This window comes from Halochromatium sp. NSM3 (genome assembly GCF_059621085.1).
The window spans coordinates 1-57137 of sequence record NZ_JCAQIA010000018.1; the positions used below are offsets into that span (position 1 = coordinate 1).

Sequence of the window (57137 nt, forward strand, 5' to 3'; positions counted from 1 at the left end):
GCCAGCGCCAGCGCCAGCGCCAGCGCCAGCGCCAGCGCCAGCGCCAGCGCCAGCGCCAGCGGCTACCGTATCAGCATCCAGCAGCGCACTGAGCGTATCGGCATCCAGGTTCCCCGGCAGGCGACGCGGGCTCTTTGGCGCACGCAACCCGCGCGCCGGATTGTTGACCACCAGACGCTCGCGCAACAGGAAATCGAAGAAGCCGCGCAATGCCGACAGCTCGCGGGCCAAGGTGCGGCCGCCAATGCCGCCGCGATGGCGGGCCGCGATGTAGCGACGAATCGCCTCATCCCGTAGTTCGGCCCAGTCATCAATGCCCTGCTCGAGCCGCCAACGGCGGATGCGCTCGAGATCGCGCCGATAGTTGCTCAGGGTATGCGGTGAGGCCCGTCGCTCGCTGGCGAGATGCTCCAGAAAACGCACTAGCAAGGGATCTGGCGCCGGCTCGTCGCTCATCGCCGTCATGGACTCAGCCCGCTCGCCCGCGATGGGCCAGGTCCGCCAACTTGGCGCCAGCGATGGCGCCGAGACGCTCGAGCAACTCAGTGCCCATATCTGGGGTGAACCGCTTCGGATCGGCGCTGCCAATCGCCAGCACCCCGGTGTGCTCATGCGCATGCAACGGCACCAGCGCGGCGGAATGGATCGCGACCGAGAGCGAGCCGAAGAACGTCTCGGCCTGCTCCGGCGCGAAGGGACCGCAGAGACAACGGTCACGGTCGACGAAATCGACGAAATCGCGCACCAGTGGATCCCCTGCCCGCTCCTCGCGTTGCTCGGCCTCGAGCGGGAACAACTTGACCGCGACCGCATCCGCCTTGAAATGCTCGCGCAGCGCCTGCTCGAGCACCTGCAAGGCATGTTGCAGATCAGGCGCCACGATCAGGCGCAGGGTCAACTCATGCAGGCGCTCGAGCAGGGCCTCGTAGTCATGCGCGCGCGCGACCAGATGATGCAGCCGGCCACGCTCGTTGGCCAACTGCTCGCGCAGTACCGCCACCTGCCGTTCGATCAGCGAGATCGCACTACCGCTGCCATGCGGCACATTGAGCTTGGCCAACACCGCCGGATGCCGCAGCAGAAAGTCAGGATGATGCACCAACCAGGCCGCGACGCGCTCGTCGTTGACCACCTGGTCCAACTCATCGGTGAGACGATTCATCGGTCGAGTTCTCCATCGAAAACACGCGTGGCCGGCCCGGTCATCGTCACCGGATAGCCTTCGCCGGGCCATTCGATCAGCAGGGTTCCGCCCGGCAGGCTGACCTCGACACGCTCCTCGAGTTCACCCCAGAGGCGGCCGATGACCATCGCCGCGCAGGCGCCGGTACCACAGGCCAGGGTCTCGCCAACACCACGCTCCCAAACCCGCAGCCGGATCGCTGCGGCATGCTGGCGCTGCATGAAACCGACATTGGCCCCGCGCGGGAACAGCGGATCGCGCTCGATGCGCGGGCCGAGTTCGGCGACCGGCGCCTGCTCCAGATCATCGCTGACCGACAACACCGCATGCGGATTGCCCATCGACACGGCCCCGATGCGCAGTGCTCGACAACCGGCACCGAGATCGTAAGCCGGCGCGCGCGAGCGCGCCAGGAGTGGGATGTCGGCAGGCGCGAAGCGCGGCACGCCCATATCGACGCTGACCTGACCGTCGGCGTGCAGTTGCAGGCTGATCGCTCCCGCCGCCGTGCCGACGCGGATCAGATCCGCCTCGGCGAGCCCTTCATCGCGCACATAGCGTGCGAAGCAACGCGCGCCATTGCCGCATTGCTCGACCTCGGTGCCATCGGCATTGAAGATGCGATAGTGAAAGGCGGTCTCGGGCAAGCGCGGCGGCTCGACCAGCAGCACCTGATCGCAGCCGATGCCGACATGGCGATCGGCGAGCTGGCGAACCTGCTCGGCGTCAAGCTCAATGCATTGGCGGATGGCGTCGATGACGACGAAATCATTGCCCAACCCCTGCATCTTGGTGAAGCGCATCCGCATCAGGGCCGCCAACACGCTGGCGCGTGCGCAAGGAACGACGCCCTAGGCGCGGTCACCTCGGGACAGCGCATCATGGCAAGGTCTCCTCGCCGGCGAACAACTCGCTCAAGGTCTCGCGGCGGCGCACCAGATGGGCCTGATCGCCATCGACCATCACCTCGGCGGCGCGCGGACGGCTGTTGTAGTTGGAACTCATCGAGAAGCCATAGGCACCGCTGCCGCGAATGGCCAACAGATCCCCTTCGGCTAACGCCAGCCGGCGCCCACGGCCGAGGAAGTCGCCGGTCTCGCACACCGGACCGACGATCTCGTACAGCTCACACGCGGGCGCGTTGAGCGCGTTCGGGTCAGGGTCTGGATCTGGACGCCGCACCGGCACGATTTCCTGCTCGGCGCCGTAGAGGGCCGGGCGCAATAGATCGTTCATCGCCGCATCGACGATGGCAAAGCGATGCGTCGGCGTCGGCTTCAGATATTCGACGCGCGTCAACAGTACGCCGGCATTGCCGGCGATCGCCCGCCCCGGCTCTAGGATCACCTCGAACGCGCGCTCGCCGAGCCGCTCCGAGAGCGCCGCAGCATAGGCAGCCGGCAACGGCGGATCTTCGTCGGTATAGCGGATGCCGAGCCCACCGCCTAGGTCCAGGTGCTCGATCGCGATACCCTGCGCGGCGAGCCGATCCGCAAGCAGGAGCACCCGCTCCAGCGCATTGATGAAAGGCCCCAGGCTGGTCAGCTGGGAGCCGATGTGACAATCGATGCCAACCACGCGCAACCCTGGCTGCTCGGCCGCGTGCCGATACACGGCCTCCGCCGCTTCGATGTCGATGCCAAACTTGTTCTCCTTGAGTCCGGTGGAGATGTAGGGGTGCGATTGGGCGTCGACATCCGGGTTGACCCGCAGCGAGACCGGCGCCACGACACCGCGCTCAACGGCGATCGCGTTGATGCGTGCCAGCTCGGATTCGGACTCGACATTGAAACAGCGGATGCCAACCTCGAGCGCGCGCTGGATCTCGTCGGCGCGCTTGCCGACCCCGGAGAAGATGACCTTGCTCGGGTCGCCCTTGGCCGCCAACACCCGCTCCAGCTCGCCGACCGAGACGATGTCGAAACCAGCCCCCAGGCGCGCGAGCAGATTCAGGACCGCCAGATTGGAGTTCGCCTTGACTGCGAAACAGATCAGGTGCGGGCGGGTGCCCAAGGCGTCATCGAACGCCCGCCAATGCCGGGACAGGGTCGCGCGCGAGTAGACGTAGCAAGGGGTGCCAAACCGCTCGGCGATGGCCTGCAATGGAACCTGCTCGGCATGGAGCAGGTTCCCCTGATAGTGGAAATGGTCCATGTCGGGGTGAAGGTTAAAAGGTATCGGGCCCGGACGGAGCCACGGGCACGTCATCGCGCACCTCGGGCCCAGCATCCGGAGCCGGCATCGACGCCGCCGGGTTCGCCGCTGGTCTCGCCGCTTCGGATTCAACATCCGGTAGGTACAGCGGGCCCTTTTGACCACAGGCGGTCATCATCTGCCCAAGCGCAAGGATGGCGATGACGAGGTACAGCAGAGAGCGAGCCCAGCAATGCATGGTTCAATCGTGTCGGATCGCGTGTTGTCGAGCAAGCAGCCGGGATCGTCCCGGCTGCTCAGCCCGGGCGACTTACTTGCCGATCACGCCCTTAACGAAGCCAACCACCTTGTCTTGTGCCTCTTTGGCCCAAGGCGGCTGCGGCCAGTTCCAACCAATGATGATGCCGACGACGACACAAAAAATGACAACGAGTAACATCTTCAACCTCCGCCGCTCGTTGGCGGCCTCTGCAACGGTGATGGAAAGCCCCTGAAGTATGAATGACTTTGGGCGCCTAGGCCACCTCTGGCCTAGGAAGCTAGGGCAAGATCGTAATCGGTGTGCCATCAGGGACCAGCGCCCAGATCTCGTCCATCTCCTCGTTACCGACCGCGATACAGCCGTTGGTCCAGTCCTGGCGCCGATACTCCTCGGCCAAGCGCGGCGAGGACAGCCAGTTTGGGAGGCCGTGGATCATGATCATGCCCCCGGGCGAGACACCCAGCGAACGCGCGACCGTGCGATCCAAGGCATTCGGATAGGAGACATGGATGGACTTATAGAACGAACTGTTCGGATTGCGCCAGTCCAGCACATAATTTCCCTCCGGCGTACGTTCATCGCCCTCTTGCACCTTGTGGCCACGCGGCTGGTCCCCCAGCGAGATGCGATAGGTGCGATACACCCCGCCATCCTTGTGTAGCTCGAGCGTGCGCTCGGCCTTCCTGACCAGAACCCGATCGACGTAGAGGCTCAGTTCAGGCTCCGGCTCCGGCTTGGACGCGCAGCCAACGGCGAGCAGCACCCACACGCCGAACAAGCACGCAAGTCGGCCGCTGCGTGCCCGACAGACCCCTTTCCCTTCCCGGCGAGCCTCGGCAGCGAGCAGGACGGCTCGGCGCTGGGCGCGGGTTCCGCCGTCGCCATCGATCATCGACAATCGCATCGTTGTGAAAGCGTTAAGCGAGAAACATCAGGTGAATTCTACTCAAGGCGCACACCTGGAGATAGCCCATCGAGTGAATTTCGCTCGCTGACCCCAGACAGTCGCCTCAAGCCCGCGATTCGACAGCCCAGCCGAGCGCCTGTGCTAGCATCCGCGATGCCTTCACACCTGATCGAGCACTGTCTGAGCCTTCCTTCCGATGCGAATCCTGCTGCGAATCCTGTTGAGCCTATTGCTGCTGGTGGTTCTGCTCGGACTGCTTGCGGCTGTGCTCGGACCCTTTCTGGTGAGCCCCAACCCCGCGCCTGGCGTCGCTGACGCCAGCACCGTCGCGACACCCGAGAGTCGATTCGTTCAGCTGCCCACGGGCAAGGGCGACACCCAAGCATTCCATGTCCTCGCCCATCCAGGCCCTGAACGCCTAGAGCAACAGCGCCAAGCACAACAGCCCCCAGGCAATGCCTCCACTTCGCCCGAGGCCGCATTCGTGCTGTTGCATGGTTTCACCTTTAACCTCTTTACCTGGAACCGGCTGCTCGAGACCTTCGCGCAGTACGGGGCGGTCGTCGCCTACGACCAACTGCCCTACGGCCTGAGTGCGAAGCCGGTGCCCAATGCCGAGCGTGGCGATCCCGACCTCTACAGCAAAGCGGCGGCGCTAGAGCAGTTATTCGCCCTGCTGGACACCCTAGAACTGGAGCGCGTCATTTTGGTCGGTAACTCCTCTGGCGGCACCCTGGCGCTGGAGGCCGCGCTCGCGCAACCCGAGCGCGTCGCCGGCCTGATTTTGATCGCGCCCTGGGTGCACTCCCAGCGCCCGATCCTGCCGGACTGGCTGGTCGGGCTGCCGCAGATGCAGCGCCTCTCCCTGGGCCTGGCGCGCCACCTTGGGGGTCAGAGTCCGCTGCTCGATTACTCCTACGCCGACCCCACAAAGATTGACGAAGAACGACGCGCATTGACCAGCGCGCATCGGCTACTGGCCGGCTGGGATCTGGCCTGGGGCGCGTTGCTGCAACGCTCGCTAACCGACCCTGTCACTATCGCCGAGCGGCTCGACGCGATCGCACAGCCGGCGTTGGTGCTCACTGGCGATGCGGATCAGGTGGTTCCAGTCAGCGATACCGTTGCCACCGCCGAGGCCCTCGCGAACGCCACATTCGTCACCTTGTCCGATTGCGGCCATCTTCCGCAAGAGGAATGTCCGGCTCAGGTCGAGGCCGCAGTCAGCGCCTGGCTCGAAGCGCGCGAACTGGCCCCGACACCCACACCCTGAGCCGCGCTGCAGCAGGTCGAGGCAGCCATCCACACGAGGAGCGGGCGATATGACCGACACGACCGAGCAGACCCTACGGACGAGCCCGACTGCGAACCGCAATGACGATGCGAACCGCGCCGCGAGCAACGCCCCTGTTCCCCGCTGCCTAGTGTTCGGCGCCAGCGGCTACATCGGCAGTCATCTGGTGCCACGACTGCTGCAGGAAGGCATCGCGGTGCGCACGAGCAGCCGCAACGCCGCCACGCTCGCGGCGCGCGACTGGGACGGCGCCGAGATCGTCGCCGCCGACGCGCTCGACCCGGCGAGCCTGGACCAGGCGCTGGCCGGCATCGACATCGCCTACTACCTGGTGCACTCGATGGCTGCGGGTAAGGACTTCGGCCGGCTCGATCTGGAAGCCGCGGCCAACTTCGCCGCTGCCGCCGAGCGCGCCGGGGTCAAGCGCATCGTCTATCTCGGCGGCTTGGTGCCAGACGGCGCCGACAGCGAGCACATCGTCTCGCGCCGCGATACCGGCGATGTGCTGCGCCGCAGATCGGTACCAGTCACCGAGCTGCGCGCCGGCATCATCGTCGGCGCCGGCTCGGCGGCGTTCGAGGTCATGCGCGACCTGGTCTATCACCTGCCGGTGATGATCACGCCGCGCTGGGTGCAGTCCCAATCGCCGCCGCTGGCGCTCGATAACCTGTTGATGTACCTAGTGCGGCTGCCGCAGATCGACGCCGCCGAGGGGCGCATCTTCGATGCCGGCGGTTCCGAGACGCTGACCTATCGGCAGATGATGTGCATCCTCGCCGAGGTCGGTGGTCGGCGCCCACCGTTGATCATCCCGGTGCCGGTCCTGACCCCAAAGCTCTCCGCCTACTGGCTGCGCTTTGTCACCGCCGTCCCCACCAACATCGCCCGCGCCCTGATCGAGGGGCTCAAGCACGATTTTTCCGCCGACGATGCCGAACTCAAACGCCTGGTTCCGCAACAGTTGCTCGGCTTCCGCGAGGCGGTCGAGGCGGTATTCGCGGCCGAGCGCGAGAGCGCGCCGATCGTCGCCCGCTGGATTGAAGGAGCCTTCGCTGTGCGCCAAAAACGCATCGACTATGCCTACTACGCCAAGCGCGCCGGCGGCAGCGCCGAAACCAGCGCACCACCGCACGCGGTCTGGGATCTGGTCTCCGGCATCGGCGGCGATGAGGGCTGGTACTACATGAATGGCCTCTGGCAGCTGCGCGACCTACTAGATTGGCTTGCCGGCGGCCCCGGCGGAAAGCATGGCCGTCGCCACCCGAACGATCTGCGCGTCGGCGATCGCATCGGCTCTTGGAGCGTGCTCGGCATCGAGCCCGAGCGCCGCCTGAGCCTGGCCTTCGGCATGCGCGCACCAGGCGCCGGCATGCTGGAATTTGACTTAGAGCCGCGCGCCGATGGCGGGACCAAGCTCAGCATCACCGCTTACTGGCATCCGGCGGGCGTCTGGGGGCTCGCCTACTGGTTCAGCTTCCAGCCGATGCATCGGTTCATCTTCAGCGGCACGGCCAAGGCGATCTGCCAGCGTGCCGAAGCTCGCTCGGGCTGACGGGAGGCCGCCGGATGGCCGCACCAAAGCCCCCAACCAACCCACGGCATTACAACAATCCACCACTACAACAACCCCAAAGGAGTTCAACATGCACGTCAGCGACTACATGACCGCAACCCCAGTGACCATCAAGACCGGGGCCGACTATCAGGACGCTTTCCAGATCATGGAGGAGCGCGATCTGCACCACCTGCCAGTGGTCGACGCCGAGGGCGCCGTCATCGGTATCCTGGCGCGCCGCGACCTGCAACTGGCCGCGCGCTGCTTCAAGGAAGCGCCAGCCGAAGTCGGCGAGGTGATGCACAGCCCGGTGACGACCATCGCCCCCGATGCCGATCTTGCCGCTGCGGTCGAACGCATGCGCAGTGACAGGATCGGCTGTCTGCCCGTTTCCACCGATGGGGGTCACAATATCGTCGGCATCATCACCGAGACCGATCTACTCAGAGCGCTGGCCTCGTTCCTTGCCGAGCGTTGAAGCTCAGCGAGCCAGTCCGCCGAGAGGTGCCTAGCGCCAACCTCGAACGCGGCTGGCGACGCCCACCAACAGGTGCTTGAAGATTGAGTGAGTCCGCCGCAACTCGACCATAACCTTAGTGTTTGTCGGAGATACGCAGATGAGAATGGACAAGCTGACAAGCAAGTTCCAAATGGCCCTGGCCGATGCGCAAAGCCTGGCGGTCGGGCGTGACAATCAATTCATCGAGCCGGTGCATCTGATGGTCGCCCTGCTCGATCAAGACGGCGGTACCGTGCGCCATCTGCTGGCGCAGGCCGATGTCAGCGTCAATCGGCTGCGCTCGGCGCTCGGCGAGGCGCTTGAGCGCCTGCCGCAGGTCTCGGGGAGTGGCGGCGACGTGACCGTCTCGAATGCCTTGGGAAAGCTGCTCAACCTGACCGATAAGCTGGCCCAATCGCGCAATGATCAGTACATCAGCTCCGAGCTGTTCGTGCTGGCCGCGCTCGAGGACAAGGGCGAACTCGGCAAGCTGCTGCGCGAGGCCGGTGCCAGCAAGGGCGCGCTGGAGAAGGCGATCGAGAGCCTGCGCGGCGGCGAGGCGGTCAATGACCCGAACGCCGAGGAGCAGCGCCAGGCACTCGAGAAATACACCATTGATATGACCGAGCGCGCCGAGCAAGGCAAGCTCGATCCAGTGATCGGCCGCGATGACGAGATCCGCCGCACCATCCAGGTGCTCGCGCGCCGCACCAAGAACAACCCGGTGCTGATCGGCGAGCCTGGCGTCGGCAAGACCGCCATCGTCGAAGGGCTGGCACAGCGCATGGTCAACGGCGAGGTCCCGGAAGGGCTCAAGACCAAACGCTTGCTTGCGTTGGATATGGCCGGGCTGATCGCCGGCGCCAAGTTCCGCGGCGAGTTCGAGGAGCGCCTGAAAGCGGTGCTCAACGACATCGCCAAGCAGGAGGGCAACGTGGTGCTGTTCATCGATGAACTGCACACCATGGTCGGTGCCGGCAAGGCCGAGGGCGCGATGGACGCCGGCAACATGCTCAAGCCAGCGCTCGCGCGTGGCGAGCTGCACTGCATCGGCGCCACTACGCTTGACGAATACCGCAAGTACGTCGAAAAGGATGCCGCGCTGGAGCGACGCTTCCAGAAGGTCTTGGTCAACGAGCCGAATGTTGAGGATACGGTCGCCATCCTACGCGGACTCAAGGAACGCTACGAGGTCCATCACGCGGTCGAGATCACCGATCCGGCAATCGTCGCCGCGGCCACCCTTTCGCACCGCTACATCGCCGATCGCCAGCTCCCGGACAAGGCGATCGACCTGATTGACGAGGCCGCCTCGCAGATTCGCATGGAGATCGACTCAATGCCGGAGGAGATGGACAAGCTCGACCGGCGGCTAATCCAGCTCAAGATCGAGCGCGAGGCGTTGAAGAAGGAGTCCGACGAGGCCTCGAAGAAGCGCCTGCGCGACCTCGAAGAGCAGATCCAGGTGCTGGGGCGAGAGTTCTCCGACCTCGACGAGATCTGGAAGTCGGAGAAGGCTGCGGTGCAGGGCACCGCACACATCAAGGAGGAGCTGGATCGCGCCCGCGTCGAGATGGAGACCGCGCGCCGCGCCGGCGACCTCACCCGCATGTCGGAGCTGCAATACGGGCGCATCCCCGAGCTTGAGAAGCGACTTGCCTCGGCCGCCGAGGCCGATAGCAGCGCCGCGAACCAACTCCTGCGCAACAAGGTCGGCGCCGAAGAGGTCGCGCAGATCGTCTCCAAGTGGACTGGCATCCCGGTCAGCAAGATGCTCGAAGGCGAGCGCGACAAGCTGCTGAAGATGGAGGGCGAGATCGAGCAACGCGTGATCGGCCAGCAGGAGGCGGTGCACGCGGTCAGCGACGCGATCCGCCGCTCGCGCGCGGGCCTGTCCGATCCGAATCGGCCGATCGGCTCCTTCCTGTTCTTAGGCCCCACCGGCGTCGGCAAGACCGAGCTGTGCAAGGCGCTCGCCGAGTTCATGTTCGATACCGAAGAGGCCATGGTGCGCATCGACATGTCCGAGTTCATGGAGAAGCACTCGGTGGCGCGGCTGATCGGCGCCCCGCCCGGCTATGTCGGCTATGAGGAAGGCGGTTATCTGACCGAGGCGATCCGCCGCCGGCCCTATGCAGTGATCCTGATGGACGAGGTCGAGAAGGCGCATCCAGATGTGTTCAACATCCTGCTGCAGGTGCTCGACGACGGCCGCCTGACCGATGGCCAGGGCCGCACGGTCGATTTCCGCAACGCGGTGATCGTGATGACCAGCAACCTTGGCTCCGACATCATCCAGCAGAAGGCTGGCGAGGCGCAGTATGCCGAGATGAAAGAGGCGGTGATGGAGGTGGTGCGCGTCGCCTTCCGGCCCGAGTTCATCAACCGACTCGATGAGATCGTCGTCTTCCATCCGTTGGATGAAGCACAGATCCGCGCCATCGCTGGCATCCAGATCGGCTACCTCAAGGAACGGCTGGCCGATCGCGAGATGGGGCTCACCATCAGTGATGCCGCGCTCGACCTGCTCGGTGAGGCCGGCTTCGATCCGGTCTACGGCGCTCGCCCGCTGCGGCGCGCGATCCGCGCCCAGCTCGAGAACCCGCTGGCGCAGCAGATACTGGCCGGCAAGTTCGCCCCCGGCGATACGATCGAGGTCGATGCCCGCGATGGGCAGTTGGTGTTCGAGTCAGTGGTCGAAGGCGAACTGGTCGAATGACGCCCAGCGCCCGCGAGGGAGCGCGAGCGCTGCTGGATCTCGGTACCTGAGCTAGCGATCAGGGCAGCAGTGCTGTTTTCAGAGCGTACAGCGCATTCCATACGCTGCTTTCCCATCGGAAGATCCGCATCAAGAACAGCGCGATAGTGATCGCAACCGTAATAATGACGCTCCAGCGGGTCACGCTGAAATAGGTCAACAGCCGCTTCTTGCGCTGATCTAGGCTCTCGCGCGTCTCATCGACCTCCGCCCTCTGCTCCTGGAACGACAGCTTCTCGTGCCAACGGCCCAGCAACGCGTTATATTCCTGCGCCGTGGCGAGCAGCGTGTGGCAGTGGCTGTTGAGCAACATCCAGTTGTACAGACCGACGATGAGTACCGCCAACGTTACGACAGCATTCAACAAAAGCGCCTCGAAGGCGCCACCGATAGTCGGCAAAGGTGTCATCTTGGTGACACCGAGATAGAAAGCAACCGGCACGCTCAGCAGCTTCGCGCCCAGATCGTGAAATGTTGCGTTAAGGCGGACCAGATAGTCGCGCTGCTTTTCTTCTAGCTCCTTGCGGACTTCCTCGAAATCGAACTCGCATACAAAAAGCTGATAGCGTTCGCGAAACTCCGTCAGAAACCCAGGCAGGTTGCGCAGGAGCCGGCGGAAACGCTGCTCCGGCTCCGTCTCGTTCGCCAGTCGGTCGCACAACACGGCCTTGAAGATGCTTTTCTTCTGTTCCTTATGCTCGCTGGAACCCAGCAATTCCTTGAGCTGTTCCAGTCCTTGGGCGGGCTTCGCGAGATCGCGAATCTCGTAGTCAATGGGCAACTTCAGCGATGCCTTATGGAGAAAGATGAGCTGCGGCCTACCGCCCCTGCTTTCCATGTGGTCTGCCTGCTGCGATAGCAGGTAAGCCAGGTCGACTGCACGCTGATAGCCAGCGACTTGGCCGGTTGCCTCGTCCTGCGGCAGCAGCACGTCTTCATCAACCAGGTAGCAGGCGGTTGGAGCGTGAGTCAGGAACAGGCCCCTCCCGATTAGGGCTTCGAGGTTTCGATAGACGACGTGGCTACCCGTCGCCCACAGGCTCACCGGCAGCTCGACACGAATCTGACCGCTCACCCCCTGCAAGACGTTGGACCACTCCTTGAGTTCGCCGTCCAGCTCGACCGCATCGTCCAACACCGCATCACGGATCAACAGGCCGAGGGCATCATAGAGCTGGGTGCTCAAGGGCGTGACGCCTGCGAGCATGCCGCTTGTCGCGTCATAGTCCAAGCCGTGCTCGCGCGAGGCACGGCAAACGACGCGTATCGCGGTCAAGTGCTGTCGGCTCAGGCTCACGGCTCGACGCTCAGTGCTGCGGGTTGTCCAACTCCGCCAACAACGCCGGCGGCAGCTCGGTAATCGTTAGATGTCTGGTGTCCGGATCAAAATGCACCGTCTGTTCCAGCAGATCGGCATCAAAACTGATGGAGATCTTGGTGGTCCTCCCCTGATAGCGCACCAGCGAGCGAAGCGCTGTCTTATCAATGGCCGCCAGGCGATTGGTTAACTCGTACTCTTCCTGAGCGATAAACAACATCAAACCGCGCTGTTCTTCGTCCGTCGGCGGGTAATAAGTGTCCAACAGCTGGGAGACTTCTTCGAGTAGGACAGGCTCGTCCCGGTCGGCACGATCTCGGAAAAACTCGCTGACGGTTTTCTTCGCCTGGGTGCTGTCTGCTTCGCTAAGCTCTCGCTCTTCGCAGAACCGCTTCGTGGCCGCCACCAGCTTTCTCGTATCCATCTTCGATGCGGTGTATTCCTGGCAGCCAATGAACTCAGAAAAATACTGGGTTACCTCTCGGGCTTGCCGGCCGATCTTGAAAACAATGTATCGCTCGCTGCCTCCACAACGCCACTCGGTGAGGTTGATGCGCGCGGCCATGTGCAGCGTCTCCAGGTTTAGCTCATCCACCTCCGTGAAGCTGAGATCGGTGCCAAGGCTGATGCCTTGGCGCATCCGCAGCAGCACGACGGACAGGAAGTCGCTGTTCTGGTGCGTGTAGTGGTTCAACAGCAGGTACCCGCCCCGCGCCTGCTGCGCAGACGGCTGGCTGAGCTGGTTCTTCAGCAGCTCTGAAGCGCCGTGGGAGAAAGCGACAAAATCCGTGAAATCGTCGCCATTGAAGTAGGACTGCAATAAGGACTCGAACCCGGTCAGCGGCAACCCCTCGTGCTCAGGACGCTCGAAGCCGCCGATGTTCACGCCCTTGAATAGGCTGGAAAGCTGCGAGCTGACCCGCTCCGCATGCTCGTTGACGGGATTCTCGCGATCGCGAAGTTGGATTGTGGCCGCTTCAGGCGGTTCTTTGGCAACCGCATGGATAATGATGTGCCGGATCGGCATCGAGTCGCCTCCTGCTGTTAGTGCTACGTGCGTTACCAATTCGTGTGGGGCGCTGTGCGCGGTATCGCAGCATGGGTTCCCAAGGCGAGCTTGCGGCACCAAGTCGGGTTTTGCAATCAGACATCTTGCTTTGCTTTCACCGAGGACGATTACAGGCGTGACTGAACCATCGCTGCGTCTCCATTAACGGCCCGGGCAAGCTCAGACATTACTCGCCACCGACTTTGGCGTCAGTGCCCACCTGACTCGACTAGCGTTTTTCCGCAACCAAACGACGGTTCCGGAATCCTGGCGTCGCATTACTGGCGCCGCTGGACCGCCTGCCGAGGCCGTTGACTAAAACGTCAACACGAACTAGCCTTGAGGCATGAACATCGCCGCCTTTCTCAGATACCGCCGCGAGCAGCTTGGCCTATCGCTACGCAGTGTTGCCGGACAATGCAAGATTGACGCGGCGCACCTCTCCCGAGTCGAGGCAGGCGCAAGCCCGCCATCGGGCGCATTGCTGCCAAGACTGGCCGATGCGCTATCAGTACCACTGAATGAGCTGGTGCTGCTCGCTGGCCGTTTGCCTGCACCGCTTCAGGCATTGGTCGAACGGGAACCGCATCGGGTCGCATCGGCCCTGTCCGAGCTAGCCGCTATGCTGATAGCCGAGGAGCAGGCGAACTACGGTGCGCCGGTGGTGCGCGGACGGACCGACCGCGCCATCGAGGACGGTTTTCCGTTCGAGGCGCTGAGCGAGATCGCAGAGGTCGAGAGCTGGCGCAAAGAGGTCTGGCGACCGGTCTATCACACGCACAAATGGTGGGCGCAGCGCCTCGGGAGCGTGTTTCGCGCGGTCGTGCTTGGTTGTGCGGTGCCGCGCGGCAGCGCGGTCATGGAGTTGTACCAGAGTGCGGTGAAGCTGCCCGCGCCAGTCATCTTCGATCCGTTCATGGGCAGCGGCACGACCGTCGGCGAGGCGCACAAGCTCGGCTGCACCGTGGTCGGCAGAGACATCAACCCGGTCGCTTGGCGAGCGGTCCGCACCGCACTCCAGCCCTTGGACAAGCAGCGGCTGCTTGCACACTTCGCCGAGCTGGAAGCGTCTGTTGCGCCACAGATCAAGGCGCTTTATCAGAGCCACGACGACGCCGGCAATCCCTGCGACCTGCTGTACTGGTTCTGGGTCAAGCAGCTGGACTGCCCGGACTGCGGACACGCGACCGACCTGTTCTCATCACGCATCTTCGCCAAGCACGCTTACGTCAAGCGGTATCCACGGGTGCACGCCTGCTGCCCCCATTGCGGCGCTGTGCATGCCGCCTTGTACACGGACGCGACCGCGACCTGTCCAGCCTGCCACACGACCTATGCTCACCACGCGGGCGCGGCGAAGGGCGTGAACGCGACCTGTGGACACTGTGGGTCCAGCTTTCCCATCGCAAAGACAGCCCGCGCCCAAGGCGAGCCGCCACGTCACCGCTTGTATGCCAAGCTAGTACTTCGCGCCGATGGCGAAAAGCAATACCTGTCCGCCACCAGCGAAGACGAGGCGACCTACGCGGCTGCAGCGCAAACGCTTGCGGACCTCGCACCGCCGATCCCGCGCGTGGAGATTACGCAGGGTAATAACACTCGGCAGGTGTTGAGCTACGGGTATAGCCGCTGGGATCAGTTCTTCAATGATCGGCAGCTGCTCGCAATCGGCCTACTCGCCGACGCCATTGGCCGCCTGCCGGTTGGACCCGAGCGCGAGGCGCTGTTCGTGCTGTTGTCCGGTGTGCTGGAATTCAACAATCTATTCGCAAGTTACAAGGGTGAAGGCACGGGCGCGGTACGACACATGTTCGCCCACCATGTGCTCAAGCCCGAGCGTACGCCCATTGAGGCGAACCTTTGGGGCACACCGAAGTCCTCCGGCTCATTTCTGAATCTGTTCCACTCCCGGCTCTTGCGTGCCGTCGACTACAAGGCGGCGCCCTACGAGATCGTTCTCGATCCGGCCGGCGGTCGCCAAGCCGGCAAGAAGGCGGGCCTGAAACTTTACGGCAAGAGTCGGCCCATGGGCGCGCCTGTGCTCGACGCTTGGCCCGAGGAGGGACTGCCTGCGGGTGCCATCTACCTGTCTTGCGGCGACTCCGCCGCGACTGACCTGCCCGACCGCTGCGTCGATGCCGTCATTACCGACCCGCCCTTCTACGACAACGTGCATTACTCCGAGCTGGCGGACTTCTTCCATGTCTGGCAATCGCTATGGCTGGACCCAGCCGCGATACCGCCCGCGGCGACCACCCGCAATACGAAAGAGGTTCAGGACACCGATTCCGGCCGTTTCTCCGACAAGCTGACCGGGGTGTTCAGCGAATGTCACCGCGTGCTGAAGGACGAGGGGCTGTTGGTGTTCTCCTACCATCACTCGCGCGAAGACGGCTGGATTTCGGTGGCCACGGCGGTGCTGAGCGCCGGCTTCAAGCTGGTTCAAGCGCAGCCCGTCAAGGCGGAGATGTCGGTGGCGACCCCCAAGCTAGCGGCCAAATCGCCGATCGACTTAGATGTTTTGATGGTCTGCCGCAAGGCGGCTGACGACCGTCGCCCGCGCTTGCCCGCCGTAGATGCTCTGGAGGCGGCTGAATTGGCAGCCAGCGACAAGGTCGCGCGCTTCAATCGGACGGGACGTCGGCTGTCATTGAATGACGTGCGCATCGTCGTGTTCAGCCAATCCCTGGTCGAGCTCTGCGCAGGTCGCAAAACCGCCGATGTATTGCCTGCATTCGAGCTGGCGCTGACTGACTGCGCCGCGATTTCGCAGCGGCTGTTCGTGGCGCAAGATGAGCGGCAGGCCGAAAGAGTAGCAGCACTGCCGTACAGTGCCATACAGCCGTCGCTCTTCTGAATCCGTCGTCAGGCGCGCACGGGTTTCCTACTTGCACTCGAAGACATCGAACCGGCGCACCTGCCCGGCATCGGGCCGCGCGGTGCGCTGGGTGGTGGCGCCGGTGCTGCCGTCGAGGTGTATTTCGTAGCTCTTGAGCGCCCTCTCAGAAATTGTTCGGTCGATCGTCCCTACCTGCGCGAGACCTGTATCCACCACCTTCCAATCCGCAGGCACGATCAGTCGGCAGCGACCCAACCCGCTCGGATCGATCGTGTAAGGCTGCGGAAAGCGGTACATCTTGCGGTCACGGATGAAGCCGTCACCGTAAGAGCCGAATCCACTAATGCCCTCGTTGATGTGCGCGGCGGCAATGGCGTGATCGGCATTGATCAGATCGGCGTGGGCAATGCAGAGCGAATGGACCGGTCGAGGATTGGCCCCCGAGCCCGTGTAGAGGAAAAACACCAAGAACACATCGCGTCCGTCCTTCCGCCCCGATGGGATCGTGCTGTTCGAGTCGTAGTCCCTCCGCGCCGGTCGGCCTTTGCTGAACGCGAGCGACTTGATTTCGAACCCTTCGACAGGCGGGCTTCCGTCGTCTCCAACCCAAAAGTCCGGGTAGCTGTTCCGTCCTTGCGCAGCGAACGGCAGCCCCAGCGTGGACACCCGATCAGTGAACCAATCCTGGGGAAAGTACTCCTTGTCATTCGCACTGCGCGGGGTCATGGGCGTACCCGCAGCGACAGTCCGTTGCGCCGCCAGGAAGATCTCGATGCTGTGGGTCATTGTTCGAGACAGGGGACAGTTGGAAGAGGTGCGAGCGTAGGATTACACCCAAGCGAGGGATGATGCACGCGTGCCCGAGCGGCACATTAACAGGCCAGCGCATGGGGTGGGCATAAGATCTTTCGGGGCAGAGGTCCGCTCGACTGCGATCTGCTAGAAATCGGACTCAACAGAACCTAACGAAACATGAGTGACCCGATAGTTTAGGCTCGGCATCGCTGGTATGCAATCATGGCAAGCGGGCGGAGGAGCGCCCGCGTCGAGATGGAGACCGCGCGCCGCGCCGGCGACCTCACCCGCATGTCGGAGCTGCAATACGGGCGCATCCCCGAGCTTGAGAAGCGACTTGCCTCGGCCGCCGAGGCCGATAGCAGCGCCGCGAACCAACTCCTGCGCAACAAGGTCGGCGCCGAAGAGGTCGCGCAGATCGTCTCCAAGTGGACTGGCATCCCGGTCAGCAAGATGCTCGAAGGCGAGCGCGACAAGCTGCTGAAGATGGAGGGCGAGATCGAGCAACGCGTGATCGGCCAGCAGGAGGCGGTGCACGCGGTCAGCGACGCGATCCGCCGCTCGCGCGCGGGCCTGTCCGATCCGAATCGGCCGATCGGCTCCTTCCTGTTCTTAGGCCCCACCGGCGTCGGCAAGACCGAGCTGTGCAAGGCGCTCGCCGAGTTCATGTTCGATACCGAAGAGGCCATGGTGCGCATCGACATGTCCGAGTTCATGGAGAAGCACTCGGTGGCGCGGCTGATCGGCGCCCCGCCCGGCTATGTCGGCTATGAGGAAGGCGGTTATCTGACCGAGGCGATCCGCCGCCGGCCCTATGCAGTGATCCTGATGGACGAGGTCGAGAAGGCGCATCCAGATGTGTTCAACATCCTGCTGCAGGTGCTCGACGACGGCCGCCTGACCGATGGCCAGGGCCGCACGGTCGATTTCCGCAACGCGGTGATCGTGATGACCAGCAACCTTGGCTCCGACATCATCCAGCAGAAGGCTGGCGAGGCGCAGTATGCCGAGATGAAAGAGGCGGTGATGGAGGTGGTGCGCGTCGCCTTCCGGCCCGAGTTCATCAACCGACTCGATGAGATCGTCGTCTTCCATCCGTTGGATGAAGCACAGATCCGCGCCATCGCTGGCATCCAGATCGGCTACCTCAAGGAACGGCTGGCCGATCGCGAGATGGGGCTCACCATCAGTGATGCCGCGCTCGACCTGCTCGGTGAGGCCGGCTTCGATCCGGTCTACGGCGCTCGCCCGCTGCGGCGCGCGATCCGCGCCCAGCTCGAGAACCCGCTGGCGCAGCAGATACTGGCCGGCAAGTTCGCCCCCGGCGATACGATCGAGGTCGATGCCCGCGATGGGCAGTTGCTGTTTGAGAGCGTGGTCGAGGGCGAGCTGGTCGAGTGAGTCCAATTTTATGCTCTCTCGCCGAAGAACGGTCTGACTGTTTGACGACAAGCGCTTCGCGTCCAACTCAGTTGCGACGCGAAGGCGCCAAACCCGATCATCGGCCAATCATCATGAATCAAACGTGCCATGACTGACCTTGCCAGGCTTTACCAAACCGATTATGCCGTCTGGGCACAGCGCAACGCCGAACTCTTGCGGGAGCGACGCTTCGAGGAACTCGATATCGAGCATCTGCTGGAGGAGCTCAGCGATATGAGCAAGAGCGATCGCCGCGAGCTGTTCAGTCGGCTGCTGGTGCTACTGGCCCATCTGCTGAAATGGGAATACCAGTATGCTCGGCTCAGCGAACGCTGGCGAGAACTCGATGGGCGCAGCTGGCGCGCGACCATCGTTGAGCAGCGCGAGCAACTCGCCGGCTTGCTGCGTCAATCCCCCGGCCTCCAATCCGCGATCGAGGGGATCATCACGGAAGCCTATCCGGCGGCCGTGCGGCTTACTTGCAAGGAGACGCAACTGTCGGTGTCCACCCTTCCCCGAGCACTGCCCTTATAGCCGCGCGCAGCTCTTCGATGATGATTTCTACCCAAGACAGTCTGCGCCATGATCGAGGACAGCGCCTACGAGGCTGTTCGCCCATGAAGCCCGACACCCGCACCGCGATGCATGAACTCATCGCACAGGTGCGCGAGACGCTCCCCTTCGACGCACCAGCGACGCACGTCTGCAGCGGCGAGTGCCAAGGCTGCTCGCTGAAGCTGCTCGACTATCTCGATGGCGAGTTGTGCGGCTGGGAGCAACGCCTTGAGGCCGGCGACACACCAAATTTTGGCGACCTTTCACGACTGGCGAAGACCAGCCGTAAGGTCTATGCCGCGCTCGAAAAGAACGGATTCTCTGACAGTCGCTAAAGACGCGCGTCCGGCTCGAACACAATCTTGTCATAGACCTCGGCCAAAGCCAGGGTGCAGCCGATGCTCTCGAGTACGACCTGATCGGCCAAATCCTCGAAACTGCTCAGTATCCAGTGCCCGTCGGTGCCCCGATTGTAGCGTTCGACCAACACACGGTGCTGCGAGACCAGCAGATATTCCTGAACCGATGGAATACGCCGGTAGAGCGCGAACTTCTCGCCGCGATCGTAGCCCTCGGTGGAGTCGGAGAGGACTTCGCCAACCAGACTTGGATTGAGCAGCAGATCGCGGCGGCCATCATGAAACGCCTGCTCACCGCAGAGCGCCATCAGGTCTGGATACTTGCCGGCGTCTGCATGCTGGATGCGCAGTTTCATCCCGCTGGCGTAGACCCAGCAGGGACGACCCTTCATCTGGATACTCAGCTCTCGGTTGATGTTGCTGAGAATCGCATGATGCTCGGCGGTGCCGCCGCTCATCGCAAAGATCTCACCGTCGACGTACTCGGTTCGCCCGTCGAGGCTGGCACGCTCACCCTCGAGCCAGTCTTCAAAGCTGATCCGTGGTTCCAGTTCTGCTTGAGGTGTCATACGCCGGTCTCCGTTTGATAAAGATGTACAAATCATAGTCGAATGCGGTGCATGACCGCGCCGACTGACTCGACTCGGTCGCATGATGGTATCGTTCTCGGCATTGAGCCAGCCTTCCCACATCAGCATCCTGAACGCATGAACGACACCACCGACAGCCTCGCCCAACTGCATGTGCGCAACGCGACCCCGCGCGACGTTCCCGCCATCCGCGCCCTGTTCCAGCGCGCCTATGCCGGCAGCGGCGTCAGCAGCTACAGCGCGGCAATGCTGCGCGGGCAGATCAACAAGTTTGCCGAGGGCCAGTTCGTCGCCGAGTACCACGAGGATGAGGGCGCGCGCCTGATCGGCTTCTGCTCCAGCTTCCTGGTCAGCGGCGAGATCGCCCTGAAACCGCACGGCTGGAACTGGATCACCGGCAGTGGCTATGCCTCGCGCCACGACCCGGATGGCGATTATCTCTATGGCATGGAGGTCTGCGTTGATCCCGAATACCGCGGGCTGCGCATCGGCCAGCGCCTCTATGACGAGCGCAAGAAGCTGGTCCAGTCGCTCGCGCTCAAGGGCATCATCTACGGCGGTCGCCTCCCCTCGCTAGACGCCGCGCTGACGCGTGAGGAAGACGCCTACGAGAGCCCGCAAGCCTATGTCGAGGCGGTGGTGGAAGGCCGCGAGCGCGATCCGGTGCTGACCTTCCAGTTGCGCAACGACTTCCAGGTCATCGGCCTGATGCCGGGCTACTGGCCCGAGGACAAGCAATCGCGCGGCTACGGGGTGCATCTGCTGTGGCGCAACCCACACGCGCCGGACGAGAAGGAAGAGGCGCGCGCGAAGCACTATGGCGGCCGGCTGATGGATACGGTGCGCGTCGCCACCGTCCAGTATCAGCAGCGGCGAGTCAAATCGTTCGACGAATTCCTCGACATGCTGCGCTATTTCGTCGACGTCACCGCCGACTATCGCGCCGACTTCTGCGTCTTCCCAGAGCTGTTCTCGTTGCAATTGCTCTCGATGGAGGATCAGGAGCTATCGCCGGCCGAGGCCATCGAGGCCCTCACGCATTACACCGCCCCGATCAAGGAGGCGCTGCGCGAGATGGCGATGCGCTACAACATCAACATCATCGCCGGCTCGCATCCGACCAAGATGGAGAATGGCCGGGTCGAGAACATCTGCTACATCTGCCTGCGCAGCGGCGAGGTCCACGAGCAGGCCAAGATCCACCCGACCCCGAACGAGGTCTATTGGTGGAACATCGAGGGCGGCAACGAACTGGCCGCGATCAATACCGACTGCGGGCCCATCGGCGTGCTGATCTGTTACGACGCCGAGTTCCCGGAGCTGGCCCGGCATCTGGTCGATCAGGGCGCGAACATCATCTTCGTGCCCTTCTGCACCGATGAGCGTCAATCCTATCTGCGCGTGCGTTACTGCAGTCAGGCGCGCGCGGTCGAGAACCAATGCTATGTCGTCATGTCCGGCAACTGCGGCAATCTGCCCAACGTCGCCAACATGGACATCCAGTACGCGCAGAGCTGCATCCTGACGCCTTGCGACTTCCCGTTCGCACGCGACGGCATCGCCGCCGATACCACGCCCAATGTCGAGACCGTCGCCTTCGCCGACCTCGGGCTCAAGGCGCTGCGCGAGGCGCGCAACTCCGGCACCGTGCAGAACCTCAAGGATCGCCGCCATGATCTCTACACCACCGTTTGGCGCGAGCGTTAGCCGCGACAGCTCAGGATGTCACTGAGCTTTTCCGACCTCGGCGGGAGGAGCGTCGGTCGAAGCCGCCGCAGCCGAGCATGGCTCGACAGACACCAGCAGCAGCCAGCGATGCGCGCACGCTTGAACGCACTCGAACGCCTCGGCCTGGCGGCGGTGACGCTCCTGCTATGTCTGCAACTCTACCTCGGCATCCTCCTGGGCCGCGCCCAGCTCGATCTGCCGGCGCTCGCGCGCGCGTTGCGCCAGGCTGGGCTCTCGGTGCTGCCGGCGCTGACCCTGGTCGCCGCCGCCGCTGGCGTCATCCTCGGCCATCAGGCGGCGCAGCTGCTCGCCGAGATCGATCTGCCCAGCCTGATCCTGGTGCCGGTGATCTACGCGGTGGTGATGGAGCTGATCCCGCTGTTGGTCGGGGTCCTGGTCGCGGGTCGGGCCGGTGTCGCACTCGCCGCGCGGCAAGCGACGCTGGTCTCCAGCGGCAAGGTCGATGGGCTATTGGTGAGCGGCATCAACCCGATCCAGTTCACCACCGGGCCGGTGCTGCCGGCGATGCTGGCGATGTCCTTCGCGCTCTGCGTGTGGGGCAATCTGGTCGCGCTGAGCGCGGTGCTGCTCTGGCTGATGGTGGTGGCCGATGTTCCGCTCTATCTCTTCAATGATGCGCTGCGCCAAGCCCTGGCCCCGAGCGATCTGCTCGAGGCCCTGGGCAAGCCGCTCCTGTTCGCGCTCGTGATCGCCTTGATCGCCACCGCCAACGGCATCGCCGCCGGTCGCGATGTGACTGGCGTCAGCCAGGCCGCGACCGACACCATGATCGGTGCCGTGACCGCGATCCTGCTCATCGACCTCGCCTTCGTGCTGATGCTCTGATGGGGAACATCCCAGCGACGTTTCAGAGACTTGCCGACAACATGTGGCTAGCGGCGATTTAACCAGTTCTCCGTGCGCAGGTCAGGGATGCGATTGAACTCATCCTGATTATCCGTGACCACAATCACGCCTCGCGCTAAGCCTTGCGCGGCAATCCAGAGGTCATTCGCGCCGATGGGGGTTCCGCAGCGCTCGAGATGGGCGCGAATCTCGCCATAGCGCCGGCTGACCCGGTCATCAATGGGCACCAGCTCCAACCTCTCCACCAACTCAGCGAGACGGGCCGCGTTCTTCTCCCGATAAGCGCTCTTTTCGACGCCGAAGTCAAGCTCGCCCAAGACCACAGGGGAGAGCAGAATATCGGCCAACAGCCTTTGCTCCAGCTGGCGCTTGACTGTGGCGACCTCCTTCATTGCCGCAATCATGATGTTGGTATCCAGTAGGTAGCGCACCCCGGTGTCCTACAGCGTTGCGACCGGCTCCGGTGGCCGCTCATCCGGCGCCGCCAGATCAATCTCCTCAGGATGGTCCCAGAACGGTCGAAAGGCGTCTGCCGCCATGGTCGGCGTGTCGGGCACCAGCCGGGCGATCACACGTCCTCGGCGCGTGATGGCAACGGTCTCACCCGCTTCAACGGCGGCTAGCAGCCCGGAAAACGCCGCTTTTGCTTCAGTGACCTGCACATGTCGCATGAGAGGATCTCCAGAAAATGACCATGTGGTCAGAATACCCTCGACCCAGGTTGGATACAAGGCTGCTGGGCCCCAATCCGCAACAAGGCTCGTAGAGCCTCGTTGACGCGCTATCGGGAAATCCTCGCGACAATACTCGGGGCAGAGGTCGTCGTCGCGCTCGCAGTGCGCAACGACCAACAATCGTCCAACAACGGAGACACCGAACGTGATCCAGCGGGCCTCGCCGTCGAGTGGTCCGGATCAGCACCAGTGGCAGCGAACCTCTTCGCTGTCGAACCAGGAGTCGGTGTTCACTCGTCGCCATTGAGCACCAGCGGCAACGGCATCAGCGGGTTCAAGGGTGACTTGAAAGCTGCCGGTGGTGGTGGCGATGGCGGCATTGGCGGCGGTACGCGCCGCATCTACAGTCGTTGAATCGTAGACCGGACCCGGAGGGCGATTGTCGGGTGGCGAGGCGACAAAGGTGAACACCTTGGCCAACTGTTCGAAAGCGTTGCCTTCGTTGACCTGCCCCCTCTTCTTCATCAAGCTGACGCGCCAAGATGCGGGTTAAAGATTGAGCGCAGGTTCTCGTTTAAGATGACATCCTCGCCCGCGAGGGTGTGCATGAAGGTAGTCACATAGGCCTCATGCACCGACATGGTGTCTGCTTCGCTGGCCTGCGCCACGGATGTCGCTCCCGTTGGCAACAGCGCCGCCAGCAGGAGCGCGCTGAAGGCCATTAGGATCAGCCTGGGCCAAGTGCGAGCATGCAGGCCGTTAGTCACGAGCCGGTGGAAAGCATTGTTCTGGACGATGACATGCGCGGCTCCTTAAACAAGGTGGTTCGGCAGCTAAAAACGCTCGCTCTTAATGAAAATCTTGCCAAACAATAGGTTGAATAGCAACGCACTGAGCGCTGATGATCGTACTGACACGCTGATGGTGAACACCCCTTTAGCCGAACTGCGACGGGTCTTCCAGCATGTCAATGGCCACTGCGCGCTCAATGATCTCTCGCTGGCGGTGAACCAAGGTGATGCGCTGTTGCTGATCGGCCCGAACGGCGCCGGAAAGAGCCTCACGCTCAGGCTCATGGTCGGCCTGGATCATCCGTCGGCCGGATCGGTGCGGTTGTTCGGACAGGATCTGAGGCAGCTGAAGGATGCGCGGATGAATCGCTTGCGAGGACGCCTCGGTGTGGTCCTACAGGGCGGCTCGCTCCTCGATGAACTGACGGTGCTCGAGAATCTGCTGCTGCCGATGCGCGCGCAAGCGCAACCCCGCGCACGCCTCGCGCGCGCCGCGCGGCTGGCGATCACTCAACTGCAGCTCGACGGCATGGAGCATCAGTCGCCGCGCGCGCTGTCGCTCGGCCAGCAACGCCGCGCGGAGTTGGCGCGCGCGCTGATCAACCAGCCCGAGCTGCTGATCTGCGATGGCCTCAGCGATGGACTCGACCCGCCGGCCCTACGCGATATCCTTGGCATCTTGAAGGTGCAGCGCGAGCGTCGTGGCCTGAGCATCATCGCCACCGATAACGGCATGCTGGAGATCATCGGCCCCGACGACCGCGTTGCCGTGTTGGATCGCGGCCGGCTCCTGTTCGCGGGTACCCGCGCGGACCTGGAATCTCGCAGCCGCGATGATCTCGCGCTTCGCACCCTCTTCGAGGGGCATCCCTAGCCGCCGAGCAGGCCAATCATCAGGATGAGCAGGTTGAACCGTCTCTATTCTCCCCCCGAACTGGGCGCGCCGGGCAAGCGTCAGGCCCAGGACCGACATCGCGATCTGACGCTGGCGGGACTCTTCGTGCTCCTGATGGCCGGCGTGGTCGTCGTCATCCTGCTATGGCTCGCCCCTGGCCTGTTCGGCGGCTACGACCTGCGCGCCTACTTCCTCGAAGCGGATGGTCTCGACAGCGGCATCGATGTGATCCAAGAAGGCTTCGTGATCGGCCGCGTGCGCGCCTTGGAGCCGGTGTTCCAGCGCGATGCCGACCGCAGCGATTGCCCGCCGCCACCGGCCGCGCGCGCGCCCGAGCTGCCCTGTTTCCGCGCCACTCTGCACATTCAGCAGGCCTGGCCGGTGCCTGGCGAAAGCGTTGCCCAACTGGCCTCGGCGGGCGTGTTGCGTGGCAATATCATCCGCATCCTTCCCGGCTCCTCCGCCGACACCTTGAGCGCTGGCAGCGTCATCCCGACGATCGAGCGCGAACCCGATCTGGGCATGCAGATCGCCTCGGCCCTGACCCAAGCCCAACGCACCCTCGATGAGCACATCCGCCCAGCGCTGGCGCAACTGCAGGAGCGTCTCCAGGGCGTCTTGGCGATGTTCGGCCAGCAGGCCGAGGAGGGCGACGGCGAGGGGGGCGTTGGGGCCGATCTCGGCCAGGGACTGGGCGCGGTGCTCGACAACCTGGTGCAACTGAGCGCCGATATCGAGCAGAGTATCGACCCGGAACAGATCCAGGCGATCCTGACCACCGTGCAGAGCCTCTCCGAGAACCTGGCGAGCGTTTCCTCGACCCTGCCCGCGCGCACCGACGACATCCAGGCTGCCGTCGCTCGCTATGGCGCGCTCGCCGACGAACTCCGGGGGCTGGTCGAGAACAGCCGCCCGAGCGTCGAAGGCTCGCTCGACGATGTGCAATACGTGCTGCAAGAACTCTCGGCGGCCCTGGCGCCGATCCTGGCCAATATCGAGAACGCCTCGCGCAATCTTTCGGCACTCGCGCGCGACCTGCGCGAGGAACCCACCTCGCTGCTGCGTGGCCGCGAGCAGGAGGATCAATCCCCATGGTTCGAGCGTTGATCACGCACCGCCGGTGGGCCGGCGGTCTCGGCCTGTTCCTGCTGATCTGCCTGTTCCTGCTGAGCGGCTGCGGCTCGGGACCGCCAGTGCGCGAGCATTTCTACAGCCTGCAGCCCGAGGTCAGTGTTACGCCAAGCGCCCAGACCGTCGCCGGCACCCTGCTGGTGACCCCCTTGGGATCGCGTGGTTTCCTGGGTGGAACCCAGATCGTCTTTCGCACCGCCGAGGAACCGCTGCAGGTGCAACGCTATGACGACTTCCTCTGGGAGGCCACTCCCGGACAGGCGCTCGCCGAGGCGTTGATCTCCGCGCTGCGCGCCGCGAACACCTTTGGCTACACGGTCTCGATCGCCGACCGGGCGCGGGCCGATTTCATGCTCAACGGTGCACTCACCCGCCTGGAACATCGGCCCACCGCCGACCCGCCTGCGGTGAGCCTGGCATTGAATCTCACGCTGATTGCCGGCCATGATCGAGCCACGCGCTTTTCACACACCTACAGCGGGAGCGAGCCGACCAGGGCGAGCACCCCGGAGGCGATGGTAAGCGCCTTCAACCGCCTGAGCGGGCGCCTGCTCTCCGAGGCCGTGCGTGATCTCCAGCGCCTGGCCCCACAGCTCGCGCGTGACGCGGCGGGTCGCGACTGACCCTTGCCTCGACGCTCGCCAGCAGACCCCTTCGCGATCCTCATGCCGGCTGAGGTCGGCCGCATGCCGGTGGCCTGGCATCAATTGCGCATTCCGGCGCCGCCGCCCGCCTTTGCGCTGAGCCCGGAAGAGCAGCACGGCAACACGCCGATGGAGCGCTTCCAGCGCCGTTGTATCCAATCGCTGGAGATCCCGCGACAAGAGAGCGCCGTGGAGCCCAGGGATCACCTTGCTCTGATCGACAAGGCCGCGCCGCACGCGCTCTTCGATCTGATGCTGAGCGAGGTCTCGCCGCCAAGCATCGATCACCCCGCGAAGGCCGACGCCAGCACGGTGGCGCCGGCCACGGGCCGCGTCCTCTGGCAGACGGCGGCGAATTTCCACCGCTTCGTCACCACTCCCGAGATCCGGCGCGCCTTCGACCTGGAGGGTGGCTGGCTGCAGTTGGCGCTCAACTGCGATCCCTACACCCACGACCGCGAGAGCGTGCAGGCGCTGAAACAGTTCCACCTGCACCTGATCTACTGGCGCGCTGGCGAATTGCAGCCCTTGCAACAGGTCGAGCGCCTCGCCGACCAGCACGATCCCTATCTGAGGCGTCAGTGTCTCGATCCACTCAGCTTCCTCGGCCCCGTGATCCTGCACGAGCGCTTGACCGCTCTCGATCTCGATCTCGATGGCGCTGGCAATCTCGCGCGCGCGGGCGTCACCCTGCTGCCGCCCGATCCGGTCGCGACCTGCACGGGCCAGCGGCCGCTGGGCTGCCTGCTGCGAGTCGCGCACTGGGACCTGCTCGCGAGCGCCGCCTTCGAGCAGCTCATCCGCGCCCTGCATCGGCGTCTCGCCGAGACCGCAGCCCTCTTGCTGCAGGCATTCACCGGCGCCACGCAGCCGCCCGCGCCTTGGCAACGGCATCGGCTCCTGACCAGCGCGCGGATCGCCGAACAGCTCGGCCAGCTCGGTCTCAGTGCCGAGAGCGAGGCCGGTCTGCGCGCGCTGGCCCAGCGCCTGCGTGATCTCCCCGCCCCGGTCGCCGAGGCGCTGCGGCGCGCCTCGGCCGCGCGGCGCATGCACTGCATGACCCTGAACCAACCCTGCTATAGCCTGACGCTCAGCCCGCTGGATGCGCGCGGCGATGCAACCCTGCGCCGCGATGGGCCGCTGTTGCTGACGCTGCAGGTCAAGCTCCTGTCTGGCATCGGCGGTGCCGGGCTGTTCTCGTTTCCCGGTATCCCGAGTGTTCGGGTGCTGCGCTCCCAGGGCTGTTTCTCAGAAGAGGATTGGCGCCACCGCGCAGACTTCCAGCGCCGCTTCGCGGCCTACAACAGCGACGCCTTGCAGGCATCCGGGATTGGCGCCGGCGCCGGCAATAACGCTGACACTACAGGGCTGGCCTGTGGACCCATTGCGCGGCTGCGCGATCTCGCCACGGGTTGGTCGCTCTAGGGCTCTAGCGATGGACGTTGCCGCCCATGCGACTCCCCCCTGGCACCAGCTGCGGCAGGTGCGAACTCTAGGGTTCTAGCAATGGACTTCGCCGCTTATGCCCATCTGTGGATTCTCTTCTCGCTGCTCTCGGCGTTCTTCCATGCCTCGCGGCTCGCGGTCACCAAACACCTGAGCCTGACGCTGTCGGTCCGCGCGCTCACGCTCTACGTGAACCTCGCCAGCCTGCTGGTGACCTTGCCATTGGCGGTCTGGTATCACCAGTTCCCGTTTGACGACCCCGTCTATCTCGAGGTGGTGCTGTTGGGCGGGCTACTCTCCGGCCTGGGCGGTTGGTCGCTGAACGTCGCCATCAAGCGCAGTGAGATCTCGCTTGTCGGGCCCATTCTGACGCTGACGCCAGCATTCGTGATCGTCATCGAATGGCTGCTCACCGATGCCCTGCCCGGTCCACTTGGCTTCGTCGGCATCGGCTTGTTGATCATCGGCAGCTATGTGCTGTCGCTCGGCGCCGCAGAGGAGGACTGGTACCAACCGCTGCTGCGTCTGGTCACCAATCCGGGCAGCGCCTTCACGCTGACGGCAACCGGCTGCTTCGCCGCCGCCTCCACCCTCGGGCGCATCGGCATCGAGCGGTCCGATCCGCTCTCGTTCGCGGTGGTGGTCGCGGTGGTCAATCCCATCGTCCTGTTCACGCTGTTCAGCCTCCAGGACCGGCGCTTCTATCGGGAGGTCCTGCCACCTGATCTGGCCCGCCAGACCAGGCCATTGCTATTGCTGGGGCTGTTCTTCGCGCTCATGCGCATTGCCGATCAGATCGCGCTCAGCATGACGCTCGCCAGCTATGCGATGGCGGTGAAGCGCGCGGCTGGAATGTTCTCGGTGCTGATCGGGCGCTGGTTCTTCGCCGAGGGCGGCACCCGCACCAAGCTGCTCGGCAGCGCCATCATGCTGTTTGGCCTGTTCGTGCTGACGCAGCTTTGACCTTTCAGCCCGAGGCGATGCGGTCGACATCGACCGAGACATCAAGACTGTGCTCGCCACCGCCATAGAACACGCCGCGCACCGGGGTCACGTCCTGATAATCGCGCCCGATCGCCGTGGTGATGTACTGATCGCTGATCGGGCAATCATTGGTCGGGTCGAGATCGACCCAGCCGCCACTCTCGCGCGCTTCCGGGCAGTAGATCGCCAGCCAGGCATGGGAGGCATCGGCCCCGCGCAACTTCGGCTGACCGGGCGGTGGCAAGGTCTCGAGATAGCCACTGACATAACGCGCCGCCAGACCGAGCCCGCGCAGCGCGGCGATCGCCAGATGGGCGAAGTCCTGGCAAACCCCGCGACGCTGGGCGAGGACGTCCGCGAGCGGTGTCGCGACCGTGGTTGAGGTCGGGTCGTAGTCGAAGTCGCGGTGGATGCGGCTGACCAGGTCCAGGGCCGCTTCCAACAGTGGCCGCTCCGGACTGAACGACGCGCGCGCATAATCAGCCGCGAGCGGGTCCAGCGGCACCGCCGGTGACGGCAAGGCGAACAGCCGCGTCGAGGCGCCATCGGCGGCGCTCGGCGTCTGCGATTGCGCCCGCGCCTTCTCCCAGGGTTGGGTCGCGGCGGGCTCCGGCAGCGGTGGTGCCCAGACCTCGATCTCCGCGCTTGCGGTGATCTCGAGGTGCAGATGCGACTGCTGGATCGAGAAATAATTGACCCGATTGCCGAAAAAGTCGCGATGCTCGCGCACCACCGAGGGCCAGGGGTTGATCCTGAGATTCGCCGCCAAGCAGCGCTGATACGGCGTCTCGCGCGGTTTCAGATGGGCGATGCTGTGACAGAGCGAGACCGAATCGCCGTAGCCATACCGGGTCATGTGGGTGATCTGATACTTCATCGCGCGCCCCCCTGGGGGCATCCAGCTGCGTCTAATCCCGTCGCGCCCAGACCGATCGCGCCCAGTCCCGCCCCCTCGGCCTCGGAGCGCTGCCCGATCAGATGATGGGGCTGTTCCTCATGCCGGAAGTATTGCGCGGTGATCGCATCGGAGAGCGCACTGATCGAGGTCTCGACGCTTGCCAGCAAGCCATCCAGTGCCTCGCGTCGAAGCCCGCCCTTGCTCGGTCGAGCAAGCAGATCCACTTCGGCCAGGCGCAGCTCGGTGAGCATCCGCATCAGGATGCGCTGTGCCGGCGTGCGGCGCGTCGATAGGCTGTCGCCCGGCATCTCATCGACCAGCAGCGACAAGCGTGCGATCTGGTACGCCAATGAACGCGGATTCGCCTCATCCTGCAAGACCAAATCCAGCATGGCACCAACGCGGGTTCCAGCTTGGTAGCGGCGCCGGTAGGTGATCAGACTATCGGTGACGCCGAGCACCGCCTCGACCAGCATCGACTCACCGGGATCGGGGCTGACGCTGACCAACGTCGAGCACAACAGGGACGCCGTATGCAGGCCACGCTCCAGTCGCCGCCCGGCCTCAAGGAAGTGCCAGCCCTCATTATGGGTCATGTTCTCGTGGGTCAGCGCGGAGAAGGCGACCAGCGAGGTGATCAGCGGGTCCAGCAAGTCCAGCGCCCGGCCCAGCCCGCGCGGCGGCGCTTGGGTGAGCAAGCGTTGCCGGCGCTCGATGTCGTTGGTGACCCGCCAGGTGTCGTTGGACAAGCGCTCGCGCACCGACCAGGCCGCCTGCCCGAGCGCCTGCAGGGTCTGCGGCAGGGCACCGACGCGCTTCTGATCGCTGATCAGCGAGAGCACCTCGGGCACCGGTTGCGCCAGCCGTTCGGCGGCGCCCTCGCCGATGAACCCGGGAAAGCTCTGGGTCTGCTGCGTCAGCGCCACCAGCAACAGCTGCAGGCAGCCATCGGCATCGGTCTCATCGGCCAGACTGCTGCGCTCGGTGATCTGAATGATGACGATGCGCAGCAGTCGCACCAGGCCTTCGGCGCGCTCGGCGTAACGGCCGATCCAGAACAGATTATCGGCCACCCGGGACGAGACCTCGCTCTCCTGCACCACCGCCGGCACCACCGCTGGCGCATGCGCATCCGGACTGATGATCAGCGTCTCCTGGCGCTCTGGCTCGCTGGCCAGTACCCAGGTGTCCTTGCCCAGCCCGCCGAGCTGATTGGAGATCATCGGCGTGTTCGGGTCGAGGGCGATGCGGCTCAGCCCCCCCGGCATCACCGCATAGCCTTCTTCCTCACTGACCAGGAAACTGCGCAGCACGAAGGGGCGCGGCTCGAGCGCGCCCTGGATATAGGCTGGCGCGGTCGAGGGCTGTACCTCCTCTTGGGCGACGTAGCGATGCGGCTCGCGTCGAATCGCCGCGATCAGATCCTCGCGCTGCTCGGGATTGAGTTTGGCCCCGAACAGGCAGCGCTGACCGACCGGATTACCGGCGGGTTTGATCACCAGGTTCTCGAGGTTGGCGATGACGAAATCCCGCGCCTCGCGCTGGCCGCACCACCAGGTCTGAAGATGCGGCAGCAGCAGCGACTCACCGAGCAGATGCTCGCACAGCGCCGGCAGAAAGGCGGTCAGCCCCGGATGCTCGAGTACGCCGCTGCCCAGGCTGTTGGCAACCCCGAGGTTACCGGTCCGCACCGCCTGCAGCAGACCCGGCACGCCGAGCAGCGAGTGTTCATTGAGTTCGAGCGGATCGCAGTTGGCATCATCGACCCGACGCAGCAGCGCATCGATCCGCTCTAGGCGCCCGAGCGTGCGCAGCCAGAGCGCGCCGTCGCGCGCCGAGAGGTCGCCGCCTTGCACCAGGTTGAAACCGAGATAATTGGCCAGGTAGGCGTGCTCGAAATAGGCCTCGTTGCGCGGTCCGGGGGTGAGCACCGCGACCCGTGCATGCTCGCCATGCCGGGGCGCGATCCGGGTCATGGCCCGGCGCACCGAGCGATAGAAGCCGGCGAGCCGGTGCACATGGCTGTCGCGGAACAGGCTCGGCATCACGCGCGAGAGCACGACCCGATTCTCCAGCGCATAGCCGCTGCCAGACGGGCTTTGGGTCCGATCGCCGATCACCCGCCAGGCGCCACTCGCATCGCGGGTCAGATCGGCGGCGTAGAGCACCAAGGGCCGGTCGCCTGCCATCGGCGCGCCGTGACAGGGGAATAGGTACCCCGGAAAGCCATCGATCAATTCCGGCGGCAGCAATCCCTTTTCGATCAGCGTACGCGGACCATAGAGGTCGAGCAGGATCGCATTCAGCAGCTCGGCGCGCTGGATCAGCCCCCGTTCCAGAACGGCCCACTCCTCGCCTCGGATCAGCAGCGGCAACGGGTCCAGCTCCCAGGGCCGCGACATGCCCTGCGGATCACCATAGACGTTGTAGGTGATGCCATTGTCGCGCACCAGGCGGCGCGCCTCTTGCCAGCGGCTGTCGATGCCCTCCGGCCCGAGTTCGCGCAGCGCCTCGATCAGATATTGCCAGTGCGGCCGTAAGCCGCCGTCACTGGTGCGCATCTCGTCGAACTGGCCAACGCCGGGCTGATAGGCATCCCCCAATCGCAGCGGCGTTGGCGAGAGTGTTGCAGGGTTAGCGGCCATCGGTATCAATAGAGGTAGGGAATAAATTTGCGCACGCGCTTGGCATAAGCGTGATACTCAGGATGGCGTTCGCTCAGCCATGCCTCCTCTTTGCGCGCCTTGACATCGAAGAACAGGAAACCGACGATCAGCAACAGCAGATGCGCGAGGCTGAGCGTATACAGGGTCCAGGCCAGCGCAGCGCTCAGCAGACTCGTATAGAGCGGATGGCGCACCAACGCGTAGACGCCATGTTGCACCAACTGATTATGATCGACGGGATAGGGCAAGGGTGTCAGATAATCGCGGATATGATGAGAGCCCATGGCCGCAAAGACCAGCGCCACGAGCGCGAATGGAACGGCAAGGATCAGCCGCAGCAACAGCAGATCGGCAACCAGGCCGGGCGAGAGCCCCGGATGCCACACGGGGGTGACGGCAAAGAGGAGCATCAACGCGAACTGGATCGCGACGAGCAGCTCGCCGCGGCGGCCGAAGCCGGGTTTTGGATTGGGTGAAGTCATAAAAATGGTTAGCTCTCTCTCAGGCGAAACTGGGCTTCATCGTCCTGACGAATCATTCCGAGGTCGGTCAGGGCTTCCAAGACCTCAGTGACAGATTTTTCGGGATGACGTTTGAAGCGGGTGGCTAAGGTTTGGGCGCCCATCGGACCGGTCATGAGTTCAGCGCGAACGGCGCGGATTTGGTCTTGCAGCGTTTTCGGCCAGGGACGCTTGGTGGCGGTAGCGGTTTCAGGGCGCTGTGCGGTGTTGGCTTCTGGGGTGGCGAGCGGGCGGTGTTCGGCGCTTGACTCGGGGGCTTGATAGTCGGGGCGGAGCCAGCGGATGTTGCCTTGGGCTTCTTCGGCGGCGCGTTGGTGGTTGAGATCAACGAGGCGCTGAAGCAGTTGTTCTTCGGCCTGCTGTTGGTCTTCGGGTTTTTCCGGCCAAGGGGTCGTGGCACCGGGGCGGCCGACTAATTGTTCGGCCAGGTCGTTCCAGCCATAGGCGGCGAACACAGCGCGGTCGAGGTCGTCGTGGAGTTCGCGCAGGATGGAAACCAGACCTTGTTGGTGGATGGCTTGTTCCTTGGCGCTGAGGGAGTCTTGTCGGCGTAACTTTTCGAGGACGTTGTATAGGCCGGTCATGGTCAGGCCGGGGTGTTGTTCCTGCTGGCGCTTGCGGTGGACGTCGAGTTGTTCGGCCAGGGTGGCGATATGGTTGGCGATTTCGCCCATCGGGTCTGGAAATGGGAATGGTTCGAAACATGATACTTTTGTGTACCGAGGGCGATCCTCAAGGGTAGCTCCGGCATTGAACGCCCAGATTGAATGCAGCCGACTAGACAGCAAACCTAAATGGACTGCGGATTCTAGCGCGATCCCTGTCAGCATATTGTCCGGTAGTAATTCTGCAGCAAGAAACTGGAACACACGGTGCTTAGCTGTCTCAGGAGTGGCTATGAATCTGGATAAACCAGTAGCCATTTTCCGCCATTTGGGACGTTCCCAGCCGAATCGCCACCAGTTTTCACGGATAGATCCACGACGATTCTGTTCTCTTTCAGGCTTTACTCTGTCCAGCAACCTTTGATATGCAGCTGGAAAAAGTTCTGCCGCTTCGGAACGATCAAGCCCGAAAAAATCAATAACATATGCGCCACGAGATGATCCCATAAAGTCTCGTCCGTTGAGGTAAGGCTTAATAACTGATCTTGCTGTCATATCTCGCGCTTGATTTAATAAATCGCTCGCTTCTTCAGTATCAAGTATAAAGCCGGATCCGTAGAGCTGAACACCAGCTGAGACGATAAAATTGTTGGCGAGCAAAGGCTGGCATGAAAACACATTTGCGCCAATCTTAAGGTTGGGTTGAATAACTCCCCTTCTTTGCGCAAATTCAATTATTCGGCCATCTGTATCTGTCTGTAATTCTTTGGTAATCGAGAGCAATTCGCCTTCTAATTGACCAATGGCGGCAACAGTCATTGCTATTCGTACTGATGCGCCATCTTCGGTATCAACCCACGGATGATTAGGGACAGCGAAGATAAATGAAATTGGCCTCTTGCGTGAAAAATGCTTTTCTAAAATGCGACGTTGAAAAGTTTGTGTAAGACTGTTAGTTGTAATAAGTCCAAATTTCTTTAAGCTGCCTTTACGCAGAAGTTCTGCGGCAAAGTCCCACCAATACATCACATAATCCGCTTTTTGCGGGATATGCGGATAAACGGACCAAAGCGTTTCAAGATAGCCACCACCTAACGCCTTTCGCATTCTCCAGCCACCAATAAAAGGCGGATTCCCCACCACATAATCCGCCTCCGGCCACTCTGCCTTCCTCGGGTTGATATACACCTCAACCGGCAGCTGGGCGGTTTCGTCGGGAATCTCTTCGCCAGTGGTCGGGCTTTTCTTGGTGGTCTTGCCGTCCCAGCGCATGACGGGATGCCCGGTTGCGTCGAGCTGGTACTCCCGGCGATCATAAGCCAACACCGCATCGCGACATTCGATATTCCTGAATGCCTTGAGCACCGGCTGCGGCGGGTTGATGTGGCCGTGGGTGCGAAAATGCCATTGCAGATAGCCGATCCACAGCACCATTTCAGCGATCGCCGCAGCGCGGGGATTGAGTTCAATGCCCAAAAATTGATGCGGGTCGATGGTATTACCCTGCATTTCCAGGAGCGTTTGTCGCGCACCCAAATCACTCAAGGTATTGAGCACCTCGCCTTCTAGGCGCTTCATGTGCTCCAGCGTGACGTAAAGAAAATTGGCACTACCACAGGCCGGGTCGAGGATGCGGATCGCGCACAGCCGATGGTGGAACGCCTGGATTTCTTTCACGGCCCGCTCGGGCTTGCCCTGATTTTCCAAGGCGGCAGCAGCGGCCTGGACATCTTTCCATTCAGCGCGCAACGGCTCGATGATGGTCGGCATGACCAGGCGCTCGACGTAGGCACGGGGCGTGTAGTGAGCGCCAAGCTTGTGGCGTTCTTCCGGGTCCAAGGCGCGTTCGAGCAAGGTGCCGAAAATAGCCGGCTCGACCTGGCTCCAGTCGTGGCGCGCCGCCTGGATCAGCAGTTCGATCTGTTCCGGCTTGAGCGGAATGGGGGTGACATCTTTGAACAGATTGCCGTTGAACTGCAAAAGCTGGGCATTGAGCACCCCGCTGTAGCCACCGCTCTCCATGGTTTGCCACAGCGAACTGATGGCAGCGGCAAAATGCTCGGGCGTGTTCTGCAAACGCAGCAGTAGCTCGGTGAACTGGCCCTGGGGCAACAGATTCACATCTTCGGCAAACATGGTGAACAAGCAGCATTTGATGAAATGCGCCACCTGCGCGACGCGATGCCCATCGCGTTCCAGGGCGCGCGCTAGTTCCGCCAAGGTCTTGCTGAGTTCGCGGGTGACGCGAGCGGCGTACTTGGACGGGTCGAGTCGGTCGGGCTGGGTCCAGATGCGGCGCAGGCGGTCCCGGATCGCCGGATCGCGCAGGTCTTCCAGATGGATGCGGTGGCTTCTGGGATCGGGAAACGGCACATAGGTCGCGCCCGAGCGAGTGAATTCGGCATAGACCTCAATGGTCTGACCAATATCACAGGTGAGCAAGAACGGTGGCCGGCCATCGGCAGCGGGCAACGCGCGGATGTAGGTGTCGGCTTGGGCGGCGGCGCGCAGCATGGCCTTGTCCCAGCGGCTGGAACGATGTTCGCCGGACACTTTCTTGGCTTCGAGCACAAAATGGCCGCGCTTGTAAAGATCGATGTAGCCACGGCTGACGCTGCCGTCGGCATGGTGGATGTCAACGCGGCGCTCGAAGACATAGGCGTCGCGGTCGAGATCGCCAGTGGCCGGTTCCGGGCCAGGCAGGCCAAGGAATTGGCACAGCTCGGTCAGAAAGAGCTGGTAATTCGCCCGCTCCTTGCCGCCGGTGTCTCGCCATCGCTCAATGAATGGCTCGATGCCTGCCGGGTCAACTGAGCTGGTATCCCCGTTTGTATGAGTCATTGGGTTTTGATACCGGAGTTGATGGACAGAATCAAGCTGAGCTACAACGCCTCGTAGTATCTGCGGATCATGGCGGCCATCAGCTTGCGGCGGGCATCGAGAAAGTCGCGATAATTGGCGGCTGTCACGTCACTAATAAAATCTGGAATCGCGTTTTCAGCCAAGTTGGTTTCCAAATCGCTCTGGTTCGTGATCTCACCAATCCGAGGCACGCCGGTGCGGATTTGTTCTGACAACCAAGTCATGTATTCCTGTGGTGGATGGTCTTTGATCGCGATGTTAATGGGCGTTTCGGTGAGCGCAAAGTTGGCGATTTGGTTGTAATCGTCTTGCTTTGGAAAGCCGTTTTTGATCAAGTGGTTTTTCGGTACGATGTGATGAAAATCGCCGTGCCCCTCGATCATATGGGAAAGACGGATCGACTTTGACAGAAATCCTCGGCCACCCGTATTGACACGCGCAGCCAGGTAGGTCTGGAAAGCCGGGCTACGTTTGCTTGGCGAAACCAGCTCTTGCGGTAGCGCAACATTCCAGAAACTGTCTCCGAGTTCGGAATCTTCGAGAATTTGCAAATAGCCTGCGGCACCGTGCTCACCGATCCGCCTGAGATCCGTCTCCCAGGTTGACTCGAAGCTACCGACCGCTCGACCGGTGAGGAGCGACAGCACCAACCAGCGTTTGACGATGCGCGTTCGTTCGCCTTCGGTGAGTTCATCGTTTTTACGCAGCCGTAGGTACAGCGCATAGGCGAAATTCAGCGCATTTTTGGAACCAACCATGCTGGCATCAATAAAGCCAGCAGACTTGATCATCATCACGAAACGCTCGAGATGAGTTTGCCGAACCAGTTGATCGAGCGCATCACCGAAACGTGCGTAGGCACCGGGGATTCGAGACTCGTCGATCTTGCGCGTTTCGGGATCTAAGCCGGACAACTCGCTGACGATGGCCCCGGCTTTCCCGCGGCTGAATCCGACGAGCCCAGCAACGCGAATCACATCAGTGTAATCCGGCTGAAACAGCTCATCCGACTGATTTTGCAGCCACTGGATTTTGCGAATATAATCAGTTGCAGCAAATTCCTCATCATTGTCTCGGATATCGTCGAAGGCATGGCCGGCAATCGCGAGGTGACAGAAATAGTCGATCAGCTTGCGCAGATTGCGTCCTTCGTCGCCATAGGTTGCGATTTTGCTCATCACGAAATCCGCGCTAGACAGCGGTACCCCCTTCGCGTTGATGCGCACAAAAATTTCGGCGACGGTCTCGACATCAAGATTATCAGCGAGCGAAATGACACCGACCTGAGCATGCTCGATTCCGGCCAGCTTTGCAATCGCTGCTTCGACCACAGCTTCATCGGCGTTGGGATTGTTATTGAAATAGTGGCGCAAGAAGGTGAGCTGACTCGTGCCAGAAAAAATCTCAGCGATGTCGTGAATCCATTGGCTACTTTTGACGATAGCGGGCGTTTGTGTAGCGAATTCTTCGGTGATGGGATTAAACGAGATGGTGATACGTTTCTTCTGATAGCGCTTGCCGACGACCGCCTGACCAGCAATTGCCGCGCGCAAAGCGGTCACGCGCTGCTGCCCATCGATCAGAATTTGTTGATGGGCCGCGATTTGACCATCCTTGAGCTTTGCCCCGACCGACTGCCAAGTAATCAGATACCCGACAGGATAGCCCTTGTAGAGGGAGTCCATCAGGTCACGAACCTGGGAGGTTTTCCACACGAACGGACGCTGCAACTCTGGAATGGCGATTTTCTCACTGCGAACATCGGCCAATACTTGGCTGACAGCGGTTTGCTTTACCTCGTATTTAGCCATTACACTCTGCTGTCGGCATTATCCAATGCTATGCTCAAATCAGTCCTCGCTTTTCTGCTCGCCATGACCACGCCCGCCCTCGCCGACGACTCCAGCCTGATCGATGATTGCCGCCACTCAGGCACGCAATCCGCGCTTGGCACCAGCTGGCGTCTGGCCACTGATCGCGTCATGGGCGGCGTCACGGAGGCACGCATGACCAAGCGCGAGATCGAGGGGCGCCCGGCCCTGTGCCTGAACGGTCGTGTGAGCCTAGAGAACAACGGCGGTTTCGTGCAGATGCTGCTCGACCTGTCCCCGGATCGCAAGCCGGTCGATGCCAGCGCTTTCGACGGCATCCGGCTCATCGTGCGCGGCGATGGTGCCGATTACAATCTCCACCTGAAGACGCCGGCGACGACCCTGCCCTGGCAATCCTACCGGGCGACGTTCAGCACCGACGCGCACTGGCGTGAACAGCGGTTACCGTTCGCGGCCTTCGCGCCGCATCGCTTAGACGTTGCCTTGGATCCGAGTCGACTCGCGCGCCTTGGCATCGTCGCCATCGGCCGGGCGATGACGGCCGACGTCTGCATCGCCGAGATTGGATTCTACGCCGATTAGCGGCATGCACCGCACTGCCGGTTGCCTGCTCCGCATCCTCCCACCTCCGCGCAAGCAAGGACTCGGCAAGGCCCCAATCAAGGGTTCTATCGTCGAGACTATCCTTCAGAAAACACAGAGTTATCGTCTCTTCAAACATTTTTTCAAAGTTGCCGTAATCCCTTTGTCTTACAACGAAAATTAGCATTTTCGACCTTGACCTGTCGAAACCGGACTCTTAAGATTGGAGAAAAGTGGGGCGGAGTGGAGTCGGGGGGAGTGACCGACCGCCAGAAGAGGGCCGGTCATGTTTCGGGGGGCACACTTTCTGAGCCTAGACGCGAAAGGGCGTCTTGCGATCCCCTCGCGCCAACGCGAGCGGCTGACACAACTCTGCGACTCCCACCTGGTCATCACTGCCCACCCGCAGCGGTGCCTACTGATCTATCCAGAGCCCGGCTTTGCCGAGCTTGAGCGCAAGCTCAACGCGATGCCCGCGCATCTCGAGGAGACCACGGCGCTTCAGCGGCTGCTGATCGGTTACGCGAACGACGTCGACATGGACGCTCAGGGGCGCGTGCTCCTAACGCCAGCGCAGCGTGAATTCGCCGCCTTGGAGAAGCGCGTCGCACTGGTCGGCATGGTGAATCGCTTCGAACTCTGGGACGAGGCCGCCTGGCAGGCGACGATCAAGGAGGCTGAAGGGGTCGACCTCGCGAGGTTGGCCAACAATCAGGAAACGGCATCGTTCTCGTTCTAAACCTGAACCAGAACAGCAGCAAATACTATAGGGGGCGAGCCAGTCGATGGCATCGCATGAGCATGTCCCGGTGCTATTGGAAGAGAGCATGCAGGCTTTGGCAATCAGCACACATGGCCGCTACCTGGACGGCACCTTCGGTCGCGGTGGCCATGCCCGCGCGCTGCTAGCCCGGCTTGGGCCTGCGGGACGGCTGCTGGCCGTTGACCGCGATCCCGAGGCGCTCGCGGCCGGCCAAGCCCTGGCGGCCAGCGACCCGCGCGTGGAGGTCGAGCAGGCCCGCTACTCGCAGCTCCCAGCGCTTGCACGAGCGCGCGGCTGGACGGGGCGGATCAACGGCATCCTGCTCGATCTCGGCGTCTCCTCGCCGCAACTGGACCAACCCGCCCGTGGCTTCAGCTTCCATGCCGATGCCCCGCTCGACATGCGCATGGACCCAAGCAGCGGACAAAGTGCCGCCGACTGGCTTGCGAGCGCCAGCGAGCAGGCCATTGCCAGCGTCCTCAAGGAGCTTGGCGAGGAGCGTTTCGCCCGCCGCATCGCCCGTGCCGTCGTCGCCGCGCGGCAACAGCAGCCGCTCACCACGACCGGCCAGCTCGCCGCCCTGATCGAGCGCGCGGTGCCCACGCGCGAGCCCGGAAAGCACCCGGCCACGCGCAGCTTCCAGGCCATCCGCATCCAGATCAATGCCGAACTCGACGAATTACGCACCGGCCTCGCGGGCGTCTGCGAACTCCTCGCCAGCGGCGGTCGCCTGGTCGTGATCAGCTTCCATTCGCTCGAGGATCGGCTGGTGAAACGCTTTATCCGCGACGAGGCCCAGGGCGCGAACATCCCCAAAGGGGTGCCGGTGCGGGACGCCGAGCTGTGCCGACGCCTGCGGATCGTTGGTTCCCCGGTGCGGCCATCGGCTGCGGAAATCGAGCGCAACCCACGCGCGCGCAGCGCCGTGCTGCGCACTGCGGAGAGGCTGCCATGAAACGCCAAGGATCGCGCATCGGAGCCTTCATCGGGATTGGTCTACTCGGCCTCGCCGTGGTCACCACGGCCACCGCCGTGGTCTATGTCAAGTACCTGACCCGCGTCGAGTTCGTCGACCTGCAAGCGGTGCGCGCCGCACGCGATGCACTCGACGTCGAATGGGGTCGGCTGCGCATCGAAGAAGCGGCGATGGGCACGCAAACCCGCATCGAGCGCACCGCCCGCCAGTCGTTGAAGATGCACCTGCCGCGCACCGGTGAGCTGCGCGTCGTCGAGGTCAAGCGCGATGATCGGAGCTGATCTCAAGGTGGGACTCAAGGCGGGCCACAAGATGGGTCACACACAGGGCCGTCAACGGCGAGCGCCGGCACCGCATCCGCGCCTTGGCGGACATTTCGACACGCGTCGCATGCTCATCGGCCTGGTGCTGGCGACGGCCTTCGTCTCGGTGACCGCCAGCGCCTTCTATCGTCAGGTGGTCGAGACCGACTTCCTCAAGAATGAAGGCGCCAAGCGCTTTCTGCGCGACCGCGAGATCCCGGCCCGCCGCGGCATCATCATGGATCGCAATGGCGAGCCGCTCGCGATCAGCACCGCCGTGGCGACCATCTGGGCCGACCCCCAACACTTGATCGCGCGCGCCGACGCCTTCGAGGCCCTGGCCCGCGCGCTCGAGGAGCCGGAGGAGGCCTTGGCGGCACGGATCGCCCAATATGCGAACAAGGGCCGGCGCTACATGTACCTGCAGCGCCGGGTCGAACCGCACCGCGCGCGCGCGGTCGAGGACGTGGTCGAGACCTATCGCCTCGCCGGTGTGGGCATGGATACCGAGTACCGCCGCTTCTACCCAAGCGGCGAGATCCTGGGCCAGGTGGTGGGCTTCACCGGCATCGACAATCAGGGACAAGAAGGCATCGAGCTGATCCGTAACGACCAGCTCAAGGCCAATCCCGGCAAGCGCCGGGTGATCCAGGACGGGCATCGGCGCATCGTCGAGGAGGTCGAGCAGCTGCGCGCGCCAGTGCATGGCGAGGATGTCGTGCTCAGCATCGACCAACGGCTCCAGTTCCTAGCCTACCGCGAACTCAAACGCGCGGTCGACGAGCACCATGCCATCGGCGGCTCCGCCGCGCTGTTGGACGTGAGCACCGGCGAGATCCTCGCTTTGGTCAATCAGCCCTCGTTCAACCCCAATCAGCCGCGACGCGAATCCGCCGAGGCGCGCCGCAACCGCGCGCTCACCGATGTCTTCGAGCCCGGCTCCACGGTCAAGCCCTTCGTCATCGCCGCCGCGCTCGAGCGCGGCCTCGTCAAGCCGCACACCGCGATCGATACCTCGCCCGGCATGCTGCGTATCGGCGGAAACCGGGTGCGCGACTATCGCGACCTCGGACAGCTCGATACCACCAGCATCCTCACCAAATCCAGCAATGTCGGCGTGGTCAAGATCGCCCAGCAGATGGACCGGGCGGTGCTCTGGCAGCTCTATGGACACCTGGGCTTCGGCAAGACGACCGAGGTCGGCTTCCCCGGAGAACGCACCGGTTACCTGCCCCATTACGCAGACTGGTCCAGCTTCGAGCACGCCACACTGGCGTTCGGCTACGGGCTCAACGTCACCACCCTGCAGCTGGCCCAGGCCTACGCGATCATCGCCGCCGACGGCCTCAAGCGGCCCATGACCCTGTTCCGGCGCGATCGCATTCCGCCAGCCGAGCGGGTGTTTACACCTGAGACCGCGCGGGCCGTGCGACAGATGCTCGAAACCGTGATCTCGAACGACGGCACCGCCCGGCGCGCCGCGATTCCGGGGTATCGGGTGGCGGGCAAGACCGGCACCGCGAAAAAGGCGACGCCGAACGGTTACGTCGACGGCAAGTACCAATCCGTTTTCGTCGCCATGGTGCCGGCCACCGAGCCGCGTTTCGTGATGGTGGTGATGGTCGACGAGCCAAGCGGCAAGGACTATTACGGCGGCCTGGTCGCCGCGCCGACCTTCGCCAAGGTGATGCCGGCGGCGCTGCGGCTCTACAATGTCGCGCCCGATGACCCCAAGCATCCCCTGATCCTGACCTCGGCCCCGGAGGCCCAGCGATGAGCGCCGCACCCGCCTCAACACCCGCCGCCGCGAGCGATCCGCCCCGGTGGACGCTCGCCGCCGCAGCCGACGCCATCGGCGTGCGGCTCAGCGGGGCGGATTGCCCCTTCGACGGCGTGACCACGGACAGCCGAGGCGACTGTCGAGACCGCCTCTTCATCGCCCTGCGCGGGGAGCGTTTCGACGGCCACGACTATTTAGCCGAGGCCGCCGCCAACGGCGCCGTCGCCGCGCTGGTCGAGCAGGCGCTGGACAACAGCCCGCTGCCTCAGCTCATCGTTGAGGACAGCCGGCTCGCTCTTGGGCAACTGGCCGCCGCCTGGCGCGATCGCATCGCGGCGCGCGTGATCGCCATCACCGGCAGCAACGGCAAGACCACGGTCAAGGAGATGCTCGCCGCCATCCTCTCGGGCGTCGGCGCCACCTGCGCCACCGAGGGCAACCTCAACAACGACATCGGCATGCCGCTGACCCTGCTAGGCGCCCGCGACGAGCGGTTCCTGATCCTCGAGATGGGCGCCAACCATCATGGCGAGATCGCCACCCTCACCGAGATCGCGCGCCCCGATGTCGCGCTCATCACCAACGCCGGTCGCGCCCATCTCGAAGGTTTTGGCAGTGTCGAGGGCGTCGCCCACGCCAAGGGCGAGATCGCGCGCGGCCTCCCCGCCGACGGCACCTTCGTGTTCATGGCGGACGTACCCTGGACGCCACTCTGGCAGGATCTCGCCGAGGGGCGCCCAACCCTGAGCTTCGGCACCGGCCCCAGCGCCCAGGTGCGCGCCGACGAGCAGGCCATCACCCAGACCTGGGATGCCGACGGCTTCCGCAGTCGCTTCAGCGCGATGATCCATGGCGCCGAGCTTGAGATCGCGCTGCCCTTGGCCGGCTCCCACAATGTCCGCAACGCCCTAGCGGCGGTCGCCGGCGCTACGGCCTTGGGCATCGATCCAGACGCGATCCGCGCCGGACTCGAGCGCTTGCATCCAGTCAAGCGTCGCCTGCAGCCGCGCCGTACCCTGACCGGCGCCAAACTCATCGACGACAGCTATAACGCCAACCCGGACTCGCTCGCGGCTGCGGTGGATGTGCTCACCGCGTTGCCTCTACCGAGCGATGGGCGCCACCTGCTGGTGCTCGGGGATTTCGGTGAGCTGGGAGCCGACAGCGTCGAGGTGCACCACGAGATGGGCGTCGCGGCACGCGCAGCGGGCGCCAGCGCGCTCTATGCGGTCGGCGCGCTGAGCACGCACGCGGTCGCGGGCTTTGGCGAGGGCGCGCGGCATTTCACCGATCAACACACCTTAATCAAGACACTCAGCGCCGAGACCGGCCCGGCGGATGTGCTCTTGATCAAGGGCTCGCGCCGCGCGGCCATGGACCGCGTCGCCGATGCCCTATGCACGGACCTAGAGGAACACTAACGGATGCTTTTGCTCCTGACCGATTGGCTCAGCCAGTACCAGAGCGGTTTTACCGTCTTTCGCTATCTGACGCTGCGCGCCATCCTCGGCGGGCTGACCGCGCTCGCCATCTCGCTGCTGATCGGACGACCGTTGATCCGCTGGCTAAGCGCGTACAAGGTCGGCCAGACCGTGCGCGACGACGGCCCCAAGACCCATTTCTCCAAGGCCGGCACGCCGACCATGGGCGGCACCCTGATCCTGGTGGCGATCGCGGTCAGCACCCTGCTCTGGGCGGATCTGCACAATCGCTTCGTCTGGGTGGTGCTCCTGACCACACTCGCGTTCGGCGCCATTGGCCTGCTCGACGATTACCGCAAGCTCGTCCTGCGCGATCCGAAAGGACTGGCGGCGCGCTGGAAATATTTCTGGCAGACCGTCGCTGGCCTGGCCGCCGCGCTCTATCTCTATCTCAGCGCCACCACCGCCGGCGAGACCGCGCTGCTGGTGCCCTATCTGAAGGAGGTCAGCTTCCAGCTCGGCCCGGTCTTCATCCTTTTTGCTTACCTGGTGATCGTCGGCTCCAGCAACGCCGTGAACCTGACCGACGGCCTCGATGGCCTCGCCGTCTTACCCTCGGTGATGGTTGCGGGCGGCCTCGGCATCATGGTCTACGCCGCTGGCAATATCGAAATCGCGAGCTACCTGAAGATCCCCTATGTGCCCAATGTCGGCGAGGTGGTGATCTTCTGCGGCGCCCTTGCCGGGGCCGGGCTCGGCTTCCTCTGGTTCAACACCTATCCGGCCCAGGTCTTCATGGGCGATGTCGGCGCGCTGGCGCTCGGCGCCGCCTTGGGCGCCGTCGCCGTGGTCGCGAAGCAGGAGATCGTGCTCTTCATCATGGGCGGCATCTTCGTGCTCGAGACCCTCTCGGTGATGCTGCAGGTCGGCTCCTACAAGCTGACCGGTAAGCGCATCTTCCGCATGGCGCCGCTGCACCATCACTATGAACTTAAGGGTTGGCCGGAGCCGCGCGTTATCGTGCGGTTCTGGATCGTCACCGTGGTGTTGGTCCTGATCGGCTTGGCGAGCCTCAAGATCCGATGATGACGAACCGCACGCACAAGATCGTGGTTCTCGGGCTGGGCCAGACCGGTCTCTCCTGCGCTCGCTGGCTACATGCGCGGGGCAGCGAGGTGGCCGTGCTCGACTCGCGCACGTCACCGCCAGGGCTGGCACAACTGCAAGCGGAGCTGCCCGATGTCGCGGCCCTGCTCGGCGGCTTCGATGCGTCGGTTTTGCACGCTGCCGACGAGATCGTCGTCAGTCCTGGAGTGCCACTCGAGACGCCCGCGCTCCAGGCCGCAGCGGCAAAAGGCATCTCGATCATCGGTGATCTCGAGCTGTTCGCCCGCGCCGTGACGGCGCCGGTGATCGCGATCACCGGCTCCAACGGCAAGAGCACGGTGACCACCCTGGTCGGACAGATGCTGCGCCAAGCCGGGCTGAACCCTGCCGTCGGCGCCAACCTGGGCGTGCCGGCGCTCGACCTCCTCGCGAGCCATGCCGACTGGTATGTGCTCGAACTCTCGAGCTTTCAGCTCGAAACGACATCCTCGCTTCGGGTGCATGCGGCAACGGTGTTGAATCTCTCCGCCGACCACCTGGATCGTTATACGAGCCTGGCCGACTATGGCGCTGCCAAGGCGCGCATCTTCGCGCACGCCGAGCGCGCCATCGTCAACCGCGATGACCCGGTTGCCGCCGCACTCGCCAAGGGCGTGATCGAGCGGATTGGGTTCTCGCTCTCGGCCCCCTCGGGCGAGGCGGACTATGGGGTCTTGATGCACGCGCGCGAGCCCTGGATCGCGCGCGGCACGCGGCCATTGATGCCAGCCGCCGCGATGCCAGTCCCCGGTCGCCACAACCTGGCCAATGCCCTGGCCGCGCTGGCGCTCGCCGAGAGCGCGGGCATAGAGCCCGAGATCGGCTGCGAGGTCCTGCGCGATTTCAAGGGCCTGCCGCACCGCGGCGAGGTGGTCGCCGAGCGACGGGGCATCCGCTGGATCAACGATTCCAAGGGCACCAATCCCGGCGCCACTGTTGCCGCGCTCGCTGGGGTCGTCGCCGATGAACTCCCTCCTGGTGCGACGCCTCCTAGTGCGACCGATCCCGCCGCAACTGGACACGCCCGCGCCGTGCTCATCGCCGGCGGCGATGGCAAGGGCGCCGATTTCTCGCCGCTAGCACCGGTGGTACACCGCTGCGCCCGTGCCGTGGTGCTCATCGGCCGCGACGCGCCGCTGCTCGAGCAGGCCCTGCGGAACACCGTCCCATTAGAGCGCGCAGCGAACATGGAGGCGGCGGTGCGACTGGCCGACCGTCTCGCCGAACCCGGCGATTCCGTGCTGTTGTCCCCGGCTTGCGCGAGCTTCGATCAATTCGACGACTATCAGCATCGCGGCCGCGCCTTCGCCGCCGCTGTCGCGGAGTTGGACGCATGAGCGCGCCGCGTCCCGCCCCTCGTTCGCCGGCCATCCGCCCTGGTGCCACACCTAGGCACGGACGCCCACGTCGCCGCGACCAGATCGATTCACCCATCGACACTGCGTTGCTGGTCTGCGTGCTCGGTCTGCTCGGACTGGGATTCGTCATGGTGGCCTCGGCCTCGCTGCCGATCGGCACCCGTGACTATGCCGACCCCTTCTTCTTTGTGTTACGCCATGGCCTCGCCCTTTCCCTCGCCTTGGTCTGTGGCCTGGTCTGTTTTGCGATTCCGATCCAGGTCTGGGAACGCTCCGGCATTTGGCTCATGCTCTTTGTCTGCGCCTTGCTGCTGCTTGTGCTCATCCCGGGCATCGGCCGTACCGTCAATGGCGCCACGCGCTGGATTGCGCTCGGCGGCTTCAACCTGCAACCATCCGAGTTGATCAAATTCGCCTCGGTGATCTATATCTCGGGCTATCTGGTGCGACGCCAACTCGAGGTCACGACCTCCCTCATCGGCTTTGCGCGGCCCATGGTCCTGATCGGCATCGCCGCGAGCTTGATCATGGTGCAACCCGACTTTGGCACCACGGCCGTCTTACTCGCCACGGTGATGGCGCTGCTGCTGCTCGGTGGCGCCGCGCTCTGGCCGTTCGCGCTGCTGTTCAGCACGGTCGTATCCGGCATGGCGCTGCTGATCTGGATCGAGCCCTACCGCCTCGAACGGGTGACCTCGTTTCTCAAACCCTTCGATGACCCGTTCAACACCGGCTATCAGCTCAGCCACGCACTGATCGCGATGGGACGCGGGGAGTGGCTGGGCGTCGGACTCGGCAACGGCATTCAGAAGCAGTTCTATCTGCCCGAGGCGCATACCGACTTCCTGCTTGCGGTCATCGGCGAGGAACTCGGGATGCTCGGCGTGCTCGCGATCATCCTGACCTTTGCCTTCATCACCTGGCGCGCCTTCGCGATCGGCGCGCGCGCCCATGCCCTCGGTGCCTATTTCTCGGCCTATGCCGCGCATGGCCTGGGTCTGGTGCTCGGCATGCAGGCCTTCATCAGCGTCGGGGTGAATACCGGCCTGTTGCCGACCAAGGGCCTGCCGCTGCCCTTCATTAGCTATGGCAGCAATGCGCTCATCGTCTCGGTGATGATCGCCGCACTGCTGCTGCGCATCGATTTTGAATTACGCCGCAAGGAAGGCGCGCCTCTGCCCGCAGCCGGTGTCGGTCGCAGCATGCACGCGCCGGGGAGACTCAGATGGCGCCGCGTATAGTCATCATGGCCGGGGGAACCGGCGGCCATGTGTTCCCGGCGCTCGCTGTCGCCGAGGTGCTGCGCGCGCGCGGGGCCGAGGTGTGCTGGCTCGGCACCCAGGCCGGCATCGAGGCGCGGCTGGTGCCCGCGCATGACTTTGAGATCGACTGGCTCTCGATCACCGGTATCCGTGGTAAGGGTCCGCGCACTCTGCTGTCCGCGCCATTGCGGCTGGCGCTGGCGCTGCGCGAGGCCGGGCGAATTCTCAAGCGGCGCGATCCGCACGCCGTGCTCGGCATGGGCGGTTTCGTCTCCGGGCCAGGCGGCATCATGGCGCGTCTGCAGCGGCGGCCGTTGCTGATCCAAGAGCAGAACAGCGTGCCGGGCATGACCAATCAATGGCTGGCGCGGGTCGCCGATCGAGTGTTCCAAGCCTTCCCCGAGAGCTTCCCGGCCGCGCGGCGGGCAATCACCACCGGTAATCCGGTCCGCCCCGAGATCGCTGCGCTGCCAGCTCCCGGCGAGCGCCTCGCCGAACGCAACGGCCCCGCGCGGCTGCTGGTGCTCGGCGGTTCACTCGGGGCCCAGGCGCTGAACGAAACGCTGGCGCGTGCGCTCGCTGAGCTGCCGCCCGCGCTGCGTCCAACGGTGCGGCACCAGGCCGGCGAGCGCACCCTGGCACTGGCCCGCCAGGCCTACGCCGATGCCGGCATCGAGGCCGAGGTCAGCGCCTTCATCGCCGACATGGCGGCAGCCTATGCCTGGGCCGATCTAGTGGTCTGTCGTAGCGGCGCGCTCACCGTCGCCGAACTCGCGGCGGCCGGCTTGCCGGCCATCCTGGTGCCCTATCCGCACGCGGTCGATGATCATCAGGTCGGCAACGCGCGCTGGCTCAGCGAGGCCGGCGCCGCGCGGCTTTTGTTGCAACGCGAGATGAGCGTCGAGCGTCTCGCGAGCTTGCTGCGGGAGCTGCTCGCCGACCCCGCCCAACGGTTGCGCATGGCCGAGGCTGCGCGTGCGAAGGCCCAGCCGGAGGCCGCCGAGCGCATCGCCGACGCCTGTCTGGAGCTGGCGCGATGAATGCCGCCCATCGCATCCACAGCGCGGCCAACATGGGTCGCATGCGCCGTTTGCACTTCATCGGCATCGGCGGCGCCGGCATGAGCGGCATCGCCGAGCTGATGGCGAACCTGGGCTATGAGGTACAAGGCTCCGACCAGCGCGAGAACGAGGTCGTGCGCCGGCTCGGTGGACTGGGCGTGCACTGCTTCATCGGCCACCGGGCCGAGCAGGTGCAAGAAGTCGACGCCGTCGTCGTCTCGACCGCGATTGACGAGTCCAATCCCGAGATCCAGGCCGCGCGCGCCGCGCGCATCCCGGTGGTGCGCCGCGCCGAGATGCTGGCCGAGCTGATGCGCTTCCACTACGGCGTGGCCGTTGCCGGCACCCATGGCAAGACCACCACCACCAGCCTGATCGCGAGCGTGCTGGCCGAGGCCAACCTGGACCCAACCTTCGTCATCGGCGGCCTGCTCAACAGCGCCGGGGCCAACGCCAGGCTGGGCAGCAGCAAATATCTGATCGCCGAGGCCGACGAGAGCGACGCCTCCTTCCTCTATCTGCAACCGATGCTGGCGGTGGTCACCAACATCGATGCCGATCACATGAGCACCTACGGCAACGACTTTGATCGGCTGCGCGGTACATTTAAGGAATTCATCCATCACCTGCCCTTCTATGGGCTCGCGGTGCTCTGCGTCGATGATCCCGAGATTGCGGCCCTGATCCCATCGATCTCGCGTCCGGTGCGCACCTATGGCACCACGCCGGAGGCCGATGTGCGCGCGCTCAATCTCCGTCAGCAGGGGCTGCGGATGCATTTCGAGGTGCTGCACACGGACGCCGAGGAGCCGTTTCCGATCGCGCTCAACCTCCCCGGCCGGCACAACGTCCTGAACGCGCTCGCGGCGATTGCCATCGCGCTCGAACTCGGGATCGAGGAGATCGCAATCCAACAGGCGCTGAGCACCTTCGCCGGCATCGGTCGACGTTTCGTGGTCAGCGACTGCACGCTGTCGGATGGGCGCGCGGTCACGTTGATCGACGATTACGGCCATCATCCACGCGAACTTGCGGCGACCATCGAGGCCGCGCGTGGCGGTTGGCCCGGCCAGCGCTTGGTGTTGGTGTTTCAGCCGCATCGCTACTCGCGCACCCAGGAGCAGTTCGAGGACTTCGTGCAGGTGCTCTCCGAGGTCGATCTGCTGCTGCTGTGCGAGGTCTACCCGGCCGGCGAGCAGCCGATCCCCGGTGCCGACGGGCGCAGCCTGAGTCGGGCGATGCGCTCCCGGGGTCAGGTCGAGCCAGTGTTCGCCCAAGAGCTGAGTGAGGTCCCGGTCCTGCTCGAGAGCCTGCTCGAACCCGGCGACCTGCTCCTGATCTCCGGCGCCGGCGACATCGGCCAGCTCGCGGCGCGTCTGCCGAGCCTGCTCGGGGAGGCGCGGACATGAGTACGAGCACCGCCGGCATGAGTACGGGCATGAGTACGGGCATGAGCACGCGCACGGACACCAGCATGAGCAAGGTTACGGGCACAAGCGCGGGCATGGGCACTCGCAGCCTGCGCGGAACCCTGCTCCTGAACGAGCCTCTCAGCCGCTATACCAGTTGGCGCGTCGGCGGGCCGGCCAAGCGGCTCTATCGACCGGCCGATCAACAGGATCTCGCCTGCTTCCTTGCCGGTGTCGATGCCGATGAGCCACTGTTCTGGCTCGGGCTCGGCAGCAATCTGCTGATCAGCGATGCCGGTTTCCCCGGCACCGTGATTCATACCCAAGGCTGCTTGAACGCCATCGCCCAGCACGCCGTCACCCAGCGCTCGGGCGCGGCCGCCGCAGCCACGCTTCGCGTCGAGGCCGGCGCCAGTTGCGCCAAGCTCGCCCGCTTCGCCAGCCGCCTGGGCTTGGTTGGTGCCGAGTTTTTGGCTGGAATTCCCGGTACCATGGGCGGTGCCCTGGCCATGAACGCGGGTGCCTGGGGCGGCGAGACTTGGCCGCTGGTCGAACGCGTGCGCACCATCGATCGTCAGGGCCAGATCCGTGAACGCGAGCGCAGCGCCTTCCGCGCCGGGTATCGACAGGTGACGGGGCTGGAGGGCGAATGGTTCCTCAGCGCCGATCTGGTCCTCGCGTCCGGCGACAGCGAGGCCGCGCAAGCCCGCATCCGCACGCTGCTGGAGCAGCGCGCGGCCACGCAACCGATCGGCCTGCCGAGCTGCGGCTCGGTGTTCCGCAATCCCCCCGGGGATCACGCCGCGCGCTTGATCGAGGCCGCCGGTCTCAAGGGCCGACGCCTTGGTGGCGCCGAGGTCTCGCCCAAGCATGCCAATTTCATCATCAACCTGGGTGAGGCGAGCGCGCGCGAGATCGCCGGCCTGATCGACCTGGTCCAGGACGAGGTCGAGCGCCGCAGTGGGGTCCGTCTCCAGCCCGAGGTCCGCCGCCTGGGAGCGTTCTCATGAAAACCCTATTTCCCGCTCCGCTCAATCCGGCGCGCTACGGCCGGGTGGCCCTGATCCTCGGCGGTCACTCGGCAGAGCGCTCGATCTCGCTCAAGAGCGGCGCGGCGGTGTTGGCGGCGCTACGGCGGCTCGACATCGATGTGACGCCGATCGATCCGGCCGAGCTGCCGGGCAGTCGCTTCTTCGAGGCGCTCAGCCCCGCGCGCTTCGATCGCGCCTTCCTCATCTTGCATGGTCGCGGCGGCGAGGATGGCCAGATGCAGGGCGCGCTCGAGACCCTGGGGCTCGCCTACACCGGCTCCGGCGTGCTCGGTTCGGCGATCGCGATGGACAAATACCGCAGCAAACAGATCTGGAGCGGTGCCGGACTGCCCACCGCCGAGTGCGCGCTGATCCTCGACGAGGCCGATCTCGCGCCGGCGGCCGAACTTGGCTTTCCACTGATGATCAAGCCCGCGCACGAAGGCTCCAGTCTCGGCATGGCGCGCGTCGACGACCACGACCAACTCGCGCACGCCTGGCGCGAGGCGGCCAAGCTCGATGCCATCGTGCTCGCCGAGCGCTGGCTCACCGGGGCCGAGTACACCTGCGCGATCCTCGGCGACCAAGCGCTGCCGCTGATCCGCTTAGAGACACCGCACGTCTTCTACGACTTCGACGCCAAGTATCAGGCCGACAGCACCGCGTATCGCTGCCCCTGCGGGCTCCCGGACGCGCTCGAGGCCGAGTACCGGCAGCTCTGTCTGCACGCCTTCCGCAGCCTCGGCGCCAGCGGTTGGGGACGCGTCGACTTCATGCTCGATGCCAACGGCCTGCCGCGCCTGCTGGAGGTCAACACCATCCCCGGCATGACCGATCATAGTCTGGTGCCCATGGCCGCGCGCGCCGCCGGCATCGATTTTGACAGCCTCTGCGCGCGCATCCTCGAGACCAGCCTGCAAGAGGAGTGCATGTGATGACCGAGACCACCCGTTTGACCCTACTCGTGCGACTATCGAGCGCCCTGCTGCTGATCGGGGCACTGATCGGCGCCGGCTGGATTGCGCTACAGTGGGAGCCGGTACTGCTGCCGGTGCGCCTGGTCAGCATTGAGGGCGAGATGCACGGGCTCTCGCGCGATGAGTTGCAGCAGACCATCAGCGCCGAGATCAGCGGCGGCATCCTGACGCAAGACCTCACGACCTTGCGCACGCGCGTGCAGCGTTTACCCTGGGTCGAGCGCGCCACAGTGCGCCGTATCTGGCCCGATCGCATCCAGCTCACCGTGCACGAGCATACCGCCATCGCGCGTTGGAACGAAAACGGCCTAGTGACCGAGCGCGGTGTCGTGTTTCGCCCGAACGACGCTCGGCTACCGGCCGGGCTCGCCCGCCTCGGCGCCGCCGGCGATACGCACGCACCCGAGGTGGTCGCGCGCTTTCGCGATTGGGGCTCGCGTTTGCTCGCGCTCGGGCTGATCGTCGATGGGGTTCGCCGCGACGCGCGCGGCGACTGGTCGATTGAATTACTCGGCGGCACCAACGTTCTGCTCGGCACCGATGATGTCGAGCACCGCCTGCAGCGATTGGTCGCGGCTTACGGCGAGATCGAGGCCATTGGCACCCCCACCCGGCTCGATCTGCGCTACAGCAATGGGCTCGCCGTGCGCTGGCTGCCGGCCGGAAGCAGCGGTGGTGGCCCTAAGCGCATCGCGGCTAACTGACTCTCTATCGGAGCGCAACTGCATGGCAAGACGCAGTGAAAAAAACCTCGTCGTCGGACTCGATATCGGCACCTCGAAGGTGGCCGCCCTAGTCGGCGAGATCAAGGCCGATGACACCATCGAGGTCATCGGTGTCGGCATCCATCCCTCGCACGGGCTGAAAAAGGGCGTGGTGGTCGATATCGAGTCCACCGTGCAATCGATCCAGCGCGCGGTTGAGGAAGCCGAGCTGATGGCCGGCTGCGAGATCCATTCGGTGCATGCCGGCATTGGCGGCAGCCATATCCGCAGCCGCAACAGCGACGGCGTCACCGCGATCAAGGACCACGAGGTCAGCCAGAGCGATGTCGACCGCGTCATCGACGCGGCGCGCGCCGTGGCCATCCCGGCCGATCAGAAGATCCTGCACATCCTGCCGCAGGAATTCATCATCGACGACCAGGATGGCATCCGCGAGGCCATCGGCATGTGTGGCGTGCGCCTCGAGGCGCGCGTGCACATGGTCACCGGGGCGGTCAGTGCTGCCCAGAACGTCGTCAAGTGCATTCGCCGCTGCGGGCTCGAGGTCGATAACCTGGTGATCGGCCAGCTCAGTTCATCGCTCGCGGTGCTCAAGGAGGATGAAAAGGAGCTGGGTGTGTGCCTGGTCGATATCGGCGGCGGCACCACCGATCTGGCCGTGTTCACCGATGGCGCCATCCGTCATATCGCGGTGATCCCAATCGCCGGCGATCAGGTCACCAACGATATCGCCGTCGCCCTGCGCACGCCGACTCAACACGCCGAGGCGATCAAGATCGAGCACGGCTGCGCGCTGTCGTCGAAGGGCGGGCAGGAGACCATCGAGGTGCCGAGCATCGGTGAACGGCCACCTCGGCATCTCTCGCGCCAGACGCTCGCCGAGGTCATCGAGCCGCGCTACGAGGAGCTGCTCAATCTGCTCCAGGGCGAGCTCAGGCGCAGCGGTTTCGAGGAGTTGATCGCCGGCGGCGTCGTGCTCACCGGCGGCAGCGCGAAGATGGAGGGACTCGTCGATCTGGCCGAGGAGGTCTTCCACATGCCGGTGCGACTCGGACTGCCGCAGTCGGTCACGGGCATGGAAGACAGCATCGCCGACCCGGTCTACGCGGCCGGCGTTGGGCTTCTTATCTATGCCAAGCAGCACCGCTTCCCGGGTGCTGCGGATCCTCAAAGCGCGGGCGTTTGGGGGCGCCTGCGTGACTGGCTGAGCGGCAGCTTTTAACGCTGACAATCGGGCGAGACCGTCCCCGCAGCCCGAGGGGACAACGGGCAACGCAGTCGATTACAACAGCTATTTCGCGAGGTAACTGATATGAGCTTCGAGCTAATGGACACCCAGACTCAAAACGCCGTGATCAAGGTCATCGGTGTCGGTGGTGGCGGCGGTAATGCCGTCAATCATATGGCCGCCGCCAACATCGAGGGCGTGGAGTTCATCTGCGCCAATACCGATGCCCAAGCGTTGGAGAATCTCGCCATCAAGACCATCCTGCAGTTGGGCGCGGGCATCACCAAGGGACTGGGCGCCGGCGCCGACCCCGACGTCGGCCGCCGTGCCGCAGAGGAAGACCGCGATCGCATCAAGGACGTGCTGGATGGGGCGGACATGGTCTTCATTACCGCCGGCATGGGCGGCGGCACTGGCACCGGCGCCGCGCCGATCGTGGCCTCGGTCGCGCGCGAACTCGGCATCCTGACCGTGGCCGTGGTCAGCAAGCCGTTCGTGTTCGAGGGCGGCAAGCGCGCCAAGGTCGCCACCGACGGCATCCTCGAGCTGGAAAAGCACGTCGACTCATTGATCACCATCCCCAACGACAAGCTGCTCGCGGTGCTCGGCAAGCAAATGACCCTGCTCGATGCATTCAGCGCCGCCAACGATGTGCTGCTGAACGCCACCCAAGGCATCGCCGAACTGATCACCCGTCCTGGTCTGATCAATGTCGACTTCGCCGATGTCAAGACCGTGATGTCCGGCATGGGCGTCTCGATGATGGGCACCGGCTCGGCCACCGGCGAGAACCGCGCGCGCGAGGCCGCCGAGAAGGCCATCAACAGCCCGTTGCTGGAGGACATCGATCTTGCAGGTGCCAATGGCATCCTGGTCAACATCACCGCTGGCATGACGCTGACCATTGGTGAGTTCGACGAGGTCGGCAACACGGTGCGGGACTTCGCCGATGACAACGCGACCGTGGTGGTCGGCACCGTCATCGATCCAGAACTGGAAGAAGAGCTACGCGTGACCGTGGTCGCCACCGGACTCGGCGATCGCAAGGCCGAGCGCCTCGCGGCCCGGGGCGGCGAGCCGAAGATGCGCTTGGTCGAGAACGAACGCGACAGCACGGCACCGGATTACCGGGATATGGACCAGCCCGCCTATATCCGCAACAAACGGGCTGCGGGCGGCGGCGGTGAGGCCACCGCGACCGACCTCGACTATCTCGACATCCCGGCCTTCCTGCGCCGGCAAGCGGATTGATCGAAGACAGCCACTCACGCGGGTTATTGGATCCAAATCAGGCGGTGTGCTGGTCATGAGATTCAACGCTTGATAAAAATCCGGGAAAACCCTAACATTCGTGGTCTGTCAACGCATGCACCATGCTGAAGCCCAGGGAGGGGCGCTGCCGGCATACCCAGCTCTCATGATGCGGTCCTGTGCCAGGGTGCCGGTTACCGCAACGCTCGGAGGAGCGCCAATGATCCGCCAACGAACACTGAAGAATGTGATTCGGGCGACCGGCGTCGGTTTACACACCGGCGAGAAGGTCTATCTCACGCTCCGCCCGGCGGCGGCGGATACCGGTATCGTCTTTCGCCGCACCGATCTCGATCCGATCGTCGATCTTCGGACCAATCCACTGAATGTTGGCGACACGCGGCTCTCGACCACCCTGTGCAATGGCGACATTCGGGTCTCCACGGTCGAGCATCTGCTCTCGGCCTTCGCCGGCCTTGGGATCGACAATGCCTTTGTCGATCTGAGCGCGGCTGAGGTGCCGATCATGGATGGCAGTGCGGCGCCCTTCGTGTTCTTGCTCCAGTCCGCCGGCATCGAAGAGCAAAACCGTCCACGCCGCTTCATTGCGATCAAGAAGCCCATCGTGGTCGAGGATGGCGATAAATATGCGCGCTTCGATCCCTGGGATGGATTCAAGGTCGAATTCTCGATTGACTTCGATCACCCCGTCTTCGCATCGCGCTTGCAAACGGCCATGATCGATTTCTCCACGACCTCGTTCGTCAAGGAGATCAGTCGCGCGCGCACCTTTGGATTCTTGCGCGATATCGAGGCCTTGCAACAGCAAAACCTCGCGCTCGGCGGCAGTCTCGATAATGCCGTTGTGGTCGATGATTTCCGCGTGTTGAACGAAGGCGGTCTCCGTTACGAGGATGAATTCGTCAAGCACAAGATCCTGGATGCGATTGGCGATCTCTATTTGCTCGGGCATCCGCTCATCGGTGCGTTTCATGGCCATAAATCCGGTCACGCCTTGAACAATCGGTTGCTGCGCGCCCTGCTCGCCGATCAATCGGCCTGGGAAGAGGTCACCTTCGATGATAGCGTCGAACGACCCATTCGCTACGGACAGCCGATCACGGCGAATTGAGCCCATCCGGGAGTCATTCGCGGTGACTCACAGCGACACGCTCTCAAGACGGTGCTCGCTTGCAATCGCCTAGCGGTTTAGAATGGCGCGCACCCTAGGGTTCGCGCAAGGCGCTCGAGCGCCAATGACAGCTCGGAACGTCCGGCCTCGTTGCCATCCGGACTGCCGCGCGCGCGCTCGACTGCGGGGCTAGACACCGGCGGCGGATGCCGAGGGACGGATCGCACCCCGCGCGGCAGCACGCGTACCCGATAGGTCTCGACTTCAATGCCAGCGGGGGCAAGGCTGGCGATCAGTTCAGAACAAAGAAACCGAACACGGTCAACCCAGACAGGGGAATCAACACACAGCGTCAGTTCGCCCGCCAGCAGGGAAGCCTGATGGCAATGCCTTGCAATGTCTGCGGGCAAGTGGGTGCGAATCTCGCTCAGTAGCTGCTCGCGTCGCTCGACCTCATCGAGTAAGGCCGCGATGGGCTGACTTGCGCGTAAATGACGACGAATATGTGATGTTGACTTGGGCATGGATTGAGCCTCGGCGTTATCGAGAATGATGTCCACACGTCCGTTCGGCATGGCCGCGCAATCTTCGTCGCGCGTTATGACCGAATTTGATCACGACACGCAGCTTAGCGAGTTAGCCCGGCTGCGA

Annotated in this window: 52 protein-coding genes and 1 pseudogene; 32 read left to right on the top strand and 21 right to left on the bottom strand. The window is 63.9% G+C overall.

Annotation, left to right across the window (positions count from 1 at the left end; all coding sequences use genetic code 11):
• The 7 genes from AC54T3_RS09300 to AC54T3_RS09330 form a co-directional block, all read right to left on the bottom strand.
• Positions 1-456 (bottom strand): site-specific integrase (locus AC54T3_RS09300; protein WP_496624184.1); only part of this gene is annotated, 456 nt, incomplete at its 3' end.
• Positions 457-469: 13 nt separating this feature from the next.
• Positions 470-1162: a DUF484 family protein gene (locus AC54T3_RS09305; RefSeq protein ID WP_496624185.1), complete on the bottom strand. Its 693-nt coding sequence runs from the start codon at positions 1160-1162 to the stop codon at positions 470-472.
• Entirely contained in the window at positions 1159-1992 is an 834-nt protein-coding gene (dapF, locus tag AC54T3_RS09310) for a diaminopimelate epimerase (protein WP_496624186.1), read from the bottom strand. Before dapF ends, AC54T3_RS09305 begins: the two co-directional genes overlap by 4 nt.
• Before the next feature lie 70 nt (positions 1993-2062).
• Entirely contained in the window at positions 2063-3337 is a 1275-nt protein-coding gene (lysA, locus tag AC54T3_RS09315; RefSeq protein ID WP_496624187.1) for a diaminopimelate decarboxylase, read from the bottom strand.
• A 13-nt stretch (positions 3338-3350) separates the two neighbouring features.
• Complete coding sequence (lptM, locus tag AC54T3_RS09320) at positions 3351-3575, bottom strand: LPS translocon maturation chaperone LptM (RefSeq protein WP_496624188.1); 225 nt, start codon at positions 3573-3575, stop codon at positions 3351-3353.
• Between the two features lie 72 nt (positions 3576-3647).
• Positions 3648-3776 (bottom strand): hypothetical protein, encoded by a 129-nt coding sequence (locus AC54T3_RS09325; protein WP_496624189.1) that lies wholly within the window; start codon positions 3774-3776, stop codon positions 3648-3650.
• A gap of 100 nt (positions 3777-3876) precedes the next feature.
• Complete coding sequence (locus AC54T3_RS09330) at positions 3877-4491, bottom strand: L,D-transpeptidase family protein (RefSeq protein WP_496624190.1); 615 nt, start codon at positions 4489-4491, stop codon at positions 3877-3879.
• A gap of 211 nt (positions 4492-4702) precedes the next feature.
• On the opposite strand from AC54T3_RS09330, the gene AC54T3_RS09335 reads away from it, so the two are divergent.
• From AC54T3_RS09335 to clpB, 4 genes are all read left to right on the top strand, one after another.
• The gene (locus tag AC54T3_RS09335; RefSeq protein WP_496624191.1) at positions 4703-5779 is read left to right on the top strand and encodes an alpha/beta fold hydrolase; all 1077 of its coding nucleotides are present in this window, start codon (positions 4703-4705) and stop codon (positions 5777-5779) included.
• 49 nt (positions 5780-5828) lie between these two features.
• A complete protein-coding gene (locus AC54T3_RS09340; protein WP_496624192.1) occupies positions 5829-7352 on the top strand; it encodes an SDR family oxidoreductase in 1524 nt (507 codons plus the stop codon).
• 91 nt (positions 7353-7443) lie between these two features.
• Entirely contained in the window at positions 7444-7833 is a 390-nt protein-coding gene (locus AC54T3_RS09345; protein ID WP_496624193.1) for a CBS domain-containing protein, read from the top strand.
• Positions 7834-7972: 139 nt separating this feature from the next.
• Positions 7973-10573, top strand: coding sequence for an ATP-dependent chaperone ClpB (gene clpB / locus AC54T3_RS09350; RefSeq protein ID WP_496624194.1), 2601 nt, complete (start codon positions 7973-7975; stop codon positions 10571-10573).
• A gap of 58 nt (positions 10574-10631) precedes the next feature.
• Here clpB and AC54T3_RS09355 read toward each other — a convergent pair whose 3' ends face one another.
• Positions 10632-11888 carry a hypothetical protein gene (locus AC54T3_RS09355; RefSeq protein ID WP_496624195.1) on the bottom strand — a complete coding sequence of 419 codons (1257 nt, stop codon included), beginning with the start codon at positions 11886-11888 and terminating at the stop codon, positions 10632-10634.
• Positions 11889-11919: 31 nt separating this feature from the next.
• Positions 11920-12957: a nucleoid-associated protein gene (locus tag AC54T3_RS09360; protein ID WP_496624196.1), complete on the bottom strand. Its 1038-nt coding sequence runs from the start codon at positions 12955-12957 to the stop codon at positions 11920-11922.
• Positions 12958-13324: 367 nt separating this feature from the next.
• Between AC54T3_RS09360 and AC54T3_RS09365 the strand changes: the two genes are divergently transcribed.
• Positions 13325-15835: a helix-turn-helix domain-containing protein gene (locus AC54T3_RS09365; protein WP_496624197.1), complete on the top strand. Its 2511-nt coding sequence runs from the start codon at positions 13325-13327 to the stop codon at positions 15833-15835.
• Between the two features lie 27 nt (positions 15836-15862).
• Here the strand turns inward: AC54T3_RS09365 and AC54T3_RS09370 are convergent, their stop codons facing one another.
• Complete coding sequence (locus AC54T3_RS09370) at positions 15863-16603, bottom strand: hypothetical protein (protein WP_496624198.1); 741 nt, start codon at positions 16601-16603, stop codon at positions 15863-15865.
• A 252-nt stretch (positions 16604-16855) separates the two neighbouring features.
• Here AC54T3_RS09370 and AC54T3_RS09375 point away from each other — a divergent pair.
• From AC54T3_RS09375 to AC54T3_RS09385, 3 genes and pseudogenes are all read left to right on the top strand, one after another.
• A pseudogene (locus AC54T3_RS09375) lies at positions 16856-18013 on the top strand (AAA family ATPase); the annotation flags it as partial.
• Positions 18014-18142: 129 nt separating this feature from the next.
• Positions 18143-18568 carry a DUF29 domain-containing protein gene (locus AC54T3_RS09380; protein ID WP_496624199.1) on the top strand — a complete coding sequence of 142 codons (426 nt, stop codon included), beginning with the start codon at positions 18143-18145 and terminating at the stop codon, positions 18566-18568.
• 83 nt (positions 18569-18651) lie between these two features.
• Positions 18652-18924 carry a hypothetical protein gene (locus AC54T3_RS09385; protein ID WP_496624201.1) on the top strand — a complete coding sequence of 91 codons (273 nt, stop codon included), beginning with the start codon at positions 18652-18654 and terminating at the stop codon, positions 18922-18924.
• Here AC54T3_RS09385 and AC54T3_RS09390 read toward each other — a convergent pair.
• Entirely contained in the window at positions 18921-19517 is a 597-nt protein-coding gene (locus tag AC54T3_RS09390) for a Uma2 family endonuclease (protein ID WP_496624203.1), read from the bottom strand. The two genes, AC54T3_RS09385 and AC54T3_RS09390, sit on opposite strands and share 4 nt — an antisense overlap.
• 138 nt (positions 19518-19655) lie before the next feature.
• On the opposite strand from AC54T3_RS09390, the gene AC54T3_RS09395 reads away from it, so the two are divergent.
• Together AC54T3_RS09395 and AC54T3_RS09400 are read left to right on the top strand one after the other, a co-directional pair.
• Positions 19656-21245 (top strand): GNAT family N-acetyltransferase, encoded by a 1590-nt coding sequence (locus AC54T3_RS09395; protein WP_496624205.1) that lies wholly within the window; start codon positions 19656-19658, stop codon positions 21243-21245.
• 108 nt (positions 21246-21353) lie between these two features.
• Positions 21354-22112 (top strand): MlaE family ABC transporter permease, encoded by a 759-nt coding sequence (locus AC54T3_RS09400; RefSeq protein WP_496624206.1) that lies wholly within the window; start codon positions 21354-21356, stop codon positions 22110-22112.
• A gap of 47 nt (positions 22113-22159) precedes the next feature.
• Here AC54T3_RS09400 and AC54T3_RS09405 read toward each other — a convergent pair whose 3' ends face one another.
• The 4 genes from AC54T3_RS09405 to AC54T3_RS09420 form a co-directional block, all read right to left on the bottom strand.
• Positions 22160-22564, bottom strand: a complete 405-nt coding sequence (locus AC54T3_RS09405) for a PIN domain-containing protein (RefSeq protein ID WP_496624208.1) — start codon at positions 22562-22564, stop codon at positions 22160-22162.
• Positions 22565-22573: 9 nt separating this feature from the next.
• The gene (locus AC54T3_RS09410) at positions 22574-22804 is read right to left on the bottom strand and encodes a type II toxin-antitoxin system Phd/YefM family antitoxin (RefSeq protein WP_496624210.1); all 231 of its coding nucleotides are present in this window, start codon (positions 22802-22804) and stop codon (positions 22574-22576) included.
• A gap of 243 nt (positions 22805-23047) precedes the next feature.
• Positions 23048-23335, bottom strand: a complete 288-nt coding sequence (locus tag AC54T3_RS09415; RefSeq protein ID WP_496624211.1) for a hypothetical protein — start codon at positions 23333-23335, stop codon at positions 23048-23050.
• Positions 23332-23529 (bottom strand): hypothetical protein, encoded by a 198-nt coding sequence (locus AC54T3_RS09420; protein WP_496624213.1) that lies wholly within the window; start codon positions 23527-23529, stop codon positions 23332-23334. The genes AC54T3_RS09415 and AC54T3_RS09420 overlap by 4 nt, the downstream gene beginning before the upstream one ends.
• Before the next feature lie 199 nt (positions 23530-23728).
• Between AC54T3_RS09420 and AC54T3_RS09425 the strand changes: the two genes are divergently transcribed.
• The 5 genes from AC54T3_RS09425 to AC54T3_RS09445 all read left to right on the top strand — a co-directional run bounded on the left by AC54T3_RS09425 (position 23729) and on the right by AC54T3_RS09445 (position 28677).
• Entirely contained in the window at positions 23729-24472 is a 744-nt protein-coding gene (locus AC54T3_RS09425) for an ATP-binding cassette domain-containing protein (RefSeq protein WP_496624214.1), read from the top strand.
• A gap of 24 nt (positions 24473-24496) precedes the next feature.
• Positions 24497-25600 carry an MlaD family protein gene (locus AC54T3_RS09430; protein WP_496624215.1) on the top strand — a complete coding sequence of 368 codons (1104 nt, stop codon included), beginning with the start codon at positions 24497-24499 and terminating at the stop codon, positions 25598-25600.
• Positions 25585-26247: an ABC-type transport auxiliary lipoprotein family protein gene (locus AC54T3_RS09435; RefSeq protein ID WP_496624216.1), complete on the top strand. Its 663-nt coding sequence runs from the start codon at positions 25585-25587 to the stop codon at positions 26245-26247. The genes AC54T3_RS09430 and AC54T3_RS09435 overlap by 16 nt, the downstream gene beginning before the upstream one ends.
• 42 nt (positions 26248-26289) lie before the next feature.
• Entirely contained in the window at positions 26290-27693 is a 1404-nt protein-coding gene (locus AC54T3_RS09440; RefSeq protein ID WP_496624217.1) for a hypothetical protein, read from the top strand.
• A gap of 81 nt (positions 27694-27774) precedes the next feature.
• Positions 27775-28677, top strand: a complete 903-nt coding sequence (locus tag AC54T3_RS09445) for an EamA family transporter (protein WP_496624219.1) — start codon at positions 27775-27777, stop codon at positions 28675-28677.
• A 4-nt stretch (positions 28678-28681) separates the two neighbouring features.
• Here the strand turns inward: AC54T3_RS09445 and AC54T3_RS09450 are convergent, their stop codons facing one another.
• Genes AC54T3_RS09450 through AC54T3_RS09470 form a run of 5 tightly spaced genes read right to left on the bottom strand, consistent with a single transcriptional unit; the run spans position 28682 to position 38061 of the window.
• Positions 28682-29575 carry a transglutaminase family protein gene (locus AC54T3_RS09450; RefSeq protein ID WP_496624220.1) on the bottom strand — a complete coding sequence of 298 codons (894 nt, stop codon included), beginning with the start codon at positions 29573-29575 and terminating at the stop codon, positions 28682-28684.
• Positions 29572-32241, bottom strand: coding sequence for a circularly permuted type 2 ATP-grasp protein (locus tag AC54T3_RS09455; protein ID WP_496624222.1), 2670 nt, complete (start codon positions 32239-32241; stop codon positions 29572-29574). Before AC54T3_RS09455 ends, AC54T3_RS09450 begins: the two co-directional genes overlap by 4 nt.
• 5 nt (positions 32242-32246) lie before the next feature.
• Entirely contained in the window at positions 32247-32744 is a 498-nt protein-coding gene (locus tag AC54T3_RS09460; RefSeq protein ID WP_496624223.1) for a methyltransferase family protein, read from the bottom strand.
• An 8-nt stretch (positions 32745-32752) separates the two neighbouring features.
• On the bottom strand, positions 32753-36229 hold the full coding sequence (locus tag AC54T3_RS09465) for a DNA methyltransferase (RefSeq protein ID WP_496624225.1): 3477 nt from the start codon (positions 36227-36229) through the stop codon (positions 32753-32755).
• 41 nt (positions 36230-36270) lie between these two features.
• A complete protein-coding gene (locus AC54T3_RS09470; RefSeq protein WP_496624226.1) occupies positions 36271-38061 on the bottom strand; it encodes a GmrSD restriction endonuclease domain-containing protein in 1791 nt (596 codons plus the stop codon).
• A 30-nt stretch (positions 38062-38091) separates the two neighbouring features.
• Here AC54T3_RS09470 and AC54T3_RS09475 point away from each other — a divergent pair, with 30 nt between their 5' ends.
• The 17 genes from AC54T3_RS09475 to lpxC all read left to right on the top strand — a co-directional run bounded on the left by AC54T3_RS09475 (position 38092) and on the right by lpxC (position 56486).
• A complete protein-coding gene (locus AC54T3_RS09475) occupies positions 38092-38664 on the top strand; it encodes a CIA30 family protein (protein ID WP_496624227.1) in 573 nt (190 codons plus the stop codon).
• A gap of 286 nt (positions 38665-38950) precedes the next feature.
• Positions 38951-39403 carry a division/cell wall cluster transcriptional repressor MraZ gene (mraZ, locus tag AC54T3_RS09480; protein ID WP_496624228.1) on the top strand — a complete coding sequence of 151 codons (453 nt, stop codon included), beginning with the start codon at positions 38951-38953 and terminating at the stop codon, positions 39401-39403.
• A gap of 46 nt (positions 39404-39449) precedes the next feature.
• Positions 39450-40382: a 16S rRNA (cytosine(1402)-N(4))-methyltransferase RsmH gene (gene rsmH, locus AC54T3_RS09485; protein ID WP_496624230.1), complete on the top strand. Its 933-nt coding sequence runs from the start codon at positions 39450-39452 to the stop codon at positions 40380-40382.
• Positions 40379-40684 (top strand): cell division protein FtsL, encoded by a 306-nt coding sequence (gene ftsL / locus AC54T3_RS09490; RefSeq protein WP_496624231.1) that lies wholly within the window; start codon positions 40379-40381, stop codon positions 40682-40684. The genes rsmH and ftsL overlap by 4 nt, the downstream gene beginning before the upstream one ends.
• On the top strand, positions 40671-42482 hold the full coding sequence (locus tag AC54T3_RS09495; RefSeq protein WP_496624233.1) for a peptidoglycan D,D-transpeptidase FtsI family protein: 1812 nt from the start codon (positions 40671-40673) through the stop codon (positions 42480-42482). Before ftsL ends, AC54T3_RS09495 begins: the two co-directional genes overlap by 14 nt.
• Positions 42479-43906, top strand: coding sequence for a UDP-N-acetylmuramoyl-tripeptide--D-alanyl-D-alanine ligase (locus AC54T3_RS09500; RefSeq protein WP_496624234.1), 1428 nt, complete (start codon positions 42479-42481; stop codon positions 43904-43906). Before AC54T3_RS09495 ends, AC54T3_RS09500 begins: the two co-directional genes overlap by 4 nt.
• Before the next feature lie 3 nt (positions 43907-43909).
• Positions 43910-44992 carry a phospho-N-acetylmuramoyl-pentapeptide-transferase gene (gene mraY, locus AC54T3_RS09505; protein ID WP_496624235.1) on the top strand — a complete coding sequence of 361 codons (1083 nt, stop codon included), beginning with the start codon at positions 43910-43912 and terminating at the stop codon, positions 44990-44992.
• Positions 44989-46389 (top strand): UDP-N-acetylmuramoyl-L-alanine--D-glutamate ligase, encoded by a 1401-nt coding sequence (murD, locus tag AC54T3_RS09510; protein ID WP_496624237.1) that lies wholly within the window; start codon positions 44989-44991, stop codon positions 46387-46389. The genes mraY and murD overlap by 4 nt, the downstream gene beginning before the upstream one ends.
• Positions 46386-47651, top strand: coding sequence for a putative lipid II flippase FtsW (ftsW, locus tag AC54T3_RS09515; RefSeq protein ID WP_496624239.1), 1266 nt, complete (start codon positions 46386-46388; stop codon positions 47649-47651). Before murD ends, ftsW begins: the two co-directional genes overlap by 4 nt.
• Complete coding sequence (gene murG / locus AC54T3_RS09520) at positions 47636-48712, top strand: undecaprenyldiphospho-muramoylpentapeptide beta-N-acetylglucosaminyltransferase (protein ID WP_496624240.1); 1077 nt, start codon at positions 47636-47638, stop codon at positions 48710-48712. The genes ftsW and murG overlap by 16 nt, the downstream gene beginning before the upstream one ends.
• A complete protein-coding gene (gene murC / locus AC54T3_RS09525; protein WP_496624242.1) occupies positions 48709-50142 on the top strand; it encodes a UDP-N-acetylmuramate--L-alanine ligase in 1434 nt (477 codons plus the stop codon). The genes murG and murC overlap by 4 nt, the downstream gene beginning before the upstream one ends.
• Before the next feature lie 95 nt (positions 50143-50237).
• Positions 50238-51152 carry a UDP-N-acetylmuramate dehydrogenase gene (gene murB / locus AC54T3_RS09530; RefSeq protein ID WP_496624274.1) on the top strand — a complete coding sequence of 305 codons (915 nt, stop codon included), beginning with the start codon at positions 50238-50240 and terminating at the stop codon, positions 51150-51152.
• A complete protein-coding gene (locus AC54T3_RS09535) occupies positions 51149-52108 on the top strand; it encodes a D-alanine--D-alanine ligase (protein ID WP_496624243.1) in 960 nt (319 codons plus the stop codon). Before murB ends, AC54T3_RS09535 begins: the two co-directional genes overlap by 4 nt.
• Positions 52108-52854 carry a cell division protein FtsQ/DivIB gene (locus AC54T3_RS09540; RefSeq protein WP_496624244.1) on the top strand — a complete coding sequence of 249 codons (747 nt, stop codon included), beginning with the start codon at positions 52108-52110 and terminating at the stop codon, positions 52852-52854. The genes AC54T3_RS09535 and AC54T3_RS09540 overlap by 1 nt, the downstream gene beginning before the upstream one ends.
• A 22-nt stretch (positions 52855-52876) precedes the next feature.
• Complete coding sequence (ftsA, locus tag AC54T3_RS09545) at positions 52877-54097, top strand: cell division protein FtsA (protein WP_496624246.1); 1221 nt, start codon at positions 52877-52879, stop codon at positions 54095-54097.
• Positions 54098-54202: 105 nt separating this feature from the next.
• Positions 54203-55354 (top strand): cell division protein FtsZ, encoded by a 1152-nt coding sequence (ftsZ, locus tag AC54T3_RS09550; RefSeq protein ID WP_496624247.1) that lies wholly within the window; start codon positions 54203-54205, stop codon positions 55352-55354.
• Between the two features lie 220 nt (positions 55355-55574).
• The gene (gene lpxC / locus AC54T3_RS09555) at positions 55575-56486 is read left to right on the top strand and encodes a UDP-3-O-acyl-N-acetylglucosamine deacetylase (protein ID WP_496624248.1); all 912 of its coding nucleotides are present in this window, start codon (positions 55575-55577) and stop codon (positions 56484-56486) included.
• Between the two features lie 77 nt (positions 56487-56563).
• On the opposite strand, the gene AC54T3_RS09560 is transcribed toward lpxC, so the two are convergent.
• Positions 56564-57061 carry a DciA family protein gene (locus tag AC54T3_RS09560; RefSeq protein WP_496624250.1) on the bottom strand — a complete coding sequence of 166 codons (498 nt, stop codon included), beginning with the start codon at positions 57059-57061 and terminating at the stop codon, positions 56564-56566.
• Between the last annotated feature and the right edge of the window lie 76 nt (positions 57062-57137).

Coding starts and splice junctions, on each gene's coding strand:
- AC54T3_RS09305 (WP_496624185.1), bottom strand. CDS start 1,162: ATGAATCGTCTCACCGATGAGTTGGACCAGGTGGTCAACGACGAGCGC.
- dapF (WP_496624186.1), bottom strand. CDS start 1,992: ATGCGGATGCGCTTCACCAAGATGCAGGGGTTGGGCAATGATTTCGTC.
- lysA (WP_496624187.1), bottom strand. CDS start 3,337: ATGGACCATTTCCACTATCAGGGGAACCTGCTCCATGCCGAGCAGGTT.
- lptM (WP_496624188.1), bottom strand. CDS start 3,575: ATGCATTGCTGGGCTCGCTCTCTGCTGTACCTCGTCATCGCCATCCTT.
- AC54T3_RS09325 (WP_496624189.1), bottom strand. CDS start 3,776: ATGTTACTCGTTGTCATTTTTTGTGTCGTCGTCGGCATCATCATTGGT.
- AC54T3_RS09330 (WP_496624190.1), bottom strand. CDS start 4,491: ATGATCGATGGCGACGGCGGAACCCGCGCCCAGCGCCGAGCCGTCCTG.
- AC54T3_RS09335 (WP_496624191.1), top strand. CDS start 4,703: ATGCGAATCCTGCTGCGAATCCTGTTGAGCCTATTGCTGCTGGTGGTT.
- AC54T3_RS09340 (WP_496624192.1), top strand. CDS start 5,829: ATGACCGACACGACCGAGCAGACCCTACGGACGAGCCCGACTGCGAAC.
- AC54T3_RS09345 (WP_496624193.1), top strand. CDS start 7,444: ATGCACGTCAGCGACTACATGACCGCAACCCCAGTGACCATCAAGACC.
- clpB (WP_496624194.1), top strand. CDS start 7,973: ATGAGAATGGACAAGCTGACAAGCAAGTTCCAAATGGCCCTGGCCGAT.
- AC54T3_RS09360 (WP_496624196.1), bottom strand. CDS start 12,957: ATGCCGATCCGGCACATCATTATCCATGCGGTTGCCAAAGAACCGCCT.
- AC54T3_RS09365 (WP_496624197.1), top strand. CDS start 13,325: ATGAACATCGCCGCCTTTCTCAGATACCGCCGCGAGCAGCTTGGCCTA.
- AC54T3_RS09370 (WP_496624198.1), bottom strand. CDS start 16,603: ATGACCCACAGCATCGAGATCTTCCTGGCGGCGCAACGGACTGTCGCT.
- AC54T3_RS09380 (WP_496624199.1), top strand. CDS start 18,143: ATGACTGACCTTGCCAGGCTTTACCAAACCGATTATGCCGTCTGGGCA.
- AC54T3_RS09385 (WP_496624201.1), top strand. CDS start 18,652: ATGAAGCCCGACACCCGCACCGCGATGCATGAACTCATCGCACAGGTG.
- AC54T3_RS09390 (WP_496624203.1), bottom strand. CDS start 19,517: ATGACACCTCAAGCAGAACTGGAACCACGGATCAGCTTTGAAGACTGG.
- AC54T3_RS09395 (WP_496624205.1), top strand. CDS start 19,656: ATGAACGACACCACCGACAGCCTCGCCCAACTGCATGTGCGCAACGCG.
- AC54T3_RS09400 (WP_496624206.1), top strand. CDS start 21,354: ATGCGCGCACGCTTGAACGCACTCGAACGCCTCGGCCTGGCGGCGGTG.
- AC54T3_RS09410 (WP_496624210.1), bottom strand. CDS start 22,804: ATGCGACATGTGCAGGTCACTGAAGCAAAAGCGGCGTTTTCCGGGCTG.
- AC54T3_RS09420 (WP_496624213.1), bottom strand. CDS start 23,529: ATGGCCTTCAGCGCGCTCCTGCTGGCGGCGCTGTTGCCAACGGGAGCG.
- AC54T3_RS09425 (WP_496624214.1), top strand. CDS start 23,729: ATGGTGAACACCCCTTTAGCCGAACTGCGACGGGTCTTCCAGCATGTC.
- AC54T3_RS09430 (WP_496624215.1), top strand. CDS start 24,497: ATGAGCAGGTTGAACCGTCTCTATTCTCCCCCCGAACTGGGCGCGCCG.
- AC54T3_RS09435 (WP_496624216.1), top strand. CDS start 25,585: ATGGTTCGAGCGTTGATCACGCACCGCCGGTGGGCCGGCGGTCTCGGC.
- AC54T3_RS09440 (WP_496624217.1), top strand. CDS start 26,290: ATGCCGGCTGAGGTCGGCCGCATGCCGGTGGCCTGGCATCAATTGCGC.
- AC54T3_RS09445 (WP_496624219.1), top strand. CDS start 27,775: ATGGACTTCGCCGCTTATGCCCATCTGTGGATTCTCTTCTCGCTGCTC.
- AC54T3_RS09450 (WP_496624220.1), bottom strand. CDS start 29,575: ATGAAGTATCAGATCACCCACATGACCCGGTATGGCTACGGCGATTCG.
- AC54T3_RS09455 (WP_496624222.1), bottom strand. CDS start 32,241: ATGGCCGCTAACCCTGCAACACTCTCGCCAACGCCGCTGCGATTGGGG.
- AC54T3_RS09460 (WP_496624223.1), bottom strand. CDS start 32,744: ATGACTTCACCCAATCCAAAACCCGGCTTCGGCCGCCGCGGCGAGCTG.
- AC54T3_RS09465 (WP_496624225.1), bottom strand. CDS start 36,229: ATGACTCATACAAACGGGGATACCAGCTCAGTTGACCCGGCAGGCATC.
- AC54T3_RS09470 (WP_496624226.1), bottom strand. CDS start 38,061: ATGGCTAAATACGAGGTAAAGCAAACCGCTGTCAGCCAAGTATTGGCC.
- AC54T3_RS09475 (WP_496624227.1), top strand. CDS start 38,092: ATGCTCAAATCAGTCCTCGCTTTTCTGCTCGCCATGACCACGCCCGCC.
- mraZ (WP_496624228.1), top strand. CDS start 38,951: ATGTTTCGGGGGGCACACTTTCTGAGCCTAGACGCGAAAGGGCGTCTT.
- rsmH (WP_496624230.1), top strand. CDS start 39,450: ATGGCATCGCATGAGCATGTCCCGGTGCTATTGGAAGAGAGCATGCAG.
- ftsL (WP_496624231.1), top strand. CDS start 40,379: ATGAAACGCCAAGGATCGCGCATCGGAGCCTTCATCGGGATTGGTCTA.
- AC54T3_RS09495 (WP_496624233.1), top strand. CDS start 40,671: ATGATCGGAGCTGATCTCAAGGTGGGACTCAAGGCGGGCCACAAGATG.
- AC54T3_RS09500 (WP_496624234.1), top strand. CDS start 42,479: ATGAGCGCCGCACCCGCCTCAACACCCGCCGCCGCGAGCGATCCGCCC.
- mraY (WP_496624235.1), top strand. CDS start 43,910: ATGCTTTTGCTCCTGACCGATTGGCTCAGCCAGTACCAGAGCGGTTTT.
- murD (WP_496624237.1), top strand. CDS start 44,989: ATGATGACGAACCGCACGCACAAGATCGTGGTTCTCGGGCTGGGCCAG.
- ftsW (WP_496624239.1), top strand. CDS start 46,386: ATGAGCGCGCCGCGTCCCGCCCCTCGTTCGCCGGCCATCCGCCCTGGT.
- murG (WP_496624240.1), top strand. CDS start 47,636: ATGGCGCCGCGTATAGTCATCATGGCCGGGGGAACCGGCGGCCATGTG.
- murC (WP_496624242.1), top strand. CDS start 48,709: ATGAATGCCGCCCATCGCATCCACAGCGCGGCCAACATGGGTCGCATG.
- murB (WP_496624274.1), top strand. CDS start 50,238: ATGGGCACTCGCAGCCTGCGCGGAACCCTGCTCCTGAACGAGCCTCTC.
- AC54T3_RS09535 (WP_496624243.1), top strand. CDS start 51,149: ATGAAAACCCTATTTCCCGCTCCGCTCAATCCGGCGCGCTACGGCCGG.
- AC54T3_RS09540 (WP_496624244.1), top strand. CDS start 52,108: ATGACCGAGACCACCCGTTTGACCCTACTCGTGCGACTATCGAGCGCC.
- ftsA (WP_496624246.1), top strand. CDS start 52,877: ATGGCAAGACGCAGTGAAAAAAACCTCGTCGTCGGACTCGATATCGGC.
- ftsZ (WP_496624247.1), top strand. CDS start 54,203: ATGGACACCCAGACTCAAAACGCCGTGATCAAGGTCATCGGTGTCGGT.
- lpxC (WP_496624248.1), top strand. CDS start 55,575: ATGATCCGCCAACGAACACTGAAGAATGTGATTCGGGCGACCGGCGTC.
- AC54T3_RS09560 (WP_496624250.1), bottom strand. CDS start 57,061: ATGCCGAACGGACGTGTGGACATCATTCTCGATAACGCCGAGGCTCAA.